Here is a 54,851-nt window from a genome sequence, read left to right as displayed (position 1 = left end):
ATCTCGCGAGCGCGTTGCCGAGGTTGTAGGCGTTGCGCCGGCCGCCGTTGCGGAACAGGGCGGCGGCTTCCGTGTAGCGCCCGGCCTGGTAGAGGGCCGGGCCGCGCCAGGCCGGATCGTCCAGCACCCAGGCGGCGGCCCCGGGCAGGCCGGCCCCCATCAGGGCGCGGCCGAGGCCGGTGCGCGGCTGCGCGGTGGCGGTGAGGCCGAGGATGCCGGCACCCGCGAGCCCGAGGGCGGCCAGACGCGCCCAGCGGGTCCAGTCGCGGGGGAGGGCCGGCAGGCGGTCGGAGAGGACACCGAGGGCCATCAGGCGCTCCTGCGGAACAGGACGAGGGCCGGCAGCAGGGCCAGCAGCACGAGCCAGCGCCCGAGATCGGCGAAGGCCAGCACGGTGTAGCCCCCGGCGGCGAGGTGCTGGGCGGTGCTGGCGCCCACCGCGTCGAGGACCGGGGCGGGGCTGTCGAGGAGGGCGAAGCGGCCCGCGCCCGCATCGGCCAAGCGCTCGAGGGCGCCCCGGTCGGGCTTGGGCGAACCCGCCGGCAGGCCGGGACCGGCCGGCACGAACAGCCCGTGCAGGTGCCAGCCCTTGGCCCGGATCGCCGTGGCCTCGCGCAGGGCCGCGTCGCCGATGCCGTCGCCGTCGGTGAGGAGGACCACGTCGCCCGCGATCACCCCGGCCTCCTCCAGGGTGCGGCGGGCGAGCGCGAGGCCGCGCTCGGGATGGGTGCCCCGGTCCGGCACGGTGTCGCCGTCGAGGGCGAACAGGGTCGAGGCGAGGGCGTCCCGGTCGGTGGTGGGCGGGGCGGCGAGGTAACTGTCCCCGGCATAGACCACCACGGCGACGCTGCGGGTGCCCGCGGCCTCGGCCACCGCCTGCGCGACCTGGCGCACGTCCTTGAGATGGCCGCCCTCCGCGATGGAGCGCGACAGGTCGCATACCACCACGGTCGCGTCGAGGTTGCGGAAGGTGGCGGCGTCCGGGCGCTCCACCGCCGGGCCGGTGAGGGCCAGGGCGACGAGCCCGGCCGCGATCGCCGCGGCGAGGTTCGCCTGCCGGCGCCCGCCGAGCACCGCCCCGCGCCGGGCGAGCAGCGCCATCAGGCCGGGATCGACGGCCCGGGTCCAGTCGCCGAGGGGGGCCGAGCGCCAGGCGGCGCGCAGCGCCAGGGCGGCCACGAGGGGGATCGCCGCCAGCCACCAGGGCCGCAGGACGGCGAGGGTGTCGAGGAGGTTCATGCGGTCCGCCGCGACGCGAGGAGGCCGGCCGCGGCCAGGAAGGCGAGGGCGGCGGGCCAGGGCCAGAGGTCCTTGCGCAGGGGCACCGGCGGCGCCTTGGCGCGGCCGCCCTCGATCGCGTCGATGGCCTCCGCCATGGCGATGAGGTCGTCGGTGGTCTTCACGCGAAACATCCGGCCGCCGGTGAGGTCCGCGATGTCCCGCAGGGTCTCGGTGTCGACGACGTCCTGCTCGCCCTCGGCGTTGGAGAGGTCGCGGGGCCCCAGCGCGATGGTGTGGACGCGCACGCCGAGCTCCTTGGCGAGCCCGGCCACGTCCCGGGGGGTGGTCTGGCCGGCATTGTTGGCGCCGTCGGTCATCAGGATCACCACCTTGGCGGTGGTGGGCGGCGCGCCCTCGGCCTCCGGCCCCGCCGGGGTCAGGCGCTTGAGGGCGAGGCCGAGGCCGTCGCCGATGCCGGTGGAGCGGCCGACGAGGCCGATGGTCGCCTCGTCGAGGGCGCGGGCGACGGTGGCGGTGTCGAAGCTCGGGCTCGCGGCCACGTAGGATTCGTTGGCGAAGATGACGAGGCCGATGCGGTCGCCGGCCCGGCGGCGGATGAAGTCGGTGCCGACCCGCTTGACCGCGGCGAGCCGGGTCACGGTCTGGCCGTCGAGGGCGAAGTCGCGCCGCTCCATCGAGCCCGAGAGGTCCATCACCAGCATGATCTCGCGGCCCGAGGCCGGCAGGGCCGTGGCCGGCAGAACGAGGCGCGGCCCCGCCAGCGCGACCACCAGGGCCGCCCACAGGGTCCAGACCAGGACGGCGCGGCCGCGCCCGCGCGCCGCCACGCTGTCGCCCCGGGCGGCCTCGGCCACCAGGGAGGGCGGCACCCGCAGGGCGCCGCTCGCCCCGACCCGCTCGGGCGGCATCAGTCGGGCCGCCAGGAGCGGCAGGGGCAGCAGCAGCAGGGCATAGGGGCTCGCGAGGTCGAAGGCCGAGGCCAGGGCGGTGAGCCAGTGCGGCCAAAATCCCGTCAGCATGGCTCAGGCCCCGATCCGGGCGAACAGCCGCGCCAGCTCGGCCTCCACCGGGCCGGGCTCGGCCGCGTCGCGCCGGTAGAGGCCCTCGGCGAAGATCCGGCCCGCGCCGGCGCTGAAGAAGGTCGTGGCGAAGAGCCGGTCGAGGGTGGCGGCCCAGGCTGTCCCCTGGGCATCCGCCGCGGCGTCGCCCTGGAGGGTGCGGGCGAGGCGGCGCAGGAGCTGCGCCTGCGCCACCCGGCGGTGCTCCGGCGGCAGGGCGTTGGCGGCGGCGAGATCGGCCAGGGCCGCGCGCCGGACGGAGCCGCGCCGGCGCGCCCGCAGCCAGCGCAGCAGGCCGAGGACCAGGGCCGCGGTGAAGCCCAGCGCGATGGCGAGCATCACGGCGCCCTGCGCCCCGCCCGTCTCGGCGGGCAGGTGCAGGCCGCGCAGCTGGTCGAGGCCGGCCGGGGCGTCGGGCGTCACCGGGCCACTCCCTGGCGACTTGGTCCCCGAGTGCTCGGTCCCCGAGAGCTTGGTGCCTGAGTGTTTGGCGCCCTACAGCATCGCATCGAGGCGCTCCATCAGCGGCGCGTAGGCCTCCGGACCGGCCTCGACGTCGAGACGCAGGCCCGCGATGCCGCGCTGGGCATAGGCGACGAGGCGGGCATCGGTGCCCGGGGAGGCCCGGTCGGCCCGGCTCGCCTGCACGGTGCCACGCCGGCCGTCCGGCGTGGCGAAGGGGTAGAAGCCCGGCGGCCGGGCGCGCTCGAAGGCGTCGCTGACGAGGACGAGGCGGATCGACAGGCGCTCGGCCATGATCGTCAGGAGGGGGTCGAAATCCTCCCCCGGCGCGTCGAGGGCGCTGCCGATGACGAGGTGGCCGCCCGAGGGCAGCAGGCTCTGGGCGAGCGTCAGGGCGGGTGCGAGGGGCGGGTCCGCGCGCGTGTCGTCGGCCAGGGCCCGGGCATGGGCCAGTGCCAGGGCGCCCGTGAGGGCGGTCATCGCCCGCTCGCCGCCGGCCGGGCGCACCACCACGGGCTCGCCGGCCCCCGCCGCCACGAGGCCGATGCGGCCGCCGTCGCCGACGATGCGCCAGCCGAGCAGGACCAGGGCCTCGGCCGCCGCCACCGAGCGCAGGGCGCGCCGGGTGCCGAACAGCATCGAGGGCCGGACATCGGCCAGCAGCACCACGGCCCGGTCGCGCTCGTCGTGGTGGGTGCGCACGTGCAGGATGCCGGTGCGGGCGGTGGCGTTGCGGTCGATGTGCCGGCGGTCGTCGCCCTCGGACCAGAGGCGCACGTCGTCCGGCTCGGAGCCGCGCCCGCGCCGCCGGGTCACGATCCCGCCGGGCAGGCCCGCCAGCGTCCGGGTGGCCGGGCCGGAGCCGCGCCGGGCGAGGTGGCGCAGGCCCATCAGCGCCTCGCCGGAGAGGTGGATGCCCGGCGCCATCAGCGGGTCGGTGTCCGGCAAGGGGGTTGAGGCTGGGGCTTGGGCCGGGCTCGGCACGGTCATGGTCGCGCTCAGAGCGCCCGCACCCGCTGGACGAGGCCGCGGATGATGCCCCTCGCCGTCTGGCCCTCGGCGGCGGCGCGCCAGGTCAGGCCGATGCGGTGGGCGAGCGCGTCCGGGGCGAGCTCCGCCACGTCCTCGGGGATGACGTGGTCGCGGCCGCGCAGGTAGGCCCGCGCCTTGCCGGCCACCATCAGCGCCAGGGTGCCGCGCGGCGAGGCCGGGTGCTCGATGGCGGCGCGCAGATCCGGGGCCGCCGCGTCGGTGCGGGTGCCGGCCACCAGCCGCACGAGATAATCCTTCAGCGCCGGGGAGACGTAGACGTTGAGGGCGGCCTCGCGGGCGGCGCGGATCTCCGCCACGGAGAGCCGCACCGGCATCGCCTCGGCGTGGTGGTTCAGCTCGCCCTCCACGAGGTCGAGGATGCGGCGCTCGGCGGCCTCGTCGGGCATCTCCACCAGGACGTGGAGGAGGAAGCGGTCGAGCTGCGCCTCCGGCAGCGGGAAGGTGCCGGCGTGCTCGATCGGGTTCTGGGTCGCCACCACCATGAACGGGTCGGGCAGGGCATGGGTGTGGCCCGAGACCGTGATCTGGCCCTCGGCCATGGCCTCGAGCAGGGCCGACTGCACCTTCGGCGGGGCGCGGTTCACCTCGTCGACGAGGACGAGGGAGTGGAACAGGGGGCCGGGCAGGAACTCGAAGTCGCCGGCATCCTGGCGCCACACGGTGGTGCCGGTGAGGTCGGCGGGCATCAGGTCCGGGGTGCACTGGATGCGGGCGAAGCTGCCGTCGAGCCCGTCCGACAGGCGCTTGACCGCCCGGGTCTTGGCGAGGCCGGGCGCGCCCTCGATGAGGAGGTGGCCGCCGGTGAGGAGTCCGATGAGGAGGCGCTCGACCATGGCGTCGGCGCCGATGAGCCCGTGCAGAAGGCCGTCGCGAAGCGCGAGGATGCGTGCCCGCAGGGCGGCGTCCACGGGCGGGGCGCCGGGTGCCGGCCGTTCGGCGAGGGCCGCGCCGCTCATGCGGACGGGCTCGCGCCGGCCGGACGGAGCGCCCGGATCGTCGATGGAGCAGGAACGGTGGGCCGGTCCATGCGCGTCTCCTCGGTGACATTTTTATGGTGCGGATTCTTGAGCGATCCGCAGCCTTCGGGTGTGCCCGCTGCGGAGGCCGGGCGTCAATCCCGGCCCCGCATCCGCGAGGCCGCAGGGCGCGCGCCGGGGCGCCCTGTGCGGACACGACTTCGCGGGTGGACCGGAGCCGGGACTCCGGTCCGGCTCAGAGCTTCTTCGACATCGGGGCCCCGCCATGGCCGGCCATGCCGTCGCAGCAGCAGGCGGCCTTCCTGGTCCGGGACGGTTTCATGGCGCCCGCCCGCATGTCCATCTTGGCCTTGCCGCACATCGTGGCGCCGCCACCTCCACAGCACCCGGCGGCCTGGGCGGGAACGAGGCTGGCCAGGGCGAGGCCGGCGGCCAGGGCGAGGGCGGTCAAACATGTCTGCATCGGGAAAAGTCCTGCTGAGGCGGGAGGATGTGGCAGATCTAGTCGGAAAACCGCCCGCTTCCAGCCGAAACGCCCTCGTTTGCGATCGCGAACCGGCGCCCGGCCCCGCGCGTTCCCCCGGCCCCTGCCGGAGGCGCCCCCGTGACCACCGATCTCTTCCCCGATTTCGCAGCCCGCTGGATCGACATTCCGGCCGGGCGCTTCTTCGCCCGCATCGGCGGGCCGGAGGACGGGATGCCGCTGCTCCTCCTCCACGGCTTCCCGCAGAGCCATGCCTGCTGGCACCGGATCGCGCCGGCCCTGGCCGAGCGCCACCGGGTGATCTGCCTCGACCTCAAGGGCTACGGCTGGTCGGCCGCGCCGGAGGGCGACCCGCGCCACGAGGCCTATGCCAAGCGCACGCTGGCGGCCGAGGTGGTGGCGCTGATGGAATCGCTGGGCCACGTCCACTTCGCCCTCGTCGGGCACGACCGGGGCGCCCGCATCGGCTACCGCCTCGCCCTCGACGAGCCGGGACGGATCGCCCGGCTGGCCCTGCTCGACATCCTGCCGACCCTGGTCCAGTGGGAGCGGATCGAGGCGAACCCGCGCAAGCCCTCGCACTGGCACTTCCTGGCCGAGGCCGCGCCGGGGCCCGAGCAGGCCATCGGCCGGAATGCGGATTCCTATTTCGAGGGCCTCCTGCGCGACTGGAGCGGGGACACGTCCCTCGACGCCTTCGCGCCCGCCGCCCTGCATCTCTACCGGCAGGCCTGGGCCGTGCCCGAGCGCATCCACGCCTTCTGCGAGGATTACCGGGCGGGGGCCACCCGCGACCGCGAGGCCGACCTCGCGGACCTCGCCGCCGGGCGTCACATCGCCTGCCCGACCCTGATCCTCACCGGGGACAGCTACCTCGACCGCAGCGCGGAGACGCCGCTCGCCGCCTGGCAGCGCACCTTCGCGCCGAAGGCCGTGGCCGCCGAGGTCACGTCCGGCCATTTCCTGGCCGAGGAGAACCCCGACGCGACCCTGGCGGCCCTGCGGGCCTTCCTGGGGTGAGGGCCGCCTGCCGGGAGAGTCCCAGGGTTGACGCCCCGGACGGTTGGCGGGATGGAGAACCCGACCCTTCAGACGGATGCGCGGCCCTTCCCGGAGGCGGGACGGGACCGCGGCCGCCGCCCGCACGAGAGCGAACCCCGCGCATGACGACCTCCTTCCTGCCGATCGACCGCGCCGTGATCGCCCGCGAGGCGGCCAAGATGCTGCTCGAGATCAAGGCGGTGCACTTCTACCAGGACACGCCCTTCACCTTCACCTCCGGCTGGGCGAGCCCGGTCTACATCGACTGCCGCAAGATCATCTCCTATCCGCGCCTGCGCTCGACGCTCAACGACTTCGCCGCCGCCACCATCGTGCGCGACATCGGCTACGAGTCGATCACCCATGTGGCCGGCGGCGAGACCGCGGGCATCCCCTTCGCGGCCTGGATCTCCGACCGGCTGATGCTGCCGATGCAGTACGTGCGCAAGAAGGCCAAGGGTTTCGGCCGCAACGCCCAGATCGAGGGCGAGGTGGTGGAGGGCGCCCGGACCCTGCTGGTGGAGGACCTGGCCACCGACGGGCGCAGCAAGGCGCTGTTCTGCAAGGCCCTGCGCGATGCAGGCGCCCAGGTCGACCACTGCTTCGTGATGTTCTTCTACGACATCTTCCCCAATAGCCGCGAACTCATGGCCGACCTCGGCATCCAGCTCCACTACCTGACCACCTGGTGGGACGTGCTCAGCGTCGCCAAGGAGAGCGGCCATTTCGACCCGAAGGTCCTGGCCGAGGTCGAGAGCTTCTTGCACGAGCCCGCCCGCTGGTCGGCGGCGCATGGCGGCATCTCCGATTACCCGCAGGCCTGATCCGGCTCGCACCGTCATGGTCCCGTCACGGGACGGCGTCAGGGCAGGACGATGAGTTCCTTCCTGTCCGGGCCGTGGCCCGAGGCCGTCAATTCGGCGATCAGCCTCCTCGTCGCCTTCGGGCTCGGCACCCTGATCGGGGCCGAGCGCCAGTACCGCCAGCGCACGGCGGGCCTGCGCACCAACGTCCTGGTGGCTGTGGGCGCGGCCGCCTTCGTCGACCTCGGCATGCGGCTGGAAGGCTCCCGCGGGGCGGTGAGCACCGTGGCCTACGTGATCTCGGGCGTCGGCTTCCTCGGCGCCGGCGTGATCATGAAGGAGGGCATGAACGTCCGCGGCCTCAACACCGCCGCGACCCTCTGGTGCTCGGCCGCCGTCGGCGCCTTCGCGGGGGCCGACTTCCCCCTGGAGGCGGCCTTCGTCACGGCGGCCGTGCTCGCGGGCAACACCCTGCTGCGGCCGCTCGTCAACGCCATCAACCGCGCGCCCATCGACGAGAGCCAGACCGAGGCGACCTACGAGGTCCAGGTGACGGCGCGGGCGGAGGGCGCCGGCCCCGCCCGCGACCTCCTGGTCGAGCGCCTGGAGGCGGCGCAGTACCCCGTCGGCGGCATCGAGGTGGTGGAGCGGGGCGAGGACACCGTCGAGGTGGTGGCGACCCTGGTGGCGACGGCCGTGGCCGGGGCCGAACTCGACGCCGTGGTGGCGGGCTTGGCCCGCATGCCCGGCATCGAGCACGCGACCTGGTCGGTGCAGACGGCGGATTGAGGCCTGTACGGGTGCGCCCGCGCACTTCGGCGCGGGCGGCCCGGATTGCCGGACGCGCTCCTCCGTCCAACCTCCCCCGCGAGGGACGGGCGGCGCTGCCCCCGGGCGGCCGGCCCCTCCGCGAACCAGGGACACCGACCACCATGACATCCCAGAAGAACGCCCTCATCGTCGGGGCCTCGCGCGGCCTCGGGCTCGGCCTCGTCGAGACCTTCCTGCAACGCGGCTGGCGGGTGACCGCGACCCAGCGCTCGGCCTCCCCCGGCCTCGCCGCGCTGGCCTCCGACGCCCTCACGGTCGAGACGGCCGACATCGACGACGATCGCGCGGTGTCCGCCCTGCACGACCGCCTGGCGGGCCGGAGCTTCGACCTGATCTTCGTGGTGGCGGGGGTGGCGACGCAGGCTCACGAGCCGCTCCACCGGGTGCCGCGCGCGGTCGCCGCCCAGGTCTATCTGACCAACGCGGTGAGCCCGGTGCGCTTCGCCGAGGCCTTCCTCGACCGGCTCGCGCCGAACGGCCTCGTCGCCTTCATGAGCTCGATCCTCGGCAGCGTCGGCCTCAACGAATCCGGCGGCTGGGAGACTTACCGGGCGAGCAAGGCCGCCCTCAATACCCTGGTGCGCAGCTTCGAGATCCGCCACCGCGAGGCGGGCCTGGGCGTCCTGCTGCTGCATCCGGGCTGGGTCCGCACCGAGATGGGCGGGGCCGAGGCCGATCTCGACGTCGCCACCAGCGTCACCGGCATGGCCGACGTGATCACGGCCCAGCTCGGACGGACCGGCACGGCCTATCTCGACTACACCGGCAAGACCCTGGACTGGTAGCGAGCCGGCTCCGCGGTCAGGGGCGCCCGATCGGCGGGCGCCCGCGCCGCTCGACCACCACCGGCGGCCGGGTCCGACGCTCGACGATCACCGTGCGCGGCGCCCGGCTCGGGCTGGCGGCGGTGAGGATGCGCTCGGGCATCCGCTCGGGTCTGGCCTGCGATTCGGCCCTGGCTTTGGCGGCGGCGGCGACGACGTGCTCGCGGACCGCCTCCGCCGGCAGGCCCATGAGGCCGGCGGCGATCTCCACCTGCTGCTCGATGTCGTCGGCGAGGTCCTGGGCCGCGGCGACGGCCTCGGGGATGGTCGGCGGCTCGCGCCGCACGCGGATCGGCGGGAGATCCTGGAAGGATTTCGAGGTCTTCTTCACGGCGCGACTCGCTGGGGGCATCTCCGGAGCATAAGCCCGATCGGGCGGTTTGTGCAGTGCACACCTTCGCGGACGACCTGCGCGTCGGGCGCATCGCGGCGCCGTGATGGATTTTCGATCAGCGCCTCTGGACCGCCCCGTGGGGCCTGCACGGACGGTCGGCGCCCTGCCGGAGGATTGGGCAGGTCCGGGCGTCGAAATGCCGCGCTCGTCGTCGGCCCCTCCGGCCTGTTGCGATGCGGGCGCCGAGGGCGGATAGTCGCGTTCATGCAGGCTGTCCCGTTCGATCTCTCCGATCCCCGTCTCGTTCCGGCCCGGCCCGAGATCGCCGATGCCCGCCTGCGCGGCCGGGTCCAGGCCGAGCGCTTCGTCGTGGGCGAGCCGCGCAGCGTCGTGGTGCCCTCCGCCCCCTTGCGCCGCACGCCCCGCTTCGATGCCGGCCTCGAGACCGAGGCGGTGATGGGCGACGCGGTGACCGCCTACGGCGCCGAGGAGGGCTTCGCCTTCGTCCAGTTCGCCCATGACGGCTATGTCGGCTACCTGCCCGAGGCGGCCCTCGGCCTCGCCGAAGCGCCGACCCACCGCGTCACCGCCCTGCGCAGCTTCCTCTACCCGGGCCCCGACCTGAAGCAGCCCGCCAGCGGCTGGCTGACCCTGGGGGCCCGTCCCCGCGTCACGGAGAGCCGGGGCGACTATCTGCGCCTCGCCGGCGGCGCCTACGTCTTCGCCGGCCACTGCGCGCCCCTCGACGCGGTCGAGCCCGACTACGCCGCCACCGCCGAGCGCCTCGTCGGGACGCCCTATCTCTGGGGCGGGCGCACCAGCCTCGGCCTCGACTGCTCCGGCCTCCTCCAGCTCTGCCTCGCGCAGGCCGGGATCGCGGCGCCGCGGGATGCCGACCAGCAGGAGCGCGGCCTCGGCGAGGCCTTGCCCCTGGACTTCGACGGGCTGCGGCGCGGCGATGTCGTGTTCTGGCGCGGCCATGTCGGGCTGATGCTGGACGCCACCCGCCTCATCCACGCCAACGGCCACCACATGGCGGTGGCGGTGGAGCCCCTCGCCGAGGCCGCCGCGCGCATCCGCGAGACGAGCTACGGCCCGGTGACGTCGCTCCGGCGGCTCAGGCCTTCAGCCGCATCTTGATCCGGTAGACCAGCCCGTCGCGGACGTCGCGGTAGGCGTCGAGGCGCTGCTCGCGGGTGCCGTCCTGGATGATGGTCGGGTCGGGGGTCGGCCAGTACTCGACCTCGACCGCGTTGGTGCGGGTCAGCTCCAGGGCGGCGTGGTGGGCCTCCGGCGCCAGGGTGACGATGAGGTCGAAATTCAGGCCCTCCCACTCCTCGAGCTGGGCGAGGGTGCGCGGCTTGTGGCGCGTCGCGTCGATGCCGATCTCGTCCAGCGCCGCCACCATGAACGGGTCGGCCGGCTCGCCGGAGCGCACCCCGGCCGACTGCACGTAGATCGACTTGCCGAAGTAGTGGCGCGCGATGGCCTCCGCCGCGAGCGAGCGCACGGCGTTGAAGTTGCACATGAACAGGGCCGACTGCACGCGCGTCTTCTTCGGGCCGGTCGCGTCCGCCATCCGGTCGTCTCAGCCTCGCACTTCCAGAGGGGGCGCCGCTCTAAGCCTTCCAGTGCAAGGCGAAGACCAGGGTGAAGAGGCGCCGCGCGGTGTCGTGGTCGAGGTCGACCTTGCCCTCGAGGCGCTGGCGCAGCAGGTCGGAGGCCTCGTTGTGCAGGCCGCGCCGGCCCATGTCGATCGCCTCGATCTGGGTCGGCGAGGCGGTGCGGATGGCGTTGTAGTAGCTCTCGCAGATCATCTCGTAGTCGCGGATCACCCGGCGGAACGGGGTCAGCGACAGGAGGTGGGTCATCACCGGCTCGCCGTCCTCGCGCTTGATCACGAGGGCGAGCTTGCTCTCCACGAGCCCGAGGGTGAGGGCGTAGGGGCCCTCGCGGCCGGGAACCGTGAAGCTGTTGTCCTCGAGGATGTCGAAGATCGCGATGGCGCGCTCGTGTTCCTGGTCCGGGTTGCCCCGCCCGATCGACTCCTCGTCGAGGGTCACCGCCACGAGGCGATGGGGCGATCTGGGCTCGCTCGGTTTGGCCGCGCCGGACATCAGGCCCTCACAGGTTGAGGCGGATCGCCACCGAGCGGGCGTGGCCCTCCAGGCCCTCCGACCGTCCGAGCGCGATGGCCGAGGGGCCCAGCGCCCGGAGGGCCGCCGGGTCGCAGCGCAGGATCGTGGTGCGCTTCATGAAGTCGAGGACGCCGAGCCCGGAGGAGAACCGCGCCGAGCGGGCGGTGGGCAGGACGTGGTTGGGGCCGCCGACATAGTCGCCGATGGCCTCCGGCGTGTGCGCGCCGAGGAAGATCGCCCCCGCGTTGCGCACCTTGGCCGCCAGCGCCTCGGCGTCGGCGGTCTCGATCTCCAGGTGCTCCGGGGCGAGGCGGTCGACGAGGGGCACCGCCTCGTCGAAGTCGCGCACCACCACGATCGCGCCGTAGTCGCGCCAGCTCGCCCGGGCGATCTCGACCCGGGGCAGGGTGGTGAGCGCCCGCTCCACCGCCGCGGCGACGTTGTCGGCCAGGGCCTCGGACTCGGTGATCAGGATCGACTGGGCCGCGGAATCGTGCTCGGCCTGGGCCAGGAGGTCGGCCGCCACCCAGTCGGGATTGGCATGCGCGTCGGCCAGGATCAGCACCTCGGAGGGGCCGGCGATCATGTCGATGCCGACCTGCCCGAACACCCGGCGCTTGGCCGCCGCCACCCAGGCATTGCCGGGGCCGACGATCTTGGCCACCGGCGCAATCGTGTCGGTGCCGTAGGCGAGCGCGGCCACCGCCTGGGCGCCGCCGACCCGGTAGACCTCGTCGACGCCGGCGAGCTGCGCGGCGGCGAGGACCAGCGGGTTCACGGTGCCCTCCGGCATCGGCGCCACCATGACGACCCGGGGCACCCCGGCGACGCGGGCCGGGATCGCGTTCATCAGCACCGAGGAGGGATAGCTCGCGGTGCCGCCGGGGACGTAGAGGCCGACGGATTCGAGCGCCGTCCAGCGCCAGCCGGCGGTGACGCCCAGGCTGTCGGTGGCCATGTGGTCGCCGGGCACCTGGGCGGCGTGGAACGCCTCGATGCGCTGGGCCGCGAAGCGCAGGGCCTCCAGGGCGTCCGCCGGACAGGCCGCGACGGCGGCCTCGATCTCGGCCGGGGTCACCCGCAGCGAGTCGACGGTGAAATCCTCGCCGAACCGGTCGAAGCGGCGGGTGTAGTCGACCAGAGCCGCGTCGCCGCCCGCGACCACGCCGGCGATGATGCCGCGCACGGTCTCGTCGACATCCTCCGAGATCTCGCGCTTGACGCTGAGCAGGCGCGCGAAGGCGGCGGCGAAGTCCGCGTCGCGGGAATCGAGGCGGACCATCAGGCGTTTCCCTTTGGGGCGTTTTCCCCTGCGGCGTTGCCCGCGATCGCGGCGCGGCCGGCGGCCGCGGCCTCGTGGTCGGGCCGCCCCTCCACCTCCCAGACCGGCCCCAGATCCTTGAGCTGCACCTCGATGCATTCGAGGTCGAGCTGGATCGCCGCGCCGCCGGCGAAGACCAGGGTGGCGGTGCCGGAGGGCGCCTCGGTGGGCTCGAAGGTGACGGCGAGGAGTTCGAGGGGCGCGTCGGACTCGGTGCCGGGGGTGATGCCGCGGCTGCGCACCCGCAGCACCCGGTCGAAATGCATGCCGGTGAGGCGGCGGCGCGGCGGCGCACCCTCCTCCGCCGACCAGTCGAAGCGGCGCGCCACCAGGACGAAGCGGTGCTGGCCCGCCAGATAGGCGAGGTCGCTCGCCTTCAGGATCGCGTCCTGCAGGTGGGCGGAGATGACGCCCAGGTCTTCGGCGTCGAGGGCGGCGAGCCTGAGAAGCTCCATGATCGGGTGTCGCGCTCTTGTCGGCGGGCCGGCCCGGGTGCGGACGCGGCCGTTCAGGGTGTGGGAGCCGTAGGTAGCGAGGCGGCCCGCCCACGGCAACCGGTCGGGGAGAACTCCGCCATTGTCCCGCCGGCCGAACCTGCTAGGGACCCGTCGCTGCGCCGGCCCTTCGCCGGCGAACGGAGTCGCGACGTGTCGGCCGCATCCCTGTCCCTGCCCGGCGAGGCTCGCCGCCCCCCCGATGCCGCCACGGTCCGCGCGGTGGTCGCGATCCCCGTGCGCAACGAGGCCGAGCGCATCGCCGCCTGCCTGCGGGCGATCGACGCCCAGACCGGCCTCGCGCCGGGCAGCCTCGGGGTGGTGCTGTTCCTCAACAACTGCACCGATGCCACCGCGACCCTCGTCGCCGACCTCGTGCCGCGGATGTCGGTGCCGGTCCGGGTCACGAACGTCGACTATGCGGGGGCCCATGCCGGCTGGGCCCGGCGCGAGGCCATGGACCGGGCGGCCGACTGGCTCGGCGCCGAGGGCATGATCCTCTCGACCGATGCCGACAGCCGGGTCCCGCCCGACTGGGTCGCCCGCAACCGGGCCGCCCTCGACCGGGGCGCCGACGCGGTGGCCGGCCGCATCCGGCTCGATCCGGAGGAGCGCGCCCTGCTGCCGCCCTCCCTGCACTGGCGCGGCGACCGGGAGGACATCTACAGCGACCTCCTGACCGAGGCCGAGGCGCGCATCGACCCCGATCCGCACGATCCCTGGCCCTGCCACCGCACCACCATCGGCGCCACCCTGAGCGTCAGCGTCGCGGCCTACCGGGCGGTGGGCGGCATGCCGGCGATCGCGCTGGGGGAGGACGGGGCCTTCGTGGCGCTGCTGCTGGCGCAGGGCCTGCACGTCCGGCACGATCCGTCGATCCTCGTCACGGTGTCGGGCCGGCTCGTGGGCCGGGCGCCGGGCGGCGTCGCCGACACCATCCGGGCGCGCTGCGAGAAGCCCGACAGCCTCTGCGACGCCCGCCTCGAACCGGTGCCGCGGGCGCTGTTCCGCTACGCTTGGCGCCGCCGCCTGCGCCGGCTCCACGCGGCGGGCCGCCTCGGCACCGAGCGCGGCTGGGCCCGGGCCCTGCGGATCGCGGAAGCGGACGCCGCCCGCGTCGCGGCCCATCCCCTCGCCGGTCACGCCGTGGCCGAGGCCGAGCGGGCCAGCCCGCGCCTCGTCCATCGCCCCCTCGGCCCGCGCCAGCTGCCGGGCCAGATCCGGGTCGCCCGGATCGCGCTGCCGCTGGTGCGCCTGGTCACGCGGTTCCTCGGCTGACAACGAGAATCCGCGAAACGCGGCAGGCCTCTCAGACAGCGTTCAGCCCGGGGTCGTTAGATCAGCCATGATGAAACGGCACATCCGAGGGGAGCCATCCATGACCCGCACGTCCATGACGACCATCAAGTCCACGATCCTCGCGCTGGCCACGGCGGCGACGCTCGGCACCGGCTTCGGAGCCTTCGAGGCCCGGGCGCAATACTACGGCGACGACGACCGGCCCCGGCGCTACGAGCGCCGCTACGACGAGGATCGCTACGAGCGCCGGCGCTACGACGAGGACCGGTACGACCGGCGCCCCCGCGGCTACGGCGGCGGGTTCGGCCGCCTCTGCCTGACCCAGCGCGGCAACTGCATCACCCGCCCGCAGCCCTACGGCTCGCGCTGCGGCTGCGACATCCCGGGCTTCGGCCGCAAGCACGGCGAGATCGGCGGCTGACCGCCCGGCGGCCCTGCGCCCCGGCCGGGCGGAGAGCCGTGGCCGTCAGCTGCGGACGCGGGTGATCTCGGCGCCGCAGCGGGCGAGCTTGGCCTCCAGGGCCTCGAAGCCGCGGTCCAGGTGGTAGACCCGGTTGATGCTGGTCTCGCCTTCCGCCGCGAGGCCCGCGATGACGAGGGAGACCGAGGCGCGCAGGTCGGTCGCCATCACGGGCGCGCCCTTCAGGCGCTCGACGCCCTCGACGATGGCCAGATCGCCCTCGAGCCGGATCCGGGCGCCGAGGCGGGCCAGCTCCTGCACGTGCATGAAGCGGTTCTCGAAGATCGTCTCGCGGATGTTGGACTGGCCCTTGGCCAGGGTCATCAGCGCCATGAACTGCGCCTGGAGATCCGTGGGGAAGCCCGGGAACGGATCGGTGGTGACGTCGACCGCGGCGATGCCGCCCCCGTTGCGGCGGATGCGGATCGTGTCGGTGCCCGTCGTGATCTCGGCCCCCGTGGTCGAGAGCACGTCGAGGGCCGCATGCAGCAGGTCCGCGCGGGTGTTCTCCAGGGTGACGTCGCCGCCGGTCATGGCCACCGCCATGGCGTAGGTGCCGGTCTCGATCCGGTCGGGCAGCACGTCGTGGCGGGCGCCGTGCAGGCGCGAGACGCCCTCGACGGTGATGCGCGGCGTGCCCGCGCCCTCGATGCGGGCGCCCATCTTGGTGAGGCAGGCGGCCAGATCCACGACCTCGGGCTCGCGCGCCGCGTTCTCGATCAGGGTCGAGCCGTTGGCGAGGGCGGCCGCCATCAGCGCCACGTGGGTGCCGCCCACGGTGACCTTGGGGAAGTGGATCTCGCCGCCCCGCAGGCCGTTCTTGGCCCGGGCGACGACGTAGCCGCCATCGACCTCGACGGTGGCGCCGAGGCGCTCCAGGGCCATCAGCAGCAGGTCGACCGGACGCGTTCCGATGGCGCAGCCGCCCGGCATCGAGACCCGGGCCTCGCCGAAGCGGGCGAGCAGCGGCGCGATCACCCAGAAGCTCGCCCGCATGGTCGAGACGAGCTCGTAGGGCGCCGTGGTGTCGATGACGTTGGAGGCGGTCAGCCGGATGGTCTGGCCGGTCTCGGTGGTCTGGCCCGGGCGCTTGCCCACCACCATGTGGTCGACGCCGTGATTGCCGAGGATACGCAGCAGGGCGTTGATGTCGGCGAGCCGCGGCACGTTGCCGAGCTCCAGGGTCTCGCCGGTCATCAGGCTGGCGATCATCAGGGGCAGCGCGGCGTTCTTGGCGCCCGAGATCGGGATCACCCCGTGCAGCGGCCGGCCGCCGATGATGTTGATGCGGTCCATCGTTCTAAAACCTTGCCCAAAACCTTGCCCGGCCGGGGCGCGTCGCGCGCCGCGGGCCGGAGACATACGAGATCGAAACCCGGCAGATCGAAACTTGGCGAGAGAGCCCCGGTGAGAGAACCCTGGCGGCACCCGCACCGTCCACGCGGAAACGGGATCGTTATAGCCGGGTTTTGTCGAAAAGGAGGTTCGCGGCGCGCGATTATGCGTCCCCGCCCGGCTCGTCGTCCCGCGCCGGGTCCGGCGAGCCCGAGCGTCCGCGCGACTGGGCCTTGCGCCGGCGCAGGTTTTCACGAAGGGCCGCCTTCAGGCGCGCGGCCTTCCGCTCGGCGGCGCTCCTGGGCGGCGCTCCGGGCGTGTCCGGGGGCATGTCCGTGCGGGGCGGCTCGGGCTCGTCGTCCATCATGCGTCGCGGACAATCCGGGTGGGGCGGACGCGGAGCGCGCCGCGCGAAGGGTCGGCGCGAAGGGTCGGCAAGGGCGACGCGACCCATCGTCGCCACGGCGTCGTGTCGGCTTTGCAGCCCCGGGGCGATGGATGCAAAGCAGGAATGCGGTTGTCGACTTGAACCAATTCCAAGTTCACCTGTATCGTCGCCACCGCATCGGGGAAACCCGAGCCAGGGCGAGCGTCGTCAGCAACTCCTTCACGGAGTGTGCGCCAGGCTCGCCATCGAGATCGCTTCCATCGCGGATCCCCGCACGAGGGTCCGCGTGGGAACGATCCCGCCGGAGGCCGCGACCCCACCGCCGGCCCCTCAGCCCAAGCGTGAAGGACGGATGCCCGTGAACCGCATGCCCGCGACGATCAAGATCAGCGACACCAAGCAGGGAGCGGGCCAGGAATCCGGGCAGGGGTGCAGCATCGGGGCGGTGGGCCGGGGCCGGACCGACTACGAGTCGCATTTCCGCACCGCGCTGGACCGCCTGCACGGCGAGCGCCGCTACCGGGTCTTCGCCGATATCGAGCGCATCGCGGGGCGCTTTCCCACCGCGCACTGGCGCAAGCCCGACGGCGGCACCTCCGAGATCACCGTCTGGTGTTCCAACGACTATCTCGGCATGGGCCAGCACCCGGACGTGGTGGGCGCCATGACCCGCACCGCCGCCCGCTGCGGCGTGGGCGCGGGCGGCACCCGCAACATCGCCGGCAACAATTCCCCGCTCGTCGACCTGGAGCGCGAGCTCGCCGACCTGCACGGCAAGGAGGCGGGCCTCGTCTTCACCTCGGGCTACGTCTCGAACCAGGCCGGCATCTCCACCATCGCCAAGCTGATCCCGAACTGCCTGATCCTGTCGGATGCCTTCAACCACAACTCGATGATCGAGGGCGTGCGCCATTCGGGCTGCGAGAAGCGCGTCTTCCGCCACAACGACCTCGCGCATCTCGAGGAGCTGCTGATCGCGGCGGGCGACCGCCCGAAGCTGATCGCCTTCGAGAGCGTCTATTCCATGGACGGCGACGTCTCCGACATCGCCGCGATCTGCGATCTCGCCGACCGGTACGGCGCCCTGACCTATCTCGACGAGGTCCACGCGGTCGGCCTCTACGGTCCCCGCGGCGGCGGCATCGCCGAGCGCGACGGGGTGATGCACCGGGTCGACGTGATCGAGGGGACGCTGGCCAAGGGCTTCGGCTGCGTCGGCGGCTACATCACCGGCTCGGCGGTCCTCTGCGACGCGGTCCGCAGCCACGCGCCGGGCTTCATCTTCACCACCGCCCTGCCGCCGGCCATCGCGGCGGCCGCCATCGCCTCGGTCCGCTACCTCAAGCGCTCGAGCGGCGAGCGCGAGGCGCACCAGCGCCAGGCCGCCCGGACCAAGGCCGCCCTGGAGGCCGCCGGCCTGCCGGTGCTGCACACCGACACCCACATCGTCCCCGTGATGGTGGGCGACGCCGAGCTGTGCAAGGCGGCGGCCGACCACCTGCTGGAACACCACGGCATCTACATCCAGCCGATCAACTATCCCACCGTGCCGCGCGGCACCGAGCGCCTGCGCATCACGCCCTCGCCCTTCCACGACGATGCCCGCATCGCGAAGCTGACGGCGGCGCTGACCGAGACCTGGGACACCCTGGACCTGCCCCGCGCCGGCACCGTCTTCGTCGAGGCGGCCGAGTAGGCCGTCCCGGCCGCCTCAGTTCAGGCGCCAGATCGCACCGGTGAGCACGGTGGCGAAACCGACCCAGGCGGCGTAGGGCACCAGCAGCCAGGCCGCCACCCGGTCGAAGCGCCAGGACAGGCGGATCGTCCAGAGGATCATCACCCACATCGCGGCCGAGACCACCAGGGCGGCCCCCAGCGCGTGGGCGGAAAAGAAGGTCGGCGTCCAGGCGGCGTTGAGGGCGAGCTGCACCGCGAAGGCGGCGAGCGCCAGGCGCCAGCCCTCCCGCGTCGGACCCGTGCGGGGCCTGGCCCCGAGCAGCCGGAAGGCCGAGACCGCGATCAGCGCGTAGAGGATCGTCCAGGCCACCGGGAACGCCCAGTTCGGCGGGTTGAAGGACGGTTTCGTCAGCCCCGCATACCAGCCCTCGATGTTCGGGCCCGTGGCGGCCGAGCCCAGCACGGCCGTCGCCGCCACGGGCAGGATCGCCGCCGCCAGCCGCCAGCGCAGGGCGAGGGCGGGCTCGACGGGGACGGGGATCGGCGACGAGGCGGGCGCACGGGACATGACGAACGGATTTCCTTTCCTCTGAACCGGGCCTCGGGACGGAGCGACGCGGGCTCGGCTTGCGGTCCGTGCACGGGTCTGCGAGGCCGGGTCAACCGAACCCCGACCTCGTGGACCCGCCCATGCCGGACCCTCTGTCAGAACCGAACGCGCCGACCGGACCTTCGGATGCCGCGCCCGCCTTCGCCAAGCGCAGCCTCGCGGCGCAGGCCCTCGGGCGGATCGATCCGGTGACCCGGGGCGTGGTGACGCCCCTGCACGTCGCCACCACCTTCCTGCGCGATCCCGACAACGGCTACAGCTCGGGCTTCTCCTATGCCCGGCCCGACAACGCCACCGTGCGCGAGGCCGAAGGCGTGCTGGCGATGCTGGAGGACGCGGCGGCCGGCGTCCTGCTGTTCGGCTCCGGCATGGCGGCGGCCACGGCGGTGTTCACCGCCCTGGAGCCCGGCGACCACGTGGTGGCGCCCCGCGTGATGTACTGGGGCCTGAAGCGCTGGCTTAACGCCGAGATGCCGCGCCGGCGGATCGCGGTCGATTTCGTCGCCATGGACGACCTCGCTGCCCTGGCACGGGCGATCCGGCCGGGCACCACGAAGCTCGTCTGGATCGAGACCCCCGGCAATCCCCTCTGGACGATCACCGACATCGCCGAGGCCGCCCGTCTCGCCCATGCGGCGGGTGCGCGGCTGGCCGTCGATTCCACCGCCGCCTCGCCGATCCACACCCGGCCGCTGACGCTGGGGGCCGACCTCGTGATGCACTCGGCCACCAAGATCCTGAACGGCCATTCCGACGTGGTGGCGGGCGTGCTCGCCGGGGCGAAGGCGGACGGGTTCTGGGAGCGCCTCGTCGCGATCCGCTCGGGCGGCGGCGCCATCCTGGGGCCGTTCGAGGCCTACCTGCTGATGCGCTCGCTGCGCACCCTGCCGCTGCGGGCGGCGGCGCAGGCGGCCGGCGCCGCCGCGTTGGCGCGCCGATTCCAGGGGCACCCTTGCGTCTCGCACGTGCTCTATCCCGGCCTGCCGGAGGATCCCGGCCACGCGGTGGCGGCCCGGCAGATGGAGGGCGGCTTCGGCTTCATGCTGTCGATCCGGGTCCGGGACGGCGAGGCGGCGGCGATCCGGGCGGCGGCGCGGGTGCGCCTGTGGAAGCGGGCCACCTCCCTCGGGGGCGTCGAGAGCCTGATCGAGCATCGCGCCTCGGTGGAGGGGCCGGACTCGCCGTGCCCCCCCGATCTCCTGCGCCTCTCCGTCGGGATCGAGGCGGTGGACGACCTGTTCGCCGATCTCGACGCCGCCCTGCGGGGCGCCTGACGCGCCTTGCGTCCGCCGTGAACTTTTCGGTGGTGCCGGGGAGGGGGCTCGCGCGTTGGTGCCGCACAGCCCGATCCCGCGACCGGATGCCGGCGCCGGGTCATGCCCCGAGAGACCGCCCGACCATGATGAAGCCCGTCCTCCTCTCCGGACCCCTCGCCCTCCTGCTCCTCGGGGTCCCGGCCCGGGCCGAGAGCGGACCGCCGGAGTTGAACATCGAGCGGACCTGCCAGTCGGCGGCCTCCGCGAGCGTCAGCGACAATGCCAGCCGGGAGGGATGCCTGCGCTCGGAGCGCGCCTCGCACGACGAGGTCAAGCGCCGCTGGGGCGAGTTCTCCCCCGCCGCCAAGCGCCAGTGCGAGAAGCAGTTCGAGGCGGGCGGCTTCCCGTCCTACGTCGAGATGGTGACCTGCCTCGAACTCGCGAGCGGCACCGGCCTGCCGAAGCAGCCGGACGATTCGCGCGCGGGCCGGGGCGCCAGCAGCGCCACGAAGGAGCCGAGCCCCGCCCAGCGCACCGATCCGATCAAGGTGCTCGAGCGCCCTTAGGCCGCCGCGCCGGCCTCCGGGTCAGGTCGACGAGGCCGGGACCTCCTCGGCGATCCAGGCCGGCTGCGGCCGGCCGCGACCGGGCTCGACCACACCGCCCCGGCTCTGCGCGAGGGAGGTGAGTTCCGGCGCGCGGGCGGTGTCGTCCACCGTCAGGAACAGGCGCCGCCCCTGCGAGATCCGGCCGAGGCGGGCGCTGCTGGTCAGCACGCTCTGGGCCGGGCTCGACAGCAGGCCGAGGACCACCGGCGCCATCCAGAGGGCGAGCCAGGCGTCGCCCGCCCAGGCGAGGCCGGCCGCCAGGAGGGCGCCCGCCACGAGGGTGTCGACCTGCAGCCGGCAGGCTTCCGCCCAGGGCACGCGGCGGTCGTCGCGGACCTGGGCGTCCCAGCGCACCACGCGGCCGACGAAGGTGGTGGCGACGGCGCCGGCCGCGAACAGCGTCATCACCGGCCAGAGCAGCACCCAGATCGCCTGTTCGAGGGCGGCGCTCTTCAGGAGCGAGGCGGTGCCGCCGAAGGCCGCGCGCCGCTCGCGCGAGGCCAGGACGTGGCCGAGGCTGAGCAGCTTCGGCAGGGCCAGGACCGCCAGCACGAGGGCGGCCAGGCCGTGGGCGGCGGCGCCCGTGCCGGTCAGGCCGTAGCCGAGCAGGCCGAGGTCTCCGGTCCGGGCCGCCTGGAACGTTCCGAGGGCGAGGAACAGGACCCAGAGCGGGCAGGCCATGTAGGACAGGATGCCGACGGCGAGGTGCCAGCGGCTGGCCGGGCGCAGGCCCGGCATCGCGGTGACGCGCAGGTGCTGCATGTTGCCCTGGCACCAGCGGCGCTCGCGCCCGAGGAGGTCGACGAGGTTCGTGGGCATCTCCTCCCAGGTCCCGCCCATCTCCGGCAGCAGGCGGACCTCCCAGCCGGCGCGGCGCAGCAGCGCGCCCTCGACGATGTCGTGGCACAGGATCTCGCCGCCGAGCGGCGCCCTGCCCGGCAGCACCGGCAGTTCGGCGTTGTCGGCGAAGGCCGCGATCCGCACGATCGCGTTGTGGCCCCAGTAGCTGCCGTCCGGCCCCTGCCAGGTCTCCAGGCAGCGGATCGCCAGCGGTGCGTAGAGCCGCACGGCGAATTGCTGGATGCGGGCGAACAGGGTGTCGCGTCCGGTGGCGTAGGAGACGGTCTGGATCAGGCCGACCCGGGGGCTCTCCTCCATCAGCCGGGCCAGGCGGCGCATGGCGCTGCCGGTCATCAGGCTGTCGGCGTCGAGCACGATCATGAAGTCGTATTCGGAGCCGTAGGTCTTGCAGAACTCGGCGATGTTGCCGGCCTTGCGGCCCGCATTGTCCCGGCGCCGGCGGTAGCGGATGCGCGGCAGGCCGGGGCCGTGCTGGCGGGTCCAGGCCTCGATGCGCGCGAATTCATGCTCCTCCACCGCCGCGATGGCGCCGTCCCGCGTGTCGGAGAGGACGAAGATGTCGAGGTCGCTGCCGTCGCCCCCGGCCCGCTGCAGCGAGCGGGCCATGACCCGCAGGGCCGCGAACACCGCGACCGCGTCCTCGGCGTGGATCGCCACCACCGCGGCCGTGCGGCTCAGGCCCGAGGCCTCCGCCGGGACGGTGAGGGAGCGCCGCTCCAGGGCGGATTTCGCCCGGTCGCCGAAGGCCGTGGCCACGAGGCCGTAGACGTATTGCCAGGCCACGAAGGCCTGCCAGGTCATGACCAGGGCGAACAGCCCGAGCACCGCGGCCCCGAGGAGGCCGGACGGCATCCCGTAGGCGGCCAGCGCCAGGGCGGCGATGGCCGCGCCCAGGGCGAGGGGCGGCAGGGCCAGCAGCAGGCGGCGGCCCAGGAAGCCGCCCGGCCGTGCGGCCGACGCCTCCGGTGCGATTTCCGGCGGAGCCGGGATTTCGGCCGCCGGGGCGTCGTGCGACAACCTGTGGGACATGGGGCGCGGGGAACTCGAAGGAGGGACACCGCGATCCACCACCGGGCGCGATGCCGGAAAAGGGGAAGCGATGCGCGATGGCGAGGGTCTCGAAGGATGCGGGCGGACCGAGTCCTTCTCGCGGCGGCAGGCCCTGCGGACCACGCTGAGCGCGGCCGTCGGGATGGTCCTGCCTACCGCGCACGATCTGAATGCGGGCCGAACGCGCGCCGCGGCCCCCGAACCCATAACATTCGATGCGGTGAAGGCGAAGGCGCGGACCCTGGCGGCGAGCCCCTACCGGGCGCCGGAGGACGATCTGCCGCCGGCCCTGGCCGGCCTCTCCTACGACGGCTACCGCGCCATCACCTTCCGGCCGGAGGCACGCCTGTCCCTCGGCCGCCGCTTCTCGGCCCAGCTGTTCCATCGCGGCTTCCTCCAGCGCAAGCGCGTCGCCCTGTTCCTGCAGCCGCGGACCGGGCCGGCCCGGGCCATCCCCTACGCCCCCGATCTGTTCGACCTCGGACCGGACCTGAAGGGCCGGAGCTTCGCGCCCGAACTGGGCTTCGCCGGCTTCCGGCTGCACTACGCCTTCGCGGCCGACCGGCCGGGCGACCAGGAGGAATTCCTGGTCTTCCTCGGCGCCTCCTACTTCCGGCTGCGCGGGTTCGGCCAGGAATACGGGCTCTCGGCCCGCGGCGCCGCGATCCGCACCGGGGGGCCGGGGGCGGAGGAATTCCCGGACTTCACCGCCTTCTGGATCTGCGAGCCGGAGGCCGATGCCCGCGCCATCGAGATCTGGGCCCTGCTCGACTCGCCGAGCCTCGCCGGGGCCTACCGCTTCCGCGTGGCGCCGGGCGACCCCTCGGTGATGCGGGTCGAGGCCGCGCTGCATCCCCGCACCGCCCTCGACCATCTCGGGCTCGCGCCCCTGACCAGCATGTTCCTGCACGGGGCGAACGGGCCGGGCGCGCGGGGGGCCGAGCCCTTCGACGATGTCCGTCCGCAGGTGCATGATTCCGACGGGCTGGCGGTGGTGACCCGGGGCGAGCGCCTGTGGCGCCCCCTCGTCAACGGCCGGGCGCAGCCGCAGATCTCGGCCTTCGGCGTCGATCCGCTGGAGGGCTTCGGGCTGCTCCAGAGGGCCCGCGACTTTCCCGCCTATCTCGACGTGCAGGCCCGGCACGAGGCGCGGCCCGGCCTCTGGGTCACGCCGGAATCGGGGTTCGGGGCCGGCGCGGTCCGGCTGTTCGAGATCCCGTCGCGCGAGGAATACATGGACAACGTCGTGGCGGCCTTCGTGCCCGCCGCCCCCGTCCCGGCCGGGAGCGAGCGGAGCCTGGCCTACACGCTCACGACGGTCGGCGCGGAGCCGGCGAGCGTCGTGCCCGGCACCCTCGGCCGCGTGGTCTCGACCCGGGTCGGCTCGGCCGAGCGCCTGCGCCCGACCACGCCGCCGAGCCCGCAGCGCCGCCTCTACGTCGTCGATTTCGAAGGGCCGGGCCTGCCGGCCGCGCACGGGGCGGCCCTGGCCGCCGACGTCTCGGCGAGCGCGGGCACGATGGTCGACCCGGTGGTGGAATTCGTCCCCCAGACCGGCGGCTGGCGGCTCTACGTCGAGTGGCGGCCGCCGACGCCGCTGCTGGCGGGCGACGTGATCCTGCGCGCCCGCCTGGTCCAGGACGGGCGGCCCGTGACCGAGACCTGGGACGCGGCCGCCTGAGGCCGAGCGGGGCGAGCGGCCACCGCAGCCGTGCCGGCAACGGCCGTTCGCGGATCGGCGTCCGGGTCGGGCCCTACTGGCAATCGTAGGATTGCGCGTCCGCCGGATGCGCCTTGAGGGTCAGCGCATAGGTATCGATGCGTGAAACGGTCCGTGCCTCGGAGACCGGAGGCTTGGTCAGCATCGTGATCGCGAATGCGGCGGCAGCCATAACAAATGCTACCGCAAGCGTTATCAGTGAACGCATGGAAGCCTCCATTGGGATGGATTGCTGCGAACACTTCGCTGTGTCGAGCGAGATGAGAAATAGATTGATTCGATTGATGACTCAATCGCCGAATATTGGAGTCTGCGGATAAATATTGTGCGACACCGAATGTTCGGGTCGTCGGCGTCTCACCCCGGTCCCGCTCCGCTCACCGAAACCGCAGCGCGTCCCGGCTTCGGAGAGGTCGTGCGGGACGTCCGTCGCGGCGCCGGGTTTGACCAGGCCGCGGATGGCCCTGTAGACACCCGGCCCCACCCGGAGACGCCTCATGGCCGCCATCAACACGAGTCTCGCCGCCGAACTCGGCGTCGCGGAATGGCAGGTGAAGGCCGCGGTCGACCTGCTCGACGGCGGCGCGACGGTGCCGTTCATCGCGCGCTACCGCAAGGAGGTCACCGGCACCCTCGACGACACGCAGCTGCGCAATCTGGAGGAGCGCCTTGCCTATCTACGCGACCTGGAGGCCCGCCGGGCCGCCGTGCTGGAGGCGATCGAGGCCCAGGGCAAGCTCGAGGCCGGCCTGAAGGCCCGCATCCTCGCCGCCGACACCAAGGCCCGGCTGGAGGACCTCTACCTGCCCTTCAAGGTGAAGCGCCGGACGAAGGCGCAGGTCGCCCGCGAGGCCGGGCTCGAACCCCTCGCCGAGGCGCTGCTCGCCCGGCCCGACCAGCCCCCGGACGGGGCCGCAAAGGCCTACGTGGATGCGGCCAAGGGGATCGCCGACGCCGAGGCCGCCCTGGAGGGCGCGCGCGCCATCCTGATCGAGCGCTTCAGCGAGGACCCGGAACTGGTGGGTTCGCTCCGCGAGACCGGCTGGCAGCGCGGCCGGATGGTCGCCACGGTGAAGGCCGGCAAGGCCGCCTCCGGCGAGAAGTTCTCGGATTACTTCGATTTCTCGGAAGCCCTCGCGAAGCTGCCCTCGCACCGCATCCTCGCCCTGTTCCGGGGCGAGAAGGAGGAGGTGCTCGACCTCGCCATCGCCGACGCGGCGGGCGAGGAGCCCGCCAAGGGCCAGCCCTCGTCGCAGGAGCTGCGCATCGCGAAAACCTTCGGCATCCGCGACCAGGGCCGGCCGGGCGACGCCTTCCTGATGGAGACGGTGCGGCGTGCCTGGCGCACCCGCCTGAAGCCCGCCACCGACACCGACCTGCGGGCCCGTCTCTGGGCGGTGGCCGAGGCCGGGGCCGTCACGGTCTTCGCCGGCAACCTGCTCGCGGCCCCGGCCGGGGCGCGCCCGACCCTCGGACTCGACCCGGGCTTCCGCACCGGCGTGAAGGTCGCGGTGGTCGATGCCACCGGCAAGGTGGTGGCCACCGACACGATCTACCCGCACGAGCCGCGCCGCGACTGGAACGGCGCCCTGATCGCCCTGGCCAAGCTCTGCCGGGCGCACAAGGTGGAGCTCGTCGCCATCGGCAACGGCACCGCCTCGCGGGAGACGGACAGGCTCGCCGCCGAGCTCATCGCCAAGCAGCCCGAGCTGAAGCTCACCAAGGTGATGGTCTCGGAGGCCGGCGCCTCGGTCTACTCGGCCTCGGCCTATGCCAGCGCGGAGCTGCCCGAGCTCGACGTCTCGATCCGCGGCGCGGTCTCCATCGCCCGGCGCCTGCAGGACCCGCTGGCCGAGCTCGTCAAGATCGAGCCGAAGGCGATCGGCGTCGGGCAGTACCAGCACGATCTCGCCGAGGGGAAGCTCGCGCGCTCCCTCGACGCGGTGGTGGAGGATTGCGTGAACGGCGTCGGGGTGGACGTGAACACGGCGTCGGCGCCGCTGCTGGCCCGGGTCTCGGGCCTGACCGCGCGGGTCGCCTCCAACATCATCGTGCACCGGGACGCCCACGGGCCGTTCCGCAGCCGCGCCAGCCTCAAGAAGGTGGCGGGGCTCGGACCCAAGGCCTACGAGCTCGCCGCCGGCTTCCTGCGCATCCGCGACGGGACCGATCCCCTCGACGCCTCGGGCGTGCACCCGGAGGCCTACCCGGTGGTGCGCCGCATCCTGGCCGCCACCGGCCAGCCGATCCAGGCCCTGATCGGCAACACGGGCGCCCTGCGCAGCCTGGACCCCAGACAATTCACCGACGCGACCTTCGGCCTGCCCACCGTCACCGACATCCTGTCGGAGCTGGAGAAGCCGGGCCGCGACCCGCGCCCGGCCTTCCGGACCGCGGCCTTCCAGGAGGGCGTCGAGAAGATCTCCGACCTGAAGCCGGGCATGCGCCTGGAGGGCGTCGTCACCAACGTGGCGGCCTTCGGCGCCTTCGTGGATGTCGGGGTCCACCAGGACGGGCTGGTGCACATCTCGATGCTGGCCGACCGCTTCGTGAAGGACCCGCGCGAGGTGGTGAAGCCCGGCGACGTCGTGCAGGTGCGCGTCGTCGAGGTGGACCCCAACCGCAAGCGCATCGCCCTCACGATGCGCTCGGACGAGGCCGGCGCGCCGCGTCCCGCCGCCCGCCGCGAGGCACCGGCCCCTCCGGCTCCCGCCGCGAGACCGGCCCCGCGGGCCCATCCGGCGCCGGCGCCCGAGGCCGGCGGCGCCCTGGCCGAGGCCCTGCGGCGCGCGGCCCTCGCCAAGGGCCTGCCGAAGCGCTGAGCCTCCCGGCTCCGTCCGGCGGGCGCCGATGGCGCGCCGCCGAAGACGGGCTCATGAGGACGGGCTCAGTGGAAGAACGGCAGCGTGTGCGGCGCGTAGAGGCCGAAGCCCAGCAGGGCCAGCCCGGCTACGCCCAGGAGGCCGCCGCCGACCACCAGGGCGAAGATGCCGGTGATGACCTCGGCGGAGGCGAGCACGATCCCGATCTGGAAGGCGGCCGAGGCGAACTCGTAATGGTGGTAGCGGTGCAGGGCGAGGTCGCGCACCTCCTGCGAGTGGCGCGCCTTCTCGGCCAGTTCCTTGCGCCCCTCGCCGGTGGCGGGCTCGCTGTCCCAGCGGGCCATGGTCTTGGCCCACTCCGCCCGCTTGGCCTTCACCGCCTCGGAATCGGCCACCTCCGGCGGCAGCAGCGCCAGGGTCTCGTCGGCGGTCTTGAGGACCGTGCCCCGGATGGTGCGGGCCTGGAAATAGGCCCACTGGTTGGAAGCCTCGACATTGGCCCCGAGGGCGTCGGTCTGCGCGCCCTTGGCCAGGGTCTCGGCCAGCGCCAGGAACAGCGCCAGCACCGAGATCAGCAGCGCCACGCGCTTGTTCGAACTGCCGCCCGCCCCGTGACCACCCGACATGCTGCCTCCTCCTGATTTGGACGGCGGCAGTCACACCCGATCGCGCCGGCGAGCGCAAGGCGATTTCCCGTCCGGGCGGACGACGCCGCGCTAATTCGGGAACACGTGGCCGCCGATGATCCGCAGGCCCACCGGGCTGCCGGCGGCGAAGCGGTTGGTGTCGGCGGCCTCCACCACCACGGTCTTGCCCTCGGGCCGGTCGACCTCGATGCGCTGGCGCCCCTGCGTCCGGTAGGACGAGCGCACCACGCCGTGGAGATGGGCCTCGCCGCTCTCGGCGAACTGGAGCTGCCAGGGCCGCGCATAGAGCTTGACCGGGCCGACGAGGCCGTCCGGCGCCCGCACCGGGGTCAGCCGGCCGTCGACGCGGACCTCGCCGCCCTGGGCGATCGCCCCGACCTCGATGGTGTCGCCGAGGAACTTCAGTACGGTGGCGGAGACGGGCGCCTCCTGCACCTCGTCCGGCGTGCCGACCTGTTCCAGGCGGCCCTTGTCCAGCACCGCGACTCGGTCGGAGAGCTCCAGGGCCTCGTCCTGGTCGTGGGTGACGAAGATCGTGGTCTGGCCGGTGCGGTCGTGGATCTCGCGCAGCCAGCGGCGCAAATCCTTTCGCACCTGGGCGTCGAGGGCGCCGAACGGCTCGTCGAGCAGGAGGACGCGGGGTTCCACCGCGAGCGCCCGGGCCAGGGCGACGCGCTGGCGCTGGCCGCCGGACAGCTGGCTCGGATAGCGGTCGGCGAAGCCCGAGAGCTTGATCAGGTCGAGAAGGTCGCCGACCCGGCGCTTGATCTCGGCCTTGGCGGGGCGGTCGGCGCGCTTCCGGGCCTTGAGCCCGTAGGCGATGTTCTCGGCCACGCTCATGTGCTTGAACAGGGCGTAGTGCTGGAACACGAAGCCCACCGCGCGCTGCTGCACGGGGAGCCGGGTCGCGTCCTCCGCCCCGAACACGATGCGGCCCGCATCGGGGAAGTCGAGGCCGGCGATGATGCGCAAGAGCGTGGTCTTGCCCGAGCCCGAGGGGCCGAGCAGCGCCAGCAGCTCGCCCGCCCGCACGTCGAGGGAGAAGTCGTGCAGCACGGCCGCCGTGTCGAAGGTCTTCGACAGGTCCTCGACGCGGATGGCGGTGGAGCCGCCCACCCGCTCAGTGGCCCCGGGCACCCGCGGCGATCTCGTCGGCGTAGCGCCATTCGAGGAGGGATTTGACGCAGAGGGTGACGAGGGCGAGGCCGGCCAGGAGGGAGGCGACGGCGAAAGCGGCAACGAAGTTGTACTCATTGTAGAGGATCTCCACGTGGAGCGGCAGCGTGTTGGTGAGGCCGCGGATGTGGCCGGAGACCACCGAGACCGCACCGAACTCGCCCATCGCGCGGGCATTGCAGAGGAGCACGCTGTACAGGAGGCCCCACCGGATGTTGGGCAGCGTCACCGTGCGGAAGGCGTGCCAGCCGGACGCCCCGAGGGTCAGCGCCGCCTCCTCCTCCGCCGTGCCCTGCTCCTGCATCAGCGGGATGAGCTGGCGGGCGACGAAGGGGAAGGTGACGAAGATGGTCGCCAGCACGATGCCGGGCACCGCGAAGATGACCTGGATGTCGTGGGCCAGCAGCCAGGGCCCCAGGAGCCCCTGCGCGCCGAAGACCAGCACGTAGATCAGCCCCGAGACCACCGGCGAGACCGAGAACGGCAGGTCGATCAGGGTGACGAGCAGGTTCTTGCCCCAGAACTCGAACTTGGCGATGGCCCAGGAGGCCATGATGCCGAAGACGAGGTTGAACGGCACCGCGATGGCGGCGGTCAGCAGCGTCAGCCGGATCGCCGTGTGGGCGTCGGCCTCCGTGAAGGCGGCGAGATAGGCGGCGAAGCCCTTGGCGAAGGCCTGCGCGAACACGGTGAGCAGCGGCAGCACCAGGAACAGCGCGAGGAACAGGATCGCGATCCCGATCAGCAGCCAGCGGATCCAGCGGCCTTCCGTGACGACGCTGGCGGGGCGGGCCTCCGCGAGGGCGACGGGGGCGAAGGTCTCAGACATAGCCGAATCTCCGCCGGCTCCAGGCCTGGATCAGGTTGATGGCGAGCAGGGTGAGGAACGAGATGCCGAGCATGATCGTGGCGATGGCGCAGGCGCCGCCGTAATCGTACTCGGACAGCTTGATGACGATGAGGAGCGGCGCGATCTCGGAGACGTAGGGCAGATTGCCGGCGATGAAGATGATCGAGCCGTACTCGCCGACGCCCCGGGCGAAGGCGAGGGCGAAGCCCGTGAGCACCGCCGGGATCAGCGGCGGCAGCACCACCCGCACCAGGGTGTGGATGCGCCCCGCCCCGAGGGTGGCGGAGGCCTCCTCGATCTCCTTGTCGATCTCGGCGATCAGCGGCTGCACGGTGCGCACCGCGAAGGGCAGGCCGATGAACACCATGGCGATGTAGATGCCCACGGGCGTGTAGGCTGCCTCGATGCCGAGCCGCGCCAGCTGAGCGCCGACGAGGCCGTTGGGCGCGTAGAGGGCGGCCAGGGCGATGCCCGCGACGGCGGTGGGCAGGGCGAAGGGCAGGTCCACCACCGCGTCGACGATTCTGCGGCCGGGAAAGCGGTAGCGCGTCAGCACCCAGGCGATGAGGAAGCCGAACAGAGAGGCGGTCAGTGCCGCCACCAGGGAGACGCCGAAGCTGACCCGCAGGGCGCTGGCCACGCGGGGATCGGTGGCGACCTCCCAGATCCCCGAAAGACCCAGCCTGGAGGCGCGCGTCACCAGCGCGGCGAGCGGCAGCAGCACGATCAGGCCGAGGCAGGTCAGGGTGTAGCCGAAGGCGAGCCCGAAGCCGGGGATCACGCTCGGGCGGAGAAAGCGCCGCTTGGCGCGCGTGGGCGCATCTTCACGGATGGGCGGAGCCATGGCGGTGTCCTGCTCAGGTCTCGGCCCCCTCCCGGAGCGGGAAGGGGCGGGGAGGGCGGTTCGCGTCAGCGCCCCGCCTTGCTCAACTGGTCGAACAGGCCCCCGTTGTCGAAGTTCTTCTTCTGGATCTCGTCCCAGTCGCCCTGCAGGTCCTCGATCTTGAACAGCTTGAGTTCGGGCAATTGCGCCAGATCCTCGGGCTTGGCCGCCGCCCGGTTGAGCGGGCGGTAATGGTGCTTGGCGAAGATGGCCTGCGCCCGGTCGGAATAGAGGAACTGGAGATAAGCCTCCGCCTGCTTGCGGGTTCCCTTCTTGTCGACGTTGGCGTCGACCAGGGCGACCGGCGGCTCGGCGTAGATCGAGGTGGGCGGCACGACCACATCGAACTTGTCGCGGCCGAACTCCTCGAACACCAGGTAGGCCTCGTTCTCCCAGGTCGGCAGCACGTCGCCGAGGCCCCGCTGCGCGAAGGTCACGGTGGAGCCGCGGGCGCCGGTGTCGAGGACGGGCACGTTCTTGTAGACCTCGCCCACGAAGGCATTGGCCTTGTCGGCGTTCTTGCCGTCGCGCTCGTAGGCGTAGCCCCAGGCGGCCAGGAAATTCCAGCGGCCGCCCGCGGAGGTCTTCGGGTTGGGGGTGATCACCTTGATGTCGGGCTTCACGAGGTCGCCCCAGTCCTTCACCCCCTTCGGGTTCCCCTTGCGCACGAGGAACACCACCGTCGAGGTGTAGGGCAGGCCCTGGTTCGGCAGCTTGGTGCGCCAGTCCGCCGGGATCTTCTTCGAGATGCGGCTGATCGCGTCGATGTCGGAGGGGATGCCGAGGGTCACCACGTCGGCCGGAATGCCGTCGATCACGGTCCGGGCCTGCGAGCCCGAGCCGCCATGGGCCGCGCGCACCGTCAGGGTCTCGCCGGTCTTGGCCTTCCACTCCTCGGAGAAGGCGGCGTTGATCTCGCGGTAGAGCTCCCGGGTCGGATCGTAGGAGACATTGAGGAGTTCGGTCTGGGCGCAGGCGAGGGTGGGGGCGAGCAGGGCGGCCGCGAGGCCGGCGCCGAGCAGGACCGCGTGGCGGCGGGTGCGTCCGGTGGTCCGGGAAAAGGTCTCGCTCACGGGAAGGCTCCGAATCTGGCATGCGCAGCCGGAGCGGAGGCATCCGCCCCGCAACCCCGGCGAGGCTGGTTTCGTTCGTTTTAACGAACATTGTCAAGCATCGCGACTGGGCGGGATAAGGGAGCCGGCGCAGATTCGTTCCCCGGCAACCCAGGGAATGGAAGCGATCTTTCTCCGCCGTAGAACCGAATCCTCCCGGAGTGGGGAGAGAGAGAAGAAACCGCTCACGCGAACAGGGTTCTATAGAAAGGACATTCCGGAGAAAATTGAACGTCGGGGCTGCGCCTCGCCCTGCAGACCATGCCTGCAGGCGCGCCGCCGCCGGTCGCGAGGCGCGAAACCGAGTCCGGTCCCCCGGGGCGAGCAGGGGCGACCCCCGGAAACTGGGCATGGCCGGCCGAGCGCCGGCCTCCGCGGACGGGAGGATCGGAGCGAAGCGTTGGAAGGTCCGCCTCGGTGGAACCCGTGGGCGCCGGCGTTCAAGCCGCGGCGCGGAGCACCCGGCCGCTCAGTCCGCCGCGACGGCGATGAGCGAGAACAGAGACGCCAGCAGGATGTTGCCGACGACGACGAGGGCCAGGGTGATCATGGGGGTGCTTCATGTGAGAGTGCGGCCGAGTGCCCGCACGCATCGGATCAACGCCCAACTAGCCGTCCCGGCGTGAACCGTCAGTGAATTCCCGCACAGGACACGGAAACATCCGGAAACGCGGTAAACGCGCCACACCCGGACGGTCAGCGCTTGCCCTTGCCGAGGCGCGCGAGCAGCGCTTCGAGCCGTGCGCCCGGAGGGTCGGACAGGATATCGGCGTAGAACGTGCGCAGGGTGTGCCCGAGGTGGCGGCGGATGCCGGGACCCAGCGTCGGCATCGCGGGGCGTGCGCCATCGGGACGGGACGCGGACTCGCTTCGGGTCTTGGGCATGGAACGGACCCCGGCCTCGGCATGGCGCGCCCTGCCCGAGGCAGGCGCGGCCGAAGCGTGAGCATGCCACCGATCGGTTAAGGATAAGCTGACGCCGGAGGGGTTCGTGCCGGCCCTCCCCGAGAGCGCGCAAGCCCTTATCAAAGGTTGTCAAGCGCATAGGCCAGAATCGCAGGGCTAAAAAAAACCTGCGCGGCGGGGTGCCGGGGGAAACGGCGACCGGGCAAAGACTTGGCCGTTCGGGACCGGTCCGGACCGATGCTGAAATGGCTAACGGACCGTTTCCGGTTGTGGACGAATCCGCCGAGATTCGCTTACAACATCCAAGCTCACGGCGCCGCAGAGTGGTTGTTTTTCGGCCTCCCGCAACCAACAACGGGAATTATAATCGGCATGCAGAATATTACCATCACCGACCGAGAACGCGATGCTGTATTGGCTGCGCTTCGCTATTATCAATTTTATCGTTTGCAGGGTCATCCCTTCAGTCCGCACCAAGATCATCTGATCGATGCCATTGCGAGTGATTCCGGAGAAGCCCTCGATCTTGCAGAGATCGATGACCTCTGTGCCGGCCTGAACGGCAACGATCACGCCCTCGCGGCCGTCACCAGCGCCTGAACGCCCCTATGCCGATGGGGCGGACGCCGCCGCCCCGATGTCCACGTTCCCCGATCTCTGTCTCCTGAGACCCGCGCCGGCCCCTGATGACGGGGCCAGCGCTCCCCCGGCGATCCCGCCCGGCGCCTCAGGGTGCGCTGTTCACCTGCTTCTGCGCCCGATCGACCGCCTCGTCACAGGCCTTGGCATCGCCCTTCTTGTCGGCCGTGCGCGCCTCGTCGAGGGCGACCTTCGCCTGCATCGCCTTGTCGCCGCCCTGTCCCGCCTCCGCCGACTTCTCCGGGGGCGCGGCCTCGGCCGAAGCGCTGCCGCCGCTCCCCGTGATGCCCTGGCCGCTCCGGGCGCTGGCCGCGGCCTTGCCGCTGGTATTGGCGGAGATCGCCTCCTTGGCCAGATCCTTCACCGAGCCCTCGAGCTTGGCGATCCGGTCGCCGCAGGGGGAGGCGAGGGCGGGTGCCGCACTCGCGGCGAGGAGGCCGCCGGCGAGGAGACCGGAGGCGAGACACCCGGCAGCGGGCCACACGAAACGTGTCATCGATTGCTGTCCTTGATTCGGGAGGTGGGGCCGCCCCGTCCGGGCCGCCGTCGTCCCGGGGTCAACCCGCGGGATCGATGCCGGGCTCCCTGCGGGAGCCGGAAATCCGCGAACGGGGCCCCTGGCCGGCGATGCGCCGACGGATGAGGCCGTGATTCGCAGGCACGCGACGGACCCGATCAGGCCATGGGCGCGCAAGCGCGGGCGACCGGCGGCGCCGGTGGAGGGGGGCCCGAGATGAAACGGGGTGCGGAACGGCGCCAAGCCGTCCCGCACCCCGGGCCCTCCCCGAAGCCGGGGAGGGGGCGTCCGCTCAGGCGCTGAGCTGGTCGCGGATCGGCAATTGCCGGATGCGGCGGCCGGTGGCGGCGAAGATCGCGTTGGCGATCGCCGGGGCCACGGGGGGGACGCCGGGCTCACCGACGCCGCCCAGGGGACGGCTGTAGTCCGGGTTCGGCAGCAGGTGGACGTGGATCTCCTTCGGCGCCGCGTCGATGCGGGTGATCTCGTAGCCGTCGAAGTTGTTCTGCTGCGCGCGCCCGTCCTTGAAGGTGATCTCGGCCGAGAGGGCGAGACCCATGCCCATGACGACCGCGCCCTCCATCTGCGAACGGATCCGCTCCGGGTTGACCTGCGGCCCGCAATCGACGGCGATGTCGACGCGCTTGACCTGCACCTCGCCCTTGGGGCCGACCGCCACTTCCGCCGCCACCGCCGTATGGGTGACGAAGCTGTAATGGCCGGCGATGCCGAGGCCGGTGCCCTTCTCCATCTTGCGGCCCCAGCCGATCCCCTTGGCCGCCGCCTCGATCACGCGGCGCAGGCGCCCCGTGTCGATCGGGTAGCGGGCCGGGTCCTCGCCGTAGTTCCAGACGTCGCTGATGCTCGTCGGGTCGATGACCCGGTCGGGACCGATCAGCGCGAGCAGGTACTCCTTCGGGTCCTTGCCGGCCGCGTGGGCGAGTTCGGAGACGAAGGACTGGATCGCGAAGGCGTGGGGGATGTTCGAGACCGAGCGGAACCAGCCGATGCGCACATGCGCGTCCGCCGCCGGGTTCTCGAGGCGGATGTTGGGCACGTTGAACGGGGTGTTGGTCAGGCCCATGCCGAGCTCGAAGGGCAGCTCGTGCTTCGGGTCGGGCGCGAAGATCGACCCGATGGTGGGCGCCGCCGAGCGGTGCAGCCAGGCGACCGGCATGCCCTTGTCGTCGAGACCCGCCTCCAGGCGCTCCACCGAGATGGTGTGGTAGTAGCCGTGGTGGAGGTCGTCGTCGCGGGTCCAGATCAGCTTGACGGGCGCGCCGTCCACGGCCTGGCTGCAGAGGGCTGCCTCCAGCACGTAGTCGGGCTTCGACTTGCGGCCGAAGCCGCCGCCCAGCAGCGTCACGTTCACCCGCACCTTGTCGGCGGGCAGGTTCAGCTTCTTGGCCAGCCGGTCATGCGTCGCCTGGGGCGCCTGGGTGCAGGCCCAGGCCTCGCAGAACCCGTCCTTGATCCGCACGGTGGCGGCCGGCGGCTCCATCGGGGCCTGGACGAGGTGGGGCACGAAGTACTCGGCCTCCAGCTTCGTCTTGGCCTTGGCCATGGCGCCGGCCACATCGCCCTGGTCGCGCACGACCTTGCCGGGCGCGCGCGCCGCCTTCTCCAGCTCGCCCCGGAAGGCGACGGAGTCGTAACCGGCGTTCGGACCGTCGTCCCAGGTGATCTTGAGGGCCTCGCGGGCCTTCATCGCCGCCCAGGTGTTCTTGGCCACCACGGCGACGCCGCCGACGGGCTGGAACTCGGAGGGGATCTCGGGCGCGTCGATCGTGAAGATCTTGACCACGCCCGCGACCTTCTTGGCCTCGGTGTCGTCGAAGCTCACGACCTTGCCGCCGTAGACGGGCGGGCGGGCGACCAGCGCGTAGAGCATCCCGTCGAGGCGGGTGTCGATGCCGTACATCGCCTTGCCGGTGGTGAAGTCGTGGTTGTCGATGAGGCCGATCTTGCCCTTGCCGATGTAGCGGAAGGCGTCCTGCTTCTTGAGCACGACGCTCTCGCGGGCCGGCACCGGCAATTCGGCGGCCGCCGCCGCGACCTCGCCGTAGCCCAGGGTGCGCTTCGACTTGGCGTGGGTGAGAACCGAATTCTCGGCCTTCACCTCACCCGCCGGTACGCCCCACTGCTTGGCGGCGGCCTGGACCAGCATGGCACGGGCCGCGGCGCCCGCGTGGCGCAGGTGCGGGAAGAAGTGGCGCAGGCTGCGCGAGCCGTCGGTGTCCTGGTTGCCGAAGCGGGCCTCGTCGCCCCAGGCCTGGGCGACCTTCACCTTCGCCCAGTCGGCCTCGAGCTCGTCGGCCACCACCAGGGCGACCGAGGTGCGGACACCCTGGCCCATCTCGGAGCGATGGCACGTCACCGTCACGGTGCCGTCGGAGGCAATCGCGACGAAGACCTTCGGATCGTCCTGCCAGCCGTGGGGCATGGCATCGGCACCGTATTTCTTGGGCTCGTCCTTCTTGTCCTCGGCCCGGGCGGAATCGCGCCAGGACAGGGCGAGCACGAGGGCGCCCATGCCACCGAGCATGGCGCGGCGGCTGACATTGGCGAGCGCGCTCGGGCCGGCCTCGACGGTGGGGGTGGCGAGATCCGCCATGGTCTGAGCTTCGTGGATCACAGGCGCTCTCCCTTGTTCGCGGCAGGCTTCTGGCCGGCACCGGCCGCCTGGCCGGCGGCCTGGTGGATCGCGGCGCGGATGCGCGGATAGGTGCCGCAGCGGCACAGGTTCCCGCTCATCGCCTCGTCGATCTGCGCGTCGGTGGGCTTCGGGGTGTCGGTGAGGAGGGAGGCGGCCTGCATCATCTGCCCGCACTGGCAGTAGCCGCACTGCGCCACGTTGAGGTCGCGCCAGGCCACCTGGACCGGATGGTTGCCGTCCGGCGACAGGCCCTCGATGGTGACGACGGCCTGCCCCTCGGCGGCCGAGACGGGGGTGACGCAGCCGCGCACGGCGGTGCCGCCCACATGGATGGTACAGGCGCCGCACAGCGCCTGCCCGCAGCCGAACTTGGTTCCGGTCAGCCCGACCTCGTCGCGCAGGTACCACAGCAGCGGCATGTCGGGGTCGCCGTCGAAGCTGCGCTCAGCTCCGTTCACGGTCAGTTTGATCATCGGTGTATCCTGTCATGGATCAGGCCACGGGCCGGTCGGGATCGGCATCACGCCGATCCATCAACCGGCGGGAAGCCGTCGGGGTCACATGTCGGGCGCCGGGGGCGTTGAGCCACCCCCCGGAAGGGTCCTGAGACACGGCGGCGGATCCGGCTCTTCGAAAGAGCCGTCGCAGCGCACGAAGCCCCCACGCCCCGTACCTCGGAATGAATACAATTAAACGTCCGGCCCGCTGCGATGCAACCGAAGGCCCCCCTCCGTGCTTCGTCGCAGCGTCGGGGATCGGCCCGCATGTGCCGTTGCGCACGGGGCGGGCGAACGGAGTGATCGTTCGCCCGCCCCGTGCGTTGTCTCGCTTCAATTGTGAGAGATCCGGATTACGAGCGATCCGCCATGCCGCCCGGCGCCGGCGGCTCAGGTCTCGACGAGTCCGGTGCTGGCGCCGCTCGCCCCGGAATCACCGGCCCCGTGCGGCAGGGCGAGGTATTCCGACGAGCGCATCTCGATCAGGCGGGAGACCGTGCGATCGAACTCGAAGGCCTCGCGGCCCTCGGTGGCGGTGCAGAGCTCGTGCGGCTCGGCCGCGGCCGAGGCCACGAGCTTCACGTGGGCGTCGTAGAGGGTGTCCACCAGGGTGATGAAGCGCTTGGCCTCGTTGCGGTTGTCCGGGCCCATCACGGGGATGTCCGAGACGATCACGGTGTGGAAGGCGCGCGCCACCGCCATGTAGTCGGAGGCGCCGAGCGGCCGGGCGCAGAGATCGGCGAAGCCGAACCGGGCGACGCCGCCGGTCTCCTCGGGCACCGGGACGTCATGGCCCTTCACCCGCAGGGTCGCGGGCCGGCCCCTGGCCTTGCCGGTGAGGCCCTTGAAGGCGGCGGCCAGCGCCGCCTCCGCCGCCGCATCCGCGGGCACGTGGTAGACGGAGGCGCCCCCGAGCTTTTCCAGCCGGAAATCCGTGCGGGAATCGAGGCGCAGCACCTCCACGCGCTCCTGCAGCTCGGCGATGAAGGGCAGGAACAGGGCGCGGTTCAGGCCGCCCTCGTAGAGCCGGTCGGGCTCGACGTTGGAGGTCGCCACCACGGTGACGCCGCGCTTGAACAGGGCGCCGAACAGGCGGCCGAGGATCATCGCGTCGGCGATGTCGGTGACGGTGAACTCGTCGAAGCAGAGCAGCGTCGCCTCGTCGGCCAGCGCATCGGCGACCACCGGGATCGGATCGTCGCCCTTGGCGGTGCCGGCCTTCAGGGCCTGGCGGTGGGCGTGGATGCGCTCGTGGGCGTCGGCGAGGAAGCCGTGGAAATGCACCCGGCGCTTCGGCTCGGGCGCGGCCTCGTGGAAGAGGTCCATCAGCATGGTCTTGCCGCGCCCCACCGAACCCCAGATGTAGAGCCCCTTCGGCGGCGTCGCGACGTCGTCCCGGCGGCCGGACAACCAGCCGAGGGCGCTGCCCTTGCGGGCGCGCTTGCGCCGGCCGAGCTCCAGCACCAGACGGTCGAGGGCGCGCACGAGGTGGATCTGTGCCGGGTCGCGCTCGATGGCCGCCGCGCGGACCAGGGCCTCGTAGCGGTCGAAGACCGGCCCGGGGGAGACGGCGCCGGCCTTGGCCTGGCTCGACGGCTCGCGGCTCGCGGAGGAGGGGGCGTTCACGGTGGGGCGACCTGTTCGCGGAGGGATCAGAAGGACGGGGATCGGGCGGCCGGCGGGTCTGCCGGTCTGACGCGGCCGATCCGCCGGATCAAGCCCCGGACCCGGTTCCGGCGCCGGACGCCCGGCAGCCGGTCACTTTGTTGCATTGCACAACCGTGGCGGCGATGCCAGATCTGGTGCGCCTTGAGGGAGGCTACGCCCGGAACCGGCGCGCCCGGCGCGCCCTGAAACCGGAGACCGGCACCCGATGCCCGAAACGCATTCGACCATCCCGTCGATCGTCCCGCCACCGATCGTCCGCCGCCTGTGGCCCAAGGACGGACCGGCCGTGGAAGCCTACTTCCTGCGGCTCGATCCGGAGACCCGCGCCAACCGCTTCATGGGCGCGCTGAGCGACGCGGCCGCCGTCAGCTATGCGCGCAACGCGATGAATGCCGAGGGCCTGATGTTCGGCAGCTTCGTCGACGGCACCCTGCGGGGGCTCGGCGAATTGCGGCCCGCCTCGGCGCCGCCGCCCGGCTTCATCCTCGGCACGGAGGCGGAAGCCGCCTTCGCGGTGGAGAAGGGGTTTCGCCGCAACGGCCTCGGCCAGGCGCTCTTCCGGCGGATCGCGGCCGCCGCCCGCAACCGCGGCGTGCGCGACCTGCATGTCCGCTGCCTGCCCTGGAACCGGTCGATGCGGGGTCTGGCCACCAAGGTCGGGGCGGACCTGCGCATCACCGGCGGCGAGGCGGACGGCGCCCTGCACCTGGAGCGCCCGACCCCCGTCTCCCTGTGGCAGGAGGGCGTCACCGAGGCGGTGGATTTCACCCTCGCCCTCACGGCGGCGTGACCTCGGCTTTGCCGGATGCGCTGGCCGGGCTATCCTGCCCGCAGACGATGCCGTCCGGCCGGGCTCCCCGCCCCGGGGACGGCCGGAGGCCATTCCCCGTGACGGACCTTTCCCGGCGGCGCCTGCCCGCCCTCCTCGTCTCGGCGATGCTCCTGCCCGGAGCGGCCCTCGCCCAGGGCCGGCCCGACGTCACCGCCATGACCTGCGCCGAGGCCTCGGCCCTGGTGTCGCGGGCCGGGGCCATCGTGATGACCACCGGGCCGGTGACCTACGCGCGCTTCGTGCGCGACGTCGGGTTCTGTCCGCTGCCGGAGACGACGCGTCCGTCCTGGGAGATGACGCGCGACGATCCCAAATGCTTCGTCGGTTACATCTGCCGCGACAAGTTCAACGAAGGCCAGGGCCGCGACTGACCGCCTGGGCCCCGCCGCGAGATCCACGGCCAAGCTGCCATGTTGCCGCCCCGGCGCCTGACGATGCTCGCCGTCGAGACCCGTCCCCCGAGAGGACGGGCTCGCGGACGAGGGGCCGAGGCATGGACCAGACCGAGATCACCCAGACCACCCGACGGCCGAGCCGGCCGGCCGAGGCGCGCCTCGAGCGCTCCGTGGCCGATGCCCTGCGGGTCATCCGGGCCGCCTGCGAAGAGCGGAACGAAGCTCCGGTCAAGGCCGCCCGGCGCCACCTCGCCGAGATCTACGGCGCCACCCGCCTGAGCCGCCGGCGCGAGGGACGGGGCGCCTCCGCCTGATCCCCCGTCACCGGGCCGGCCGCTCGGCGAGCCAGATGGTGTGGCGCGCCCCCCGCGCCCGTCCGGCCCGCACGGCGACCGCCTCGACCCGGAAGCCGCCCCGCGCCAAGCGCTGGGTGAAGGCGGGGTCCGGATGGGCCGACCACACCGCCAGCACGCCGCCCGGGCGCAGGGCCGCCCGCGCGGCGGCGAGGCCCGCGGCGTCGTAGAGCTGGTCGTTGGCGCGGCGCGTCAGGCCGTCGGGGCCGTTGTCGACATCGAGCAGGATCGCGTCGTAAGCGCCCCGCCCGGCCCGGATCACCGCGGCGACGTCCGCCACCCGCGCCTCGGCGCGGGGGTCCGACAGCGCCGCCGACGAGAGGGCCGCCAGAGGGCCGCGGCCCCAGTCCAGCACCGCCGGCACGAGTTCGGCCAGCACGATCCGGGCTTCCGTCGGCAGCGCGTCGAGGGCGGCCCGGAGGGTGAAGCCCATGCCGTAGCCCCCGATCAGCCAGCAGGCCTTCGGCCGGTTTCCGAGCCGCCCGGCGGTCAGGGTCGCCAGCGCCTCCTCGGAACCGCTGAGCCGACTGTTCATCAATTCGTTGTGGCCGAGCTGGATCGAGAACTCGGTGCCCCGCTGCAGCAGGCGCAGGGGCTCCGCCCCGCCGGGGACCGGCGCGGTGTCGAGGACGAGCCAGGGGATCACGGTCGGGACTCGGGAGGCAGGATCATCCGCTCCGGCTAGCACGGTCCGCGCGCCGGATCACGCCGGCGGGCCCCCGCCCGGTCGGACAGGGGGCCCGCCGCGCGAGTCTCTCAGAACAGTCCCTCGATCTGCCCGTTGGCGTCGAGGTGGATGCCCTCCGAGGCCGGGACCTTGGGCAGGCCCGGCATGGTCATGATCTCACCGCAGATCACCACGACGAAGCCGGCGCCCGCCGAGAGGCGCACGTCGCGCACCGCGATGAGGTGGCCGGAGGGCGCACCCATCAGGCTCGGATCGGTGGAGAACGAGTACTGCGTCTTGGCCATGCAGACGGGCAGGTGGCCGTAGCCGTCCTTCTCGAACTGGGCGAGCTTGGTGGCGGCCTTCGACTCCACCTGGATGTCGCCGGCGCCGTAGAGCTTGGTGGCGATGGCGAGGATCTTGTCGGTCAGTTTGGTCTCGGTCTCGTAGACGAAGTTCAGGGGCTTCTGCTCGCCCTCGGCCAGCTTGACCACCGCGCGGGCAAGCTCCTCGGCGCCCGCGCCGCCCTCCGCCCAGTGCTTGCAGGTGATGGCCTCGACCTGGAGCTGGTCGCGGCACAGCTCCTTCACCTTGGCGTGCTCGGCATCGGTGTCGGCGTAGAAATGATTCACGCCGACGACGACGGGCAGGCCGAAGCCGCGCACGTTGGTGACGTGGCGCGCCAGGTTCGCGAACCCCTTCTCCAGGGCGTCGAGGTTCTCGGACCCGAGCTCCTTTTTCGAGACGCCGCCATGCATCTTGAGGGCGCGCACGGTGGCGACGATGACCACCGCGGAGGGCTTCAGGCCGGCCTGGCGGCACTTGATGTCGATGAACTTCTCCGCGCCGAGATCGGCACCGAAGCCGGCCTCCGTGACCACGTAGTCGCCGAGCTTGAGGCCGGCGCGGGTGGCGATCACCGAGTTGCAGCCATGGGCGATGTTGGCGAAGGGGCCGCCGTGGATCAGGGCGGGGTTGCCCTCCAGGGTCTGCACGAGGTTGGGCTGCAGGGCGTCCTTGAGGAGCACCGTCATGGCGCCGGTGGCCTTGACGTCCTTGAGCGTGACCGGCTTGCGGTCGCGGGTCTCGGCGATGACGATGCGGCCGAGGCGGGCCTCCAGGTCGTCGAGGTCACGCGCGAGGCAGAACACCGCCATGACCTCGGAGGCCACGGTGATGTCGAAGCCGTCCTCGCGGGGGAAGCCGTTGGCGACGCCGCCCAGCGACTGGGTGATGGCGCGCAGCGCCCGGTCGTTCATGTCGACCACGCGGCGCCAGTGGATGCGGCGCACGTCGATGTTGAGCTCGTTGGCCCAGTAGACGTGGTTGTCGATGAGCGCGGCCGCCAGGCTGTGCGCGGAGGTGATGGCGTGGAAGTCGCCGGTGAAGTGCAGGTTGATCTGCTCCATCGGCACGACCTGGGCCTTGCCGCCGCCGGCCGCGCCGCCCTTCATGCCGAAGCAGGGGCCCAGCGAGGGCTCGCGCAGGCACATCACCGTCTTCTGGCCGATGCGGTTGAGCGCATCGCCGAGGCCGACCGTGGTGGTGGTCTTGCCTTCGCCCGCCGGGGTCGGGCTGATCGCCGTCACGAGGACGAGCTTGCCCTCGGGCTTGGTCTCCAGCGACTTGATGAAGGCATGGTCGATCTTGGCGATATGCTTGCCGTAGTGGTGCAGCGCGTCGTCCGGGATGCCGATCCTGGCGGCGACCTCGGTGATCGGCTGAAGCGTCGCTGCGCGCGCGATCTCGATATCTGAGGGCATTGTTGCGTTTCTCCCGGATTGTTCTTGTGCGTCCGGGCCGGCGCGAGGCCGGATTCCGTCCGCTGGCGTTCGTCGTCCGCCGCCAGGACCGGACCGCCGACGTTGGGCCGTGCGGATCGGCCGAGCGGCCACGCATCATCGATCGCATCAGTTTGCGGGAAGGGACAAGCAAAAGCGCGTCGGAAATTTTGAATTTGCAGGCAAAAATTTGTTTGGGATCAGACCTGTGTCAGCCCGTCATGGCACTGGCCGTGTATCCGGCCTCGGTCAGAGCCTCGGCGATGCTCAGGGCCTGGGCGGTCGTCGTCACGGCGACGCGGCCGTGATCGAGGTCGACCGCGACCCGGGCGTCGGGGTCGAGCCGCTGGATGGCTCGGCGCACCGCCGCCGCGCAGCCGTCGCAGGTCATGCCCTCCACCTGCATCAGGAGGTCCGATGGCGTCGCGTCCATGAGGTTCGCTCCGGGCTTCTCGATCCGCGGGCCGCATTGTGGCGCCTCACAGCGCCGATGCAAGCGGCCCGGTGCGCGCGGCGCGGCCCGGAACCACAAGTCACAGTTCGGGAAAATCCGTTTCCGCCGCCGCCCGGTGGCTTGTGGGCCGCGAGCGTCTCGGCAACAAAAGGGCGGCGGACCGGCCCGAGGCCGGGACGGCTCCCCTGTTCTCCCCTGGTTTCGAGGATCGAAGACTCCGATGGCCCGGATCATCGGCCGGCGTACGAGCCTGTGGGCCCTCGGCCTGCTCGGGCTCTGCCTTCTCGGACCGCTCGCGGTCTTCTCCCCGCTCGGGGCGAGCCTCGGGCTCGCCGGGATCGGGCTGGCGGCTGCCCTCGTCGCCCACCGTCGCGCGGGGACGCTCAACGCCCGCTGCGAGAAGCTGTCGGGCGAGGTCAACGTGCTGTCGCAGCGCCTGGTCCGGCTGGAGACGGTCACCCGCGCCCTGGCCGAGCAGCAGGTCCGCGCCGTCGATGCCGAGCGCCCGGCGGCCGCATCCGGCCCGGATACCCGCGACCTCGGCGCCGGTATCGAGGAAGTCACGGCCGAGATCGGGCTCCTCAGCGGCATCGTGCGGGAACTCGCCGCCGTGGTCGCGGCGCAGGACGGGGACATCGCGGTCCTCAAGGCCGCGCCACCCCCGGTCGCTCCCCCCGTCACACCCCCGGTGCGCCCTGCGCCGCGGGTCCTCGCCCCCGAGCCCGAGATGCGCCTGGAGCCGCGCTTCGAGGCACCGCCCCGGCGCGCCGATCCGTCCCCGGCCGCGCCCTGGACGCCGCGGGCCCTCGGCCGGGCGGACGCCCCGGCCCGCGATCCGGAGCGCGACGCCGCCCTGATCGCCGCCTTCGATGCGGCCGGGCTCGAGGTCCATCTCCAGCCCATCGTGTCGCTGCCCCAGCGCAAGGTGGTGTCCTACGAGGCGATGGCGCGCCTGCGGCTGGCCGGCGAGACCCTGATGCCCGAGGCCTTCGTGCCGGTGCTGGAGCGCCACGGGCGCACCACCGACCTCGACCGCCGCATGATCCAGCGCGTCGCGACCATCGCGCAGCACCTCGCCGGACGCGGCAGCCAGGCGGCGGTGGCCTATGGGCTGTCGCCGCGCTCCCTGTTCGAGCCGGGCTTCCTGCGTTCCCTCGGACGCCTGGTGGAGGGCACGCCGGACCTGTCGGGCCGGGTCATGCTGGCGCTGCCGCAGCTGAGCTGGCGCAGCCTCGACGCCGAGCAGGCCGGCGCCCTCTCCGACCTGCGCGGCCGCATCGGCTTCATCCTGGACCGGCCCCTCGACCTGCGCCTCGACCCCCTGGCCCTGGCCGACCGCGGAGTCGCGCAGGTGAAGGTCCCGGCGGACCTGCTCCTGCGCCCGGATTCACGCCAGTCGATGCCCGACATCGCCCTCGAGGACCTCGTGGCGTCCCTGGCGCGGGCGGGCATTCGCCTCGTGGCCGAGTGCGTCGAGCGCGAGACCGACGTGCCGGACCTCATCGAGCTCGACGTGCCCATGGCGCAGGGCAGCGTGTTCGCGCCCGCCCGCGTGGTGCGTGCCGAGGTGCTCAACGCGGCCCCGCCCGCGCCGGAGCCCGGTCCGCCGAACGAGGATCCGGAGCCGCCGCCCCAGCGCCGGCCCTTCCGCGACTTCCTGCGCAGGGCGGGCTGAAACCCGCGCGGCGTTGATTTTCGGCCGGGTCCCGCCTAACCGGACGGCGCTCCCCCGCCACGTCCGCCGTCCAGGTTGAGGCCCGCCGCATGCCCGATACGTCCGCACGCCCCGCTGCGTCCCGGCCCGTCCCAACCCTCGAGGGCTTCGCCGCGATCGCGGCCGATTACGACCTCGTCCTCTGCGATGTCTGGGGTGTGCTGCACGACGGCACCAACGCCCATCGGGGCGCCGGCGAGGCGCTGATCCGCTTCCGGGCCCTCCCGCAGGACGGGCGGCCGCGCCGGGTGGTCCTGGTCTCGAACGCGCCGCGTCCCTGGGCCGGGGTGCAGGCGATCCTCGACGGGTTCGGCGTGCCCCGCAATGCCTACGATGCGATCCTGACCTCGGGCGACCTGACCCGCAGCCTGATCGCCGCCCGGCCCGGCGAGCACGTGCACCATCTCGGGCCGGAGCGCGACGCCACGATCTTCGACGGCCTCGACGTGACCCTGGTCGACGTCGCCCGGGCCGAGCGCGTCGTCTGCACCGGACTGTTCGACGATACCCGCGAGACCGCCGAGGATTACCGCGGGACGCTGGAGGGCATGCTGGCCCGGGGCGTCCCGATGATCTGCGCCAATCCCGACCTCGTGGTCGAGCGCCGGGGCGAACTCATTCCCTGCGCCGGGCTGATCGCGGAGGCCTACGCGGCGATGGGCGGCGCGGTGACCTATGCGGGCAAGCCGCATCGCCCCGTCTACGAGGCCGCCCTCGTGCTGGCGGGCGGCCTCGACGACCGGACCGCACCGGATCGGGGCCGGGTCCTCGCCATCGGGGACGCCCTGCGCACCGACATCGCGGGCGCGTCCGGGTTCGGAATCCCCAGCCTGCTGGTGGCGCGCGGAATCCACGCGGAGGAACTCGGCGTCTCGGCGGCGCACGCCACCCTCGGGGACATCGCCGATTGGCTCGACCGTCAGGCCGTCAGGCCGGATGCGGTGATCGAGCGCCTGGTCTGGTGATCAGGCGAACAGCGCGTCGATCTCGTCCTGGGCGACGGCCGGGCCGTTGAGCTGCGGGCCGTTGAGGATGAGGAGTTCCTTGCGCACCCGGCGCTCGACCTCCTCCGGATCGATGCCGCCCTCGTCCTTGGCCTTGACGGCGCTGGCGAAGCGCGAGAGCCGGCTCTCGAGCTGGCGCAGCGCCTCCACCACCTTGGCGATCCGCTGGCCGGTGATGTCCTGGAAGGTGCAGGCCTCGAAGATGTCGTTCATGCGCGCCTCGACGGTGGCGCGGTAGTTCTTGTCGTCGGGCAGGCCGAGGATCTCCTCGGCCGTGTTCATGATGGCGTTCGTGGCGCCCGCCGTGGCGGCCACCACGCTGCCGAGCTCCTCGTGCGCCATCGGCAGGCGGTCCCGGGTGAGCTCGTTGGCCCGCAGCGCGGCGATCTCGTTGCGCAGATGGGCGATGTAGTCCGCGATCTCGACCAGCTCGCGGATCAAGGACGGCTTCTCTGGCGCGGCATTCACTTTCCGCGCCTGCTTGGCGAAGGCCATGGGTTTCCGGCTCCCCGAATGCGCTGTTCCGCGGCTGCGTTCCGGATCGATCAGGCGCCGCAGACGGCTTCGATCTTGCTCTTGAGGGTGGCGGCGTTGAACGGCTTGACGATGTAGTTGTTCACGCCGGCCTTCTTGGCGGCGATGACGTTCTCGGTCTTCGACTCGGCGGTGACCATGATGAACGGGGTGGTGCGCAGGGCCTCGTCGGCGCGGACGTGGCGGAGCAGCTCGTAACCCGTCATCGGCTCCATGTTCCAGTCGGAGATCACGAGGCCGTACTTGCGGTTCTTGAGGCGGGCGAGGGCGGCGGTGCCGTCGGAGGCGTCGTCGACCTCCTCGAATCCGAGCTGCTTCAGGAGGTTGCGGATGATACGGACCATCGTCTGATAATCGTCGACGACGAGGATCGGCATGCCGAGATCGAGGGCCATGGTTCGGTGTGCTCCGTCAGGGGATGGCGCGTGCCTCGGCACGGCGCTCCGGGAATGGGCCGGAGCGCCGAAGTCCGGACGCCCCTTGCCGATGAAACTACGCCGCATCGCATTGCGAAGCGGTTAACTGCCCGCGCGGTCCATCTTGCCTTGACTTGCCGAATGTCCGGGGATGGCGGGAATGGACCATGTCCGTCTTGACAAGGCCGCCGCCCTCGCCCCCATGCGGTCGCCATGTCCCTCGCGCCGCGCCCGTCCGACACCGCCGGTTCCGACCCGTCCAGCCTCGACGCCTTCGCCCGGCAGACCCTGGCCGACCTCGATACGCGCGCCCTGCGCCGCCGCCTCGTCGACACCGCCCGCGGACCCGGACCCGAGGCGCGCCGGCAAGGTCGGAGCCTGATCTCGTTCTCCTGCAACGATTACCTCGGGCTCTCCGACGATCCACGGGTGATCGCCGCCGGTCAGGAGGCGCTGGCGCGCTACGGGGCCGGGGCGGGCGCCTCCCGCCTCGTCACCGGCAACCATCCCGTCCTGGCCGCCCTGGAGGCGCGGCTCGCGGCCCACAAGGGCAAGGCCGCCGCCCTGGTCTTCGGCAGCGGATACATGGCCAATCTCGGCATCGTGCCGGCCCTGGCCGGGCCCAAGGACCTCGTCCTCGTCGATGCGCTCGGCCATTCCTGCCTGTTCGCCGGGACGCAGGTGTCCGGGGCGACGATGCTGCGCTTCCGGCACAACGACGTCGGGCACCTGCGGGACATCCTCGCCGCGCGCCGGGGACGGCACGGACGGGCCCTGATCCTGACCGAGCGGGTCTTCAGCATGGACGGGGACCGCGCGCCCCTGGAGGCCATCCTGGCGGTCGCCGCCGCCCACGATGCCTGGACCCTGGTGGACGATGCCCACGGCCTGGGCGTGGTGGAGGCGGGCGCCCGCGCGCCCCTCGAGATGGGCACCCTGTCGAAGTCGCTGGGCTCCTATGGCGGCTATCTCTGCGCCTCGCGCGACGTCGTCGACCTGATGACGAGCCGGGCCCGCAGCTTCGTCTACACCACGGGCCTTCCGCCCGCCTCGGCGGCGGCGGCCCTGCGCGCCCTGGAGATCATCGAGGCGGAACCCGAGCGGGCGGCCCGGCCCCTGGCCCTGGCCCGCCGCTTCACGGCTCGGCTCGGGCTGCCCGAGGCGGCCAGTCCGATCGTGCCCGTCCTCGTCGGCGCGGCGGAGGCGGCCCTGGCCCTCTCGGCCGCTCTGGAGGCGCGGGGCTATCTCGTCGTCGCGATCCGCCCGCCGACGGTGCCGCCCGGCACCGCCCGCCTGCGGGTGGCGTTCTCGGCCGCGCACGTGGCGGACCAGGTCGACGGCCTCGCCGATGCGCTGCGCGAGCTCGGCATCGGGCCGCAGAGCCCGTCCGAGTCCTGACGCGGCCGGGGATCAGGAATTGGAGCGGGCCTCGCTGCCCCCGTGATGGCGGTCCCGGAGCCGGTTCGAGCGCTCCTGCGCCCGCCGGCGCTGGGCCGAGAACCCGATCCAGCGCGTCACCAGGGGGCCGCGGCGGCGCGTGATCTGCGCCGTGTTCCCAATCTCGTGGAATTCCACGGCCTCGTCCTCGGGGAGGCCCCCATCGGAGGATCCGTCGTGGCCGAAGGCTTCGGGATGGGTCTTTTCCGTCACGACCGTGAGTCTCCCCCGGGGATACTGAGTGGTGCCATGGGCAGGCAGGGCGATGCGCGAGAGCACGATGGGGCGGGCGCCGGCCGTCGCGTTCGGAAGGCCCGATGCCGCCGCGCCGGTCCTGTCGCCGGGGGATCGGAACGTGCGAATGTCAGCGGTCATCTCGCCTGTTGCCATCTGTGCGAGATCCAGCGTGGCGCGCCGCGCGCACCCGTGATCCCATCCCCTGCACGGCCCGGCCCTCGGGTCCAGCCGCATGGGCAACAGCATAATCGATCCCGCCGCCGGGTTGAGCGGGTTGCTTGGTCTGGGAGTCCATATCTGTTGTCTCGGCGTCCCAAACCGCCGCCCGGACGGCGATGTTCCGGGCTCGGAGGCGGGCCGCCGGCCGATGGGCCGGCGCGGATCGGCCGGAATCCGGACCGACGAATCCGGCGTCCGGCTTCGCGCGAGCCCGGAGCGAGGGTCCGCTCAGGCCGCCGCGGGCGCCTCGCCGGCGGCGCGCTCGCGGGCGAGCTTGACCACGCTGACCTGATCGACCTTGCCGGTGCCGAGCATGGGGACGCGCTCCAGGACCACGACCTCCGCGGGCATCGCGATCTCCGGCACGCCCTTGCCCTTGGCGAAGCTCAGGTAGGCGGCGCGGGTCGCGTCCTTGGCTTGCGTGAACAGCACCAGCCGTTCGCCCTTGCGCGCATCCGGCACGGCGGCGACGGCGCTCGGCACGTCCGGCCAGAGTTCGGCCGCGACGGCCTCGACGCTCGCGAGCGACACCATCTCGCCCGCGATCTTGGCGAAGCGCTTGGCCCGCCCCTTGATGGTGACGAAGCCCTGGGCATCGATGGCGACGATGTCGCCGGTGTCGTGCCAGCCTTGCGGAGGCGCCTCGATGCTGCCGGGGCGCTCGGGCCGCAGGTAGCCCAGCATGATGTTGGGGCCGCGCAGGACCAGGCGCCCGCCCTCCTCGATGCCGGGCACCGGCTCCAGGCGCCACTCCTGACCGGGCAGGAGCCGGCCGACCGTGCCGAAGCGGTTGAACATCGGCGTGTTGAGGGCGACCACCGGGCCGCACTCGGTGACGCCGTAGCCTTCCAGGATGCGCAGGCCGAACTTCTCGCCCCAGGTCCTGCGGGTGGAATCCTTCACCGCCTCGGCGCCGGCCACGACGTAGCGCAGCGAGCGCAGATCGTAGGAATGGGCGGTCTTGGCGTAGCCGGCCAGGAAGGTGTCCGTGCCGAACAGGACGGTGGCGTTGGAGCCGTAGATGAGTTCGGGCACGATCCGGTAATGGAGCGGCGAGGGGTAGAGGTAGACCGGGACGCCCGAGACCAGGGGCAGCACGAGGCCTGCCGTCAGCCCGAAGGCATGGAACACCGGCAGCACGTTGAAGACCTTGTCGGTCGGCCCGAAATCGATCCGGGCCGCCACCTGCGCGGTGTTGGCGAGCATGTTGCGGTTGGCGAGCACCACACCCTTGGGCGCGCCCTCCGAGCCGGAGGTGAACAGGATCGCCGCCGGATCGTCGCCGCGCCGGGCCACCAGGGGCGCGCGCTTGGCCAGGAAGCCGCGCAGCTTGTCGCCCGTCGTGATGCCGGCGCGGATGTCCTCGAGGTAGATCAGGGTGACGGCGCCCCCGATCGCCTCCACGAGGGCGCCGAGGCGGCCCTTCTCGATGAAGGCGCGGGAGGTCAGGACGGTGTCGACCTCGGCCGTCCTGCAGGCCGACAGGATGTTGGCGGCCCCGGCCGAGAAGTTGATCATCGCCGGGACGCGGCCGGCGGAGGCCAGGGCGAACAGGGTGACGGCGGCGCCGTTGGCGTTCGGCAGCATCACGCCGAGCGGCTTGCCCGGGGCGCCGAGCCCCCGGAGCTTGCGCCCCAGGATGTTGGCGCCCATCACCAGCCGGGAGAAGCTCAAGGAGCCGGTGGGATCCTCGACGGCCGTGCGGCGCCAGCCGTGGCGGTCGCCCGCCTCGATCAGGGCCTGCATCAGGCCGCGGTCGATATCCGTGGTGCGGAAGACGAGATCGGACATGATTCCGTAGAGCGCGGCGCCCGCCGCCTGCCGGCGGGCCTTGCCCTTGAGGGCCGGGTCCACGGTAAGGGCGACCGGCGAAAGGATCGTGACGGTGACCTTCGGCCACCAGCGGCGCTTCACCTGGTTCTTCGACAGGCGCGAGAAGACGGTCTTCTCCAGCCCCTCGATCTTCACCGGCACCACCATGGCCCCGGACTTGTCGGCGATCAGGCCGGCCCCGTCATAGACCTTCATCAGGCTGCCGGTGACGGTGAGCCGCCCCTCGGGGAAGATGATCAGCGTCTCGCCGTTCTTGACCGCGTTGATCAGGGTGCGGGTGGCGAGCGGCCGGGTCGGGTCCAGCGGCATCGCCTTCGTCATCGCCAGGAACGGCTTCACCCACCAGCGCTGCGCGATGCCGTGGTCCACGGCGAAGACGGGTTCCTGGTCGAGGAGCGAGAGGGCGAGCGGCGCATCGAGGAAGGAGACGTGGTTGAGGGCGATGATGGCGTTCGGGCCGGCCTTCTCGACGTTCTCCAGGCCGCGCACCTCCAGGCGGTAGAAGGCCCGGAACAGGATCGACAGGAAATCGCGGAACGGGCTCGTGGGCAGGACGGCGAGGATGACGATGCCCGCCACGAGGTTGAGGACCCCCAGCAGGGCCAGGAGTGCGGCCATCGACCAGCCGGCCCCCTGCAGGGCGGCGAGGCCCAGCGCCCCCGTCACCATGAAGGCGGCGGTGAGCACGTTGACGGCGCCGATGACGCGGGCGCGCTTGTCCTTGTCGGTCCAGGCCTGCACGGCGGCGAAGGAGGGCACGATGTAGAGGCCGCCCGCGACCGCGAGGCCGAACAGGTCGATCGTGACGCGCAGGCCCGTGCCCGTGGTGAGGAAGTCCCAGGCCCCCGCGGGATCGCCCGAAACGGGGGGCAGGTGCGCCACCGTCCAGGCGAGGTCGAGGCCGAAGGCCCCCATGAGCAGGGCGCCGACGGGGGTGGGCAGCAGCACGATGCGGCCGCTGGCGAGCCAGGAGGCCAGCCCCGAGCCCACCGCGATGCCGATGGAGAACACCGCGAGCAGGGTCGTCACCACGGTCTCGGAGCCGTTGAGGCTCTGGCGCACGAGGACGGGCAGCAGCGACAGGATGACGGCGCCGACCAGCCAGAACCAGCTCACGATGAGCGAGCCGCGCCACAGCCGGGTGTCGCCCCAGAGGTCGCGCAGGAGGGCGCCGGTGGAGCGGGCGACGTTGGGATCGACCCGCAGGGTCGGGGCGGCCTCGCCGGTGGACGGGATCGCCCGGGCCGAGAGCCAGCACAGGACCGCGAACACCATGATCATCGAGCTGAAGGCCAGCGCGCCGCCGCCCATGGCGGTGGCGAGGCCCGCCACGATGGTGCCCAGCAGGATGGCGAGGAAGGTCGCGGCCTCCACCAGCGCGTTGCCGGCGGTGAGCTCGTCCCGGCGCAGGTGGTCGGGCAGGATGCCGTACTTGATCGGCCCGAACAGGGCCGCGATCGTGCCGAACAGGCCCAGCGCCACGAACAGCACCGGCACGGAATGCATCCAGAAGCCCAGTGCGGCGGCGGCCGCGGCGAAGATCTCGGCGAATTTCAGCCGCTTGGCGATGAGCGCCTTGTCGTAGCGGTCGGCCATCTGGCCGCCCAGACCCGAAAGGATGAAGAACGGGCCGATGAAGACCGCCCCCGCCAGGGTCACCAGCATCGGCGAGCCGCCGCCCTCGCCGCCCACCTTGAACAGGATCAGGAACACCAGGGCGTTCTTCAGGAAATTGTCGTTGAAGGCCGAGAAGAACTGGCACCAGAACAGGGGCGCGAACCGCCGCGTCGTCATCAAGGTACGGAACATGAAAGTCTCCTCGGACGACGCATGACTGCCCGCACGAGGCGGTAGCGTCAAATGGCGGGCCGTGCGTCCTTTGAACAACGTTCAAAACATATCGTCGCCGCAGATCGGGTTCAATGGCGCGATTGCACGGCGTGCAATCGGAGGGGCGGGCCTGTGCGGCGGCACACCGTCGCCCGTGCTATCGGGTCCGGATCGGCGAAGCGGGAGTGGCGATGGCGCGGGCGGAGAAGCGGGGCACGGGTCCGCGCGGCGAGCACAATCGCGACGAGTTCCTGGCGCTGGTGACGAAGGCCGCCGAGGGGCTCGTCCGGCGCGAGGGCTTGCGGGGCCTCGGGATGCGCCGGCTCGCCAGCACCATCGGCTACGCGCCGAACTCGATCTACAACGCGGTCGGCGACCTCGACGCGGTGACGATGCGGGTGAATGCCCGTACCCTGGCGCGCCTGCAGGCGACCCTCGAGGCGGTCGTGGCCCCGGAGGCCGCGCCGCCGGAGAAGGCGATGGCGCTCGCCGATGCCTACCTCGCCTTCGTCGCTGCCGACCCGCAGGTCTGGAGCCTCGTCTACGAGCACCAGATCGCACCGGACAGCGCTTTCCCGGACTGGTACGCCGAGGCTCTGGGACAGACGACCGATCTCGTCGCCCGGGTGCTCGCGCCGATGATCCCCGACGTGGATGAGCGCCGGCAGGCGGTGGCGACCCTCTGGGCGGCCCTGCACGGCCTCGCTTCGCTCTCGACCTCGCGCAAGCTCGCGGTGCTGACCCCGGAATCCCCGCGCGACCTCGCGCGCCTGCTGATCCGGCGGTTTCTCGGGACATCGGGCTCCGTGGCGCCGGATCGGCAGGACGCCTGACCGACGCCGATCGGAGCGGTCAGCGCGCGGATCCGCTGCGGCGGTTGCTCAGGCCCTTGAACAGGACCGGGTGCGGATCGTTGAGCCCGCGCGGGGACGAAGTCTCCGGCATGCCGCCGGGCGCCTCGCGCGCGCGGATCCCGGCGCCGGTCCGCCGGGCGCTCCGGTGCGGGGGCGCGTCCGCCGTCTCGCCCTCGTCCGGCCGGGGCGAGGGGAAGAGCGACAGACCCCCGAAGGCCGCCAGGCAGGCGAGGCCGATGCCGGCGGAATGCCAGCTCGGTTCGGGCGCGAGCATCATCGCGCCGAGCCCGAATACGGCGAAGGTCGCGGCGAGGTTGCGCGCTGAGAAGGGATCGCTGGCCATGGCCGCCATCCTGACGCGCCGCTGCTCACGAAGTCGTGAAGCGGAGGATTCAATTTGTAGGGATTGCGCGCCCGCGGCGCGCGGCCGCTCGGAGCGGCCCCCGGAGCAGACCGGCAGTCACGGTTCGGGGATTCCGTGCCGGAACCCGTGAGGCACAGCGTCCGGAACCGGCCCGGCGCATCTCTCCGGACCTCGCCAGCAACCGGAGACGTCGAAAGCCCGACTATGGGCTCGAACATCTTCCCGGTCCCGCATCCTGCAACCGGCGGCAACTGCGTTCTATTTCGCGGAGGCGATATCTTAAGCATTCGCTGCGCTCTCTCGCTACCAGCCGCGCATGCTGGTCCGGTCGGGCGGCTCCCCGGGTGAGGTTCGTCGTGTCGTTGCAAAATCTGTCCATCCGCGGCCGGCTGATCGCGGCCTTCTCGGTGATGACCCTGTTCGTGGTCGGGCTGGGTCTCCTCGGGCTCCTCGGCACGCAGCGCATGCGCGAGCAGAGCCTGGAGATCGAGACGAACTGGCTCCCGAGCATCCGGGTGCTGGGCGAGATCGACACCCTCACGGCGCGCATCAGCGCCGTCGTCCTGCGGCACACGCAGGCCACCGATCCGAAGCTCGCGGCCTCGATCGAAGCGGATCTGGAGCGCTTCGACAAGAAGCTGGCCGAGCGCCGGGCGCTCTACGAGCCGATGATCGCCTCGCCGGAGGAGCGCGCCCTCTACGCGACCTACATGCGCGAGGCGACCGCCTTCCTGCCCGTGCGCCAGGCCATCATGGACCTGTCGCGCAGCGGCCAGAAGGTCCAGGCCTTCGAACTCTACGAGAGCAAGGGCCTGCCGGTCCGCCGGGCCGCCTCCAACGCCCTCGACAAGCTCACCGCCCTCAACAATGACGGCGCCGCGAAGGCGCAGGCCCAGAGCAAGGCGGTCTTCGAGGACACCCGCACCTGGGGCCTCGCGGCCATGGGCCTGGCGGTCTTGCTCTCGGCCCTCTCGGCCGTGTCGATCATCCGCGGCGTGTCCGGCGGCATCGGCGCCGTGGTGAGGCCCATGCAGGCGCTGGCGGCCGGCGACCTCTCCGCGACCATCCCGCACCAGGGCGCGCGCACCGAGATCGGCACCATCGCGGACGCCGTGCAGGTGTTCAAGGACGGCCTGATCCGGATGCGGGCCCTCGAGGAGGAGACGGTCCTGGCGCGGGCGGGGGCGGAGGCGCAGCGCCAGGCGGCGATGCGGGCGATGGCGGATAG

56 protein-coding genes (1 of these 56 running past the window's edge) are annotated in these 54,851 nt (G+C 72.4%); 21 read left to right on the top strand and 35 right to left on the bottom strand.

What is annotated here, in order from left to right; all coding sequences use genetic code 11:
• The 7 genes from AC3WLN_RS09445 to AC3WLN_RS09415 all read right to left on the bottom strand — a co-directional run.
• On the bottom strand, positions 1–310 hold the start of the coding sequence (locus tag AC3WLN_RS09445; protein ID WP_492480755.1) for a tetratricopeptide repeat protein. The gene continues 599 nt to the left of window position 1, outside the view; 310 of the gene's 909 nt are visible here — the first part of the coding sequence; it begins with the start codon at positions 308–310; its stop codon lies off the left edge, out of view.
• Complete coding sequence (locus AC3WLN_RS09440) at positions 310–1,239, bottom strand: vWA domain-containing protein (protein ID WP_492480754.1); 930 nt, start codon at positions 1,237–1,239, stop codon at positions 310–312. The genes AC3WLN_RS09445 and AC3WLN_RS09440 overlap by 1 nt, the downstream gene beginning before the upstream one ends.
• Positions 1,236–2,261: a VWA domain-containing protein gene (locus AC3WLN_RS09435; protein ID WP_492480753.1), complete on the bottom strand. Its 1,026-nt coding sequence runs from the start codon at positions 2,259–2,261 to the stop codon at positions 1,236–1,238. Before AC3WLN_RS09435 ends, AC3WLN_RS09440 begins: the two co-directional genes overlap by 4 nt.
• A gap of 3 nt (positions 2,262–2,264) precedes the next feature.
• Positions 2,265–2,723: a DUF4381 family protein gene (locus AC3WLN_RS09430; RefSeq protein ID WP_463772023.1), complete on the bottom strand. Its 459-nt coding sequence runs from the start codon at positions 2,721–2,723 to the stop codon at positions 2,265–2,267.
• A gap of 72 nt (positions 2,724–2,795) precedes the next feature.
• A complete protein-coding gene (locus tag AC3WLN_RS09425) occupies positions 2,796–3,653 on the bottom strand; it encodes a DUF58 domain-containing protein (RefSeq protein WP_492480770.1) in 858 nt (285 codons plus the stop codon).
• Between the two features lie 107 nt (positions 3,654–3,760).
• Positions 3,761–4,771, bottom strand: a complete 1,011-nt coding sequence (locus AC3WLN_RS09420) for an AAA family ATPase (protein ID WP_492480752.1) — start codon at positions 4,769–4,771, stop codon at positions 3,761–3,763.
• A 256-nt stretch (positions 4,772–5,027) separates the two neighbouring features.
• On the bottom strand, positions 5,028–5,255 hold the full coding sequence (locus tag AC3WLN_RS09415; RefSeq protein ID WP_492480751.1) for a hypothetical protein: 228 nt from the start codon (positions 5,253–5,255) through the stop codon (positions 5,028–5,030).
• A 141-nt stretch (positions 5,256–5,396) separates the two neighbouring features.
• On the opposite strand from AC3WLN_RS09415, the gene AC3WLN_RS09410 reads away from it, so the two are divergent.
• From AC3WLN_RS09410 to AC3WLN_RS09395, 4 genes are all read left to right on the top strand, one after another.
• On the top strand, positions 5,397–6,296 hold the full coding sequence (locus AC3WLN_RS09410; protein ID WP_492480750.1) for an alpha/beta fold hydrolase: 900 nt from the start codon (positions 5,397–5,399) through the stop codon (positions 6,294–6,296).
• Positions 6,297–6,439: 143 nt separating this feature from the next.
• On the top strand, positions 6,440–7,141 hold the full coding sequence (locus AC3WLN_RS09405; protein ID WP_492480749.1) for an orotate phosphoribosyltransferase: 702 nt from the start codon (positions 6,440–6,442) through the stop codon (positions 7,139–7,141).
• A gap of 51 nt (positions 7,142–7,192) precedes the next feature.
• A complete protein-coding gene (locus AC3WLN_RS09400; RefSeq protein ID WP_492480748.1) occupies positions 7,193–7,909 on the top strand; it encodes an MgtC/SapB family protein in 717 nt (238 codons plus the stop codon).
• A 143-nt stretch (positions 7,910–8,052) separates the two neighbouring features.
• Positions 8,053–8,736, top strand: coding sequence for an SDR family oxidoreductase (locus AC3WLN_RS09395; protein WP_492480747.1), 684 nt, complete (start codon positions 8,053–8,055; stop codon positions 8,734–8,736).
• A gap of 16 nt (positions 8,737–8,752) precedes the next feature.
• Here AC3WLN_RS09395 and AC3WLN_RS09390 read toward each other — a convergent pair whose 3' ends face one another.
• A complete protein-coding gene (locus AC3WLN_RS09390; protein ID WP_492480746.1) occupies positions 8,753–9,106 on the bottom strand; it encodes a hypothetical protein in 354 nt (117 codons plus the stop codon).
• Between the two features lie 267 nt (positions 9,107–9,373).
• Here AC3WLN_RS09390 and AC3WLN_RS09385 point away from each other — a divergent pair, with 267 nt between their 5' ends.
• Positions 9,374–10,249 (top strand): C40 family peptidase, encoded by an 876-nt coding sequence (locus AC3WLN_RS09385; protein ID WP_492480745.1) that lies wholly within the window; start codon positions 9,374–9,376, stop codon positions 10,247–10,249.
• Here the strand turns inward: AC3WLN_RS09385 and AC3WLN_RS09380 are convergent.
• Genes AC3WLN_RS09380 through AC3WLN_RS09365 form a run of 4 tightly spaced genes read right to left on the bottom strand, consistent with a single transcriptional unit; the run spans position 10,227 to position 13,023 of the window.
• Positions 10,227–10,688: an arsenate-mycothiol transferase ArsC gene (locus AC3WLN_RS09380; RefSeq protein ID WP_463771983.1), complete on the bottom strand. Its 462-nt coding sequence runs from the start codon at positions 10,686–10,688 to the stop codon at positions 10,227–10,229. The two genes, AC3WLN_RS09385 and AC3WLN_RS09380, sit on opposite strands and share 23 nt — an antisense overlap.
• Before the next feature lie 40 nt (positions 10,689–10,728).
• The gene (locus AC3WLN_RS09375; RefSeq protein WP_492480744.1) at positions 10,729–11,226 is read right to left on the bottom strand and encodes a UPF0262 family protein; all 498 of its coding nucleotides are present in this window, start codon (positions 11,224–11,226) and stop codon (positions 10,729–10,731) included.
• Between the two features lie 7 nt (positions 11,227–11,233).
• Positions 11,234–12,529, bottom strand: a complete 1,296-nt coding sequence (hisD, locus tag AC3WLN_RS09370; protein WP_492480743.1) for a histidinol dehydrogenase — start codon at positions 12,527–12,529, stop codon at positions 11,234–11,236.
• Positions 12,529–13,023: a DUF2948 family protein gene (locus AC3WLN_RS09365; RefSeq protein WP_492480742.1), complete on the bottom strand. Its 495-nt coding sequence runs from the start codon at positions 13,021–13,023 to the stop codon at positions 12,529–12,531. The genes hisD and AC3WLN_RS09365 overlap by 1 nt, the downstream gene beginning before the upstream one ends.
• 213 nt (positions 13,024–13,236) lie before the next feature.
• Between AC3WLN_RS09365 and AC3WLN_RS09360 the strand changes: the two genes are divergently transcribed.
• Positions 13,237–14,340, top strand: a complete 1,104-nt coding sequence (locus tag AC3WLN_RS09360) for a glycosyltransferase family 2 protein (protein ID WP_492480769.1) — start codon at positions 13,237–13,239, stop codon at positions 14,338–14,340.
• A gap of 100 nt (positions 14,341–14,440) precedes the next feature.
• Entirely contained in the window at positions 14,441–14,782 is a 342-nt protein-coding gene (locus AC3WLN_RS09355) for a hypothetical protein (RefSeq protein WP_492480741.1), read from the top strand.
• A gap of 45 nt (positions 14,783–14,827) precedes the next feature.
• On the opposite strand, the gene murA is transcribed toward AC3WLN_RS09355, so the two are convergent.
• Positions 14,828–16,117 (bottom strand): UDP-N-acetylglucosamine 1-carboxyvinyltransferase, encoded by a 1,290-nt coding sequence (gene murA, locus AC3WLN_RS09350; protein ID WP_492480740.1) that lies wholly within the window; start codon positions 16,115–16,117, stop codon positions 14,828–14,830.
• Between the two features lie 202 nt (positions 16,118–16,319).
• On the bottom strand, positions 16,320–16,523 hold the full coding sequence (locus AC3WLN_RS09345; RefSeq protein WP_492480771.1) for a hypothetical protein: 204 nt from the start codon (positions 16,521–16,523) through the stop codon (positions 16,320–16,322).
• A gap of 373 nt (positions 16,524–16,896) precedes the next feature.
• Between AC3WLN_RS09345 and hemA the strand changes: the two genes are divergently transcribed.
• Entirely contained in the window at positions 16,897–18,240 is a 1,344-nt protein-coding gene (gene hemA, locus AC3WLN_RS09340; RefSeq protein ID WP_492480739.1) for a 5-aminolevulinate synthase, read from the top strand.
• Positions 18,241–18,255: 15 nt separating this feature from the next.
• Here hemA and AC3WLN_RS09335 read toward each other — a convergent pair whose 3' ends face one another.
• The gene (locus tag AC3WLN_RS09335; RefSeq protein ID WP_492480738.1) at positions 18,256–18,789 is read right to left on the bottom strand and encodes a TspO/MBR family protein; all 534 of its coding nucleotides are present in this window, start codon (positions 18,787–18,789) and stop codon (positions 18,256–18,258) included.
• 134 nt (positions 18,790–18,923) lie between these two features.
• Here AC3WLN_RS09335 and AC3WLN_RS09330 point away from each other — a divergent pair, with 134 nt between their 5' ends.
• Both AC3WLN_RS09330 and AC3WLN_RS09325 read left to right on the top strand, forming a co-directional pair.
• Entirely contained in the window at positions 18,924–20,105 is a 1,182-nt protein-coding gene (locus tag AC3WLN_RS09330) for a trans-sulfuration enzyme family protein (RefSeq protein ID WP_492480768.1), read from the top strand.
• A 125-nt stretch (positions 20,106–20,230) separates the two neighbouring features.
• The gene (locus AC3WLN_RS09325; RefSeq protein ID WP_492480737.1) at positions 20,231–20,653 is read left to right on the top strand and encodes a hypothetical protein; all 423 of its coding nucleotides are present in this window, start codon (positions 20,231–20,233) and stop codon (positions 20,651–20,653) included.
• Between the two features lie 21 nt (positions 20,654–20,674).
• Here AC3WLN_RS09325 and mdoH read toward each other — a convergent pair whose 3' ends face one another.
• The gene (gene mdoH, locus AC3WLN_RS09320) at positions 20,675–22,585 is read right to left on the bottom strand and encodes a glucans biosynthesis glucosyltransferase MdoH (protein WP_492480736.1); all 1,911 of its coding nucleotides are present in this window, start codon (positions 22,583–22,585) and stop codon (positions 20,675–20,677) included.
• A gap of 70 nt (positions 22,586–22,655) precedes the next feature.
• On the opposite strand from mdoH, the gene AC3WLN_RS09315 reads away from it, so the two are divergent.
• A complete protein-coding gene (locus AC3WLN_RS09315; protein ID WP_492480735.1) occupies positions 22,656–24,287 on the top strand; it encodes an OpgD/OpgG family glucan biosynthesis protein in 1,632 nt (543 codons plus the stop codon).
• A gap of 73 nt (positions 24,288–24,360) precedes the next feature.
• On the opposite strand, the gene AC3WLN_RS09310 is transcribed toward AC3WLN_RS09315, so the two are convergent.
• Positions 24,361–24,498, bottom strand: a complete 138-nt coding sequence (locus AC3WLN_RS09310) for a hypothetical protein (protein ID WP_492480734.1) — start codon at positions 24,496–24,498, stop codon at positions 24,361–24,363.
• 325 nt (positions 24,499–24,823) lie between these two features.
• On the opposite strand from AC3WLN_RS09310, the gene AC3WLN_RS09305 reads away from it, so the two are divergent.
• Positions 24,824–27,148 carry a Tex family protein gene (locus AC3WLN_RS09305; RefSeq protein ID WP_492480733.1) on the top strand — a complete coding sequence of 775 codons (2,325 nt, stop codon included), beginning with the start codon at positions 24,824–24,826 and terminating at the stop codon, positions 27,146–27,148.
• A 65-nt stretch (positions 27,149–27,213) separates the two neighbouring features.
• Here the strand turns inward: AC3WLN_RS09305 and AC3WLN_RS09300 are convergent, their stop codons facing one another.
• The 6 genes from AC3WLN_RS09300 to AC3WLN_RS09275 form a co-directional block, all read right to left on the bottom strand.
• On the bottom strand, positions 27,214–27,774 hold the full coding sequence (locus tag AC3WLN_RS09300) for a DUF4337 domain-containing protein (RefSeq protein ID WP_492480732.1): 561 nt from the start codon (positions 27,772–27,774) through the stop codon (positions 27,214–27,216).
• A gap of 90 nt (positions 27,775–27,864) precedes the next feature.
• On the bottom strand, positions 27,865–28,911 hold the full coding sequence (locus tag AC3WLN_RS09295; RefSeq protein WP_492480767.1) for a sulfate/molybdate ABC transporter ATP-binding protein: 1,047 nt from the start codon (positions 28,909–28,911) through the stop codon (positions 27,865–27,867).
• Between the two features lie 4 nt (positions 28,912–28,915).
• The gene (gene cysW, locus AC3WLN_RS09290; RefSeq protein WP_492480731.1) at positions 28,916–29,800 is read right to left on the bottom strand and encodes a sulfate ABC transporter permease subunit CysW; all 885 of its coding nucleotides are present in this window, start codon (positions 29,798–29,800) and stop codon (positions 28,916–28,918) included.
• Positions 29,793–30,665, bottom strand: a complete 873-nt coding sequence (gene cysT / locus AC3WLN_RS09285; protein WP_492480730.1) for a sulfate ABC transporter permease subunit CysT — start codon at positions 30,663–30,665, stop codon at positions 29,793–29,795. The genes cysW and cysT overlap by 8 nt, the downstream gene beginning before the upstream one ends.
• 65 nt (positions 30,666–30,730) lie before the next feature.
• Entirely contained in the window at positions 30,731–31,777 is a 1,047-nt protein-coding gene (locus tag AC3WLN_RS09280; RefSeq protein ID WP_492480729.1) for a sulfate ABC transporter substrate-binding protein, read from the bottom strand.
• A gap of 735 nt (positions 31,778–32,512) precedes the next feature.
• A complete protein-coding gene (locus AC3WLN_RS09275; protein ID WP_492480728.1) occupies positions 32,513–32,701 on the bottom strand; it encodes a hypothetical protein in 189 nt (62 codons plus the stop codon).
• 393 nt (positions 32,702–33,094) lie between these two features.
• Here AC3WLN_RS09275 and AC3WLN_RS09270 point away from each other — a divergent pair, with 393 nt between their 5' ends.
• Positions 33,095–33,322: a hypothetical protein gene (locus AC3WLN_RS09270; protein ID WP_082487457.1), complete on the top strand. Its 228-nt coding sequence runs from the start codon at positions 33,095–33,097 to the stop codon at positions 33,320–33,322.
• Positions 33,323–33,449: 127 nt separating this feature from the next.
• Here AC3WLN_RS09270 and AC3WLN_RS09265 read toward each other — a convergent pair whose 3' ends face one another.
• From AC3WLN_RS09265 to zapE, 4 genes are all read right to left on the bottom strand, one after another.
• Positions 33,450–33,857, bottom strand: coding sequence for a hypothetical protein (locus AC3WLN_RS09265; RefSeq protein WP_492480727.1), 408 nt, complete (start codon positions 33,855–33,857; stop codon positions 33,450–33,452).
• 313 nt (positions 33,858–34,170) lie between these two features.
• A complete protein-coding gene (locus AC3WLN_RS09260; protein ID WP_492480726.1) occupies positions 34,171–36,513 on the bottom strand; it encodes a xanthine dehydrogenase family protein molybdopterin-binding subunit in 2,343 nt (780 codons plus the stop codon).
• Complete coding sequence (locus tag AC3WLN_RS09255; RefSeq protein WP_492480725.1) at positions 36,510–37,007, bottom strand: (2Fe-2S)-binding protein; 498 nt, start codon at positions 37,005–37,007, stop codon at positions 36,510–36,512. The genes AC3WLN_RS09260 and AC3WLN_RS09255 overlap by 4 nt, the downstream gene beginning before the upstream one ends.
• A 414-nt stretch (positions 37,008–37,421) precedes the next feature.
• Complete coding sequence (zapE, locus tag AC3WLN_RS09250) at positions 37,422–38,657, bottom strand: cell division protein ZapE (protein WP_492480724.1); 1,236 nt, start codon at positions 38,655–38,657, stop codon at positions 37,422–37,424.
• 247 nt (positions 38,658–38,904) lie between these two features.
• On the opposite strand from zapE, the gene AC3WLN_RS09245 reads away from it, so the two are divergent.
• The 3 genes from AC3WLN_RS09245 (at position 38,905) to AC3WLN_RS09235 (ending at position 40,240) form a co-directional block, all read left to right on the top strand.
• Complete coding sequence (locus tag AC3WLN_RS09245) at positions 38,905–39,489, top strand: GNAT family N-acetyltransferase (RefSeq protein ID WP_492480723.1); 585 nt, start codon at positions 38,905–38,907, stop codon at positions 39,487–39,489.
• A 98-nt stretch (positions 39,490–39,587) separates the two neighbouring features.
• Positions 39,588–39,902 (top strand): hypothetical protein, encoded by a 315-nt coding sequence (locus tag AC3WLN_RS09240; protein WP_492480722.1) that lies wholly within the window; start codon positions 39,588–39,590, stop codon positions 39,900–39,902.
• A gap of 122 nt (positions 39,903–40,024) precedes the next feature.
• The gene (locus AC3WLN_RS09235) at positions 40,025–40,240 is read left to right on the top strand and encodes a hypothetical protein (RefSeq protein WP_492480721.1); all 216 of its coding nucleotides are present in this window, start codon (positions 40,025–40,027) and stop codon (positions 40,238–40,240) included.
• Positions 40,241–40,247: 7 nt separating this feature from the next.
• Here the strand turns inward: AC3WLN_RS09235 and AC3WLN_RS09230 are convergent, their stop codons facing one another.
• The 3 genes from AC3WLN_RS09230 to AC3WLN_RS09220 form a co-directional block, all read right to left on the bottom strand.
• Positions 40,248–40,925, bottom strand: a complete 678-nt coding sequence (locus AC3WLN_RS09230) for a polyamine aminopropyltransferase (RefSeq protein ID WP_492480720.1) — start codon at positions 40,923–40,925, stop codon at positions 40,248–40,250.
• A gap of 110 nt (positions 40,926–41,035) precedes the next feature.
• Complete coding sequence (locus AC3WLN_RS09225) at positions 41,036–42,709, bottom strand: formate--tetrahydrofolate ligase (RefSeq protein ID WP_492480719.1); 1,674 nt, start codon at positions 42,707–42,709, stop codon at positions 41,036–41,038.
• A 229-nt stretch (positions 42,710–42,938) separates the two neighbouring features.
• Positions 42,939–43,160: a heavy-metal-associated domain-containing protein gene (locus AC3WLN_RS09220; protein ID WP_463771911.1), complete on the bottom strand. Its 222-nt coding sequence runs from the start codon at positions 43,158–43,160 to the stop codon at positions 42,939–42,941.
• 241 nt (positions 43,161–43,401) lie between these two features.
• On the opposite strand from AC3WLN_RS09220, the gene AC3WLN_RS09215 reads away from it, so the two are divergent.
• The gene (locus tag AC3WLN_RS09215; protein WP_492480718.1) at positions 43,402–44,856 is read left to right on the top strand and encodes an EAL domain-containing protein; all 1,455 of its coding nucleotides are present in this window, start codon (positions 43,402–43,404) and stop codon (positions 44,854–44,856) included.
• An 89-nt stretch (positions 44,857–44,945) separates the two neighbouring features.
• Positions 44,946–45,860: a TIGR01459 family HAD-type hydrolase gene (locus AC3WLN_RS09210; protein ID WP_492480717.1), complete on the top strand. Its 915-nt coding sequence runs from the start codon at positions 44,946–44,948 to the stop codon at positions 45,858–45,860.
• Here AC3WLN_RS09210 and AC3WLN_RS09205 read toward each other — a convergent pair whose 3' ends face one another.
• Both AC3WLN_RS09205 and AC3WLN_RS09200 read right to left on the bottom strand, forming a co-directional pair.
• Complete coding sequence (locus tag AC3WLN_RS09205; protein WP_492480716.1) at positions 45,861–46,394, bottom strand: protein phosphatase CheZ; 534 nt, start codon at positions 46,392–46,394, stop codon at positions 45,861–45,863.
• 50 nt (positions 46,395–46,444) lie between these two features.
• Positions 46,445–46,828, bottom strand: coding sequence for a response regulator (locus AC3WLN_RS09200; protein WP_018046001.1), 384 nt, complete (start codon positions 46,826–46,828; stop codon positions 46,445–46,447).
• Between the two features lie 234 nt (positions 46,829–47,062).
• On the opposite strand from AC3WLN_RS09200, the gene AC3WLN_RS09195 reads away from it, so the two are divergent.
• Entirely contained in the window at positions 47,063–48,247 is a 1,185-nt protein-coding gene (locus AC3WLN_RS09195; protein ID WP_492480715.1) for an aminotransferase class I/II-fold pyridoxal phosphate-dependent enzyme, read from the top strand.
• Positions 48,248–48,259: 12 nt separating this feature from the next.
• Here AC3WLN_RS09195 and AC3WLN_RS09190 read toward each other — a convergent pair whose 3' ends face one another.
• Together AC3WLN_RS09190 and AC3WLN_RS09185 are read right to left on the bottom strand one after the other, a co-directional pair.
• On the bottom strand, positions 48,260–48,499 hold the full coding sequence (locus AC3WLN_RS09190) for a hypothetical protein (RefSeq protein WP_492480714.1): 240 nt from the start codon (positions 48,497–48,499) through the stop codon (positions 48,260–48,262).
• A gap of 471 nt (positions 48,500–48,970) precedes the next feature.
• A complete protein-coding gene (locus AC3WLN_RS09185) occupies positions 48,971–52,384 on the bottom strand; it encodes an acyl-[ACP]--phospholipid O-acyltransferase (protein WP_492480713.1) in 3,414 nt (1,137 codons plus the stop codon).
• A 212-nt stretch (positions 52,385–52,596) separates the two neighbouring features.
• Between AC3WLN_RS09185 and AC3WLN_RS09180 the strand changes: the two genes are divergently transcribed.
• On the top strand, positions 52,597–53,238 hold the full coding sequence (locus AC3WLN_RS09180; protein WP_492480712.1) for a TetR/AcrR family transcriptional regulator: 642 nt from the start codon (positions 52,597–52,599) through the stop codon (positions 53,236–53,238).
• Positions 53,239–53,257: 19 nt separating this feature from the next.
• Here AC3WLN_RS09180 and AC3WLN_RS09175 read toward each other — a convergent pair whose 3' ends face one another.
• Complete coding sequence (locus tag AC3WLN_RS09175) at positions 53,258–53,602, bottom strand: hypothetical protein (protein ID WP_492480711.1); 345 nt, start codon at positions 53,600–53,602, stop codon at positions 53,258–53,260.
• Positions 53,603–53,979: 377 nt separating this feature from the next.
• Between AC3WLN_RS09175 and AC3WLN_RS09170 the strand changes: the two genes are divergently transcribed.
• Positions 53,980–54,851, top strand: an 872-nt coding sequence (locus AC3WLN_RS09170) for an MCP four helix bundle domain-containing protein (RefSeq protein ID WP_492480710.1), incomplete at its 3' end; no start/stop codon positions are given.

The sequence above is a fragment of the Methylobacterium sp. FW306-05-D genome (assembly GCF_058782155.1).
The sequence above is the reverse complement of the archived record's forward strand: the minus strand, read 5'-3'. Positions and strand labels throughout refer to the sequence as shown.

Coding starts and splice junctions, on each gene's coding strand:
- AC3WLN_RS09440 (WP_492480754.1), bottom strand. CDS start 1,239: ATGAACCTCCTCGACACCCTCGCCGTCCTGCGGCCCTGGTGGCTGGCG.
- AC3WLN_RS09435 (WP_492480753.1), bottom strand. CDS start 2,261: ATGCTGACGGGATTTTGGCCGCACTGGCTCACCGCCCTGGCCTCGGCC.
- AC3WLN_RS09425 (WP_492480770.1), bottom strand. CDS start 3,653: ATGGGCCTGCGCCACCTCGCCCGGCGCGGCTCCGGCCCGGCCACCCGG.
- AC3WLN_RS09420 (WP_492480752.1), bottom strand. CDS start 4,771: ATGAGCGGCGCGGCCCTCGCCGAACGGCCGGCACCCGGCGCCCCGCCC.
- AC3WLN_RS09415 (WP_492480751.1), bottom strand. CDS start 5,255: ATGCAGACATGTTTGACCGCCCTCGCCCTGGCCGCCGGCCTCGCCCTG.
- AC3WLN_RS09405 (WP_492480749.1), top strand. CDS start 6,440: ATGACGACCTCCTTCCTGCCGATCGACCGCGCCGTGATCGCCCGCGAG.
- AC3WLN_RS09400 (WP_492480748.1), top strand. CDS start 7,193: ATGAGTTCCTTCCTGTCCGGGCCGTGGCCCGAGGCCGTCAATTCGGCG.
- AC3WLN_RS09395 (WP_492480747.1), top strand. CDS start 8,053: ATGACATCCCAGAAGAACGCCCTCATCGTCGGGGCCTCGCGCGGCCTC.
- AC3WLN_RS09385 (WP_492480745.1), top strand. CDS start 9,374: ATGCAGGCTGTCCCGTTCGATCTCTCCGATCCCCGTCTCGTTCCGGCC.
- AC3WLN_RS09380 (WP_463771983.1), bottom strand. CDS start 10,688: ATGGCGGACGCGACCGGCCCGAAGAAGACGCGCGTGCAGTCGGCCCTG.
- AC3WLN_RS09375 (WP_492480744.1), bottom strand. CDS start 11,226: ATGTCCGGCGCGGCCAAACCGAGCGAGCCCAGATCGCCCCATCGCCTC.
- hisD (WP_492480743.1), bottom strand. CDS start 12,529: ATGGTCCGCCTCGATTCCCGCGACGCGGACTTCGCCGCCGCCTTCGCG.
- AC3WLN_RS09365 (WP_492480742.1), bottom strand. CDS start 13,023: ATGGAGCTTCTCAGGCTCGCCGCCCTCGACGCCGAAGACCTGGGCGTC.
- AC3WLN_RS09355 (WP_492480741.1), top strand. CDS start 14,441: ATGACCCGCACGTCCATGACGACCATCAAGTCCACGATCCTCGCGCTG.
- murA (WP_492480740.1), bottom strand. CDS start 16,117: ATGGACCGCATCAACATCATCGGCGGCCGGCCGCTGCACGGGGTGATC.
- AC3WLN_RS09345 (WP_492480771.1), bottom strand. CDS start 16,523: ATGATGGACGACGAGCCCGAGCCGCCCCGCACGGACATGCCCCCGGAC.
- hemA (WP_492480739.1), top strand. CDS start 16,897: ATGCCCGTGAACCGCATGCCCGCGACGATCAAGATCAGCGACACCAAG.
- AC3WLN_RS09335 (WP_492480738.1), bottom strand. CDS start 18,789: ATGTCCCGTGCGCCCGCCTCGTCGCCGATCCCCGTCCCCGTCGAGCCC.
- AC3WLN_RS09325 (WP_492480737.1), top strand. CDS start 20,231: ATGATGAAGCCCGTCCTCCTCTCCGGACCCCTCGCCCTCCTGCTCCTC.
- mdoH (WP_492480736.1), bottom strand. CDS start 22,585: ATGTCCCACAGGTTGTCGCACGACGCCCCGGCGGCCGAAATCCCGGCT.
- AC3WLN_RS09315 (WP_492480735.1), top strand. CDS start 22,656: ATGCGCGATGGCGAGGGTCTCGAAGGATGCGGGCGGACCGAGTCCTTC.
- AC3WLN_RS09310 (WP_492480734.1), bottom strand. CDS start 24,498: ATGGCTGCCGCCGCATTCGCGATCACGATGCTGACCAAGCCTCCGGTC.
- AC3WLN_RS09305 (WP_492480733.1), top strand. CDS start 24,824: ATGGCCGCCATCAACACGAGTCTCGCCGCCGAACTCGGCGTCGCGGAA.
- AC3WLN_RS09300 (WP_492480732.1), bottom strand. CDS start 27,774: ATGTCGGGTGGTCACGGGGCGGGCGGCAGTTCGAACAAGCGCGTGGCG.
- cysW (WP_492480731.1), bottom strand. CDS start 29,800: ATGTCTGAGACCTTCGCCCCCGTCGCCCTCGCGGAGGCCCGCCCCGCC.
- cysT (WP_492480730.1), bottom strand. CDS start 30,665: ATGGCTCCGCCCATCCGTGAAGATGCGCCCACGCGCGCCAAGCGGCGC.
- AC3WLN_RS09275 (WP_492480728.1), bottom strand. CDS start 32,701: ATGCCCAAGACCCGAAGCGAGTCCGCGTCCCGTCCCGATGGCGCACGC.
- AC3WLN_RS09270 (WP_082487457.1), top strand. CDS start 33,095: ATGCAGAATATTACCATCACCGACCGAGAACGCGATGCTGTATTGGCT.
- AC3WLN_RS09265 (WP_492480727.1), bottom strand. CDS start 33,857: ATGACACGTTTCGTGTGGCCCGCTGCCGGGTGTCTCGCCTCCGGTCTC.
- AC3WLN_RS09255 (WP_492480725.1), bottom strand. CDS start 37,007: ATGATCAAACTGACCGTGAACGGAGCTGAGCGCAGCTTCGACGGCGAC.
- AC3WLN_RS09245 (WP_492480723.1), top strand. CDS start 38,905: ATGCCCGAAACGCATTCGACCATCCCGTCGATCGTCCCGCCACCGATC.
- AC3WLN_RS09235 (WP_492480721.1), top strand. CDS start 40,025: ATGGACCAGACCGAGATCACCCAGACCACCCGACGGCCGAGCCGGCCG.
- AC3WLN_RS09225 (WP_492480719.1), bottom strand. CDS start 42,709: ATGCCCTCAGATATCGAGATCGCGCGCGCAGCGACGCTTCAGCCGATC.
- AC3WLN_RS09220 (WP_463771911.1), bottom strand. CDS start 43,160: ATGGACGCGACGCCATCGGACCTCCTGATGCAGGTGGAGGGCATGACC.
- AC3WLN_RS09215 (WP_492480718.1), top strand. CDS start 43,402: ATGGCCCGGATCATCGGCCGGCGTACGAGCCTGTGGGCCCTCGGCCTG.
- AC3WLN_RS09210 (WP_492480717.1), top strand. CDS start 44,946: ATGCCCGATACGTCCGCACGCCCCGCTGCGTCCCGGCCCGTCCCAACC.
- AC3WLN_RS09205 (WP_492480716.1), bottom strand. CDS start 46,394: ATGGCCTTCGCCAAGCAGGCGCGGAAAGTGAATGCCGCGCCAGAGAAG.
- AC3WLN_RS09200 (WP_018046001.1), bottom strand. CDS start 46,828: ATGGCCCTCGATCTCGGCATGCCGATCCTCGTCGTCGACGATTATCAG.
- AC3WLN_RS09195 (WP_492480715.1), top strand. CDS start 47,063: ATGTCCCTCGCGCCGCGCCCGTCCGACACCGCCGGTTCCGACCCGTCC.
- AC3WLN_RS09185 (WP_492480713.1), bottom strand. CDS start 52,384: ATGTTCCGTACCTTGATGACGACGCGGCGGTTCGCGCCCCTGTTCTGG.
- AC3WLN_RS09180 (WP_492480712.1), top strand. CDS start 52,597: ATGGCGCGGGCGGAGAAGCGGGGCACGGGTCCGCGCGGCGAGCACAAT.
- AC3WLN_RS09175 (WP_492480711.1), bottom strand. CDS start 53,602: ATGGCCAGCGATCCCTTCTCAGCGCGCAACCTCGCCGCGACCTTCGCC.